Annotated in this window: 47 protein-coding genes and 1 pseudogene; 5 read left to right on the top strand and 43 right to left on the bottom strand. The window is 41.9% G+C overall.

Features of this window, described 5'->3' with window-relative positions; translation table 11 throughout:
- Positions 1–227, bottom strand: a 227-nt coding sequence (locus tag DL92_RS21350) for a hypothetical protein (protein ID WP_034469666.1), incomplete at its 3' end; no start/stop codon positions are given.
- 681 nt (positions 228–908) lie between these two features.
- Entirely contained in the window at positions 909–1118 is a 210-nt protein-coding gene (locus DL92_RS0117400; RefSeq protein ID WP_026656145.1) for a hypothetical protein, read from the bottom strand.
- A 168-nt stretch (positions 1119–1286) separates the two neighbouring features.
- On the opposite strand from DL92_RS0117400, the gene DL92_RS0117395 reads away from it, so the two are divergent.
- Both DL92_RS0117395 and xylA read left to right on the top strand, forming a co-directional pair.
- Positions 1287–1835: a histidine phosphatase family protein gene (locus tag DL92_RS0117395; protein WP_026668435.1), complete on the top strand. Its 549-nt coding sequence runs from the start codon at positions 1287–1289 to the stop codon at positions 1833–1835.
- Positions 1836–1952: 117 nt separating this feature from the next.
- A complete protein-coding gene (gene xylA, locus DL92_RS0117390; RefSeq protein WP_026668434.1) occupies positions 1953–3275 on the top strand; it encodes a xylose isomerase in 1323 nt (440 codons plus the stop codon).
- A gap of 121 nt (positions 3276–3396) precedes the next feature.
- On the opposite strand, the gene DL92_RS0117385 is transcribed toward xylA, so the two are convergent.
- The 6 genes from DL92_RS0117385 to DL92_RS0117360 all read right to left on the bottom strand — a co-directional run bounded on the left by DL92_RS0117385 (position 3397) and on the right by DL92_RS0117360 (position 13237).
- Entirely contained in the window at positions 3397–4875 is a 1479-nt protein-coding gene (locus DL92_RS0117385; protein ID WP_026668433.1) for an L-fucose/L-arabinose isomerase family protein, read from the bottom strand.
- Positions 4876–5041: 166 nt separating this feature from the next.
- Positions 5042–7162, bottom strand: coding sequence for a glycoside hydrolase family 3 C-terminal domain-containing protein (locus DL92_RS0117380; RefSeq protein ID WP_026668432.1), 2121 nt, complete (start codon positions 7160–7162; stop codon positions 5042–5044).
- Between the two features lie 219 nt (positions 7163–7381).
- A complete protein-coding gene (locus DL92_RS0117375) occupies positions 7382–9049 on the bottom strand; it encodes a type 2 periplasmic-binding domain-containing protein (protein WP_026668431.1) in 1668 nt (555 codons plus the stop codon).
- Between the two features lie 28 nt (positions 9050–9077).
- Complete coding sequence (locus DL92_RS0117370) at positions 9078–9953, bottom strand: carbohydrate ABC transporter permease (protein WP_034462098.1); 876 nt, start codon at positions 9951–9953, stop codon at positions 9078–9080.
- Between the two features lie 17 nt (positions 9954–9970).
- Positions 9971–10918: an ABC transporter permease gene (locus tag DL92_RS0117365; protein ID WP_026656154.1), complete on the bottom strand. Its 948-nt coding sequence runs from the start codon at positions 10916–10918 to the stop codon at positions 9971–9973.
- Positions 10919–11254: 336 nt separating this feature from the next.
- A complete protein-coding gene (locus DL92_RS0117360) occupies positions 11255–13237 on the bottom strand; it encodes an alpha-glucuronidase (RefSeq protein ID WP_026668430.1) in 1983 nt (660 codons plus the stop codon).
- 105 nt (positions 13238–13342) lie between these two features.
- Here DL92_RS0117360 and DL92_RS0117355 point away from each other — a divergent pair, with 105 nt between their 5' ends.
- Positions 13343–14257 (top strand): AraC family transcriptional regulator, encoded by a 915-nt coding sequence (locus DL92_RS0117355; RefSeq protein WP_026668429.1) that lies wholly within the window; start codon positions 13343–13345, stop codon positions 14255–14257.
- 18 nt (positions 14258–14275) lie between these two features.
- On the opposite strand, the gene DL92_RS19850 is transcribed toward DL92_RS0117355, so the two are convergent.
- The 14 genes from DL92_RS19850 to DL92_RS0117285 form a co-directional block, all read right to left on the bottom strand.
- The gene (locus DL92_RS19850) at positions 14276–16162 is read right to left on the bottom strand and encodes a sialate O-acetylesterase (protein ID WP_051625406.1); all 1887 of its coding nucleotides are present in this window, start codon (positions 16160–16162) and stop codon (positions 14276–14278) included.
- 109 nt (positions 16163–16271) lie between these two features.
- Complete coding sequence (gene atpC, locus DL92_RS0117345) at positions 16272–16685, bottom strand: ATP synthase F1 subunit epsilon (RefSeq protein WP_026656155.1); 414 nt, start codon at positions 16683–16685, stop codon at positions 16272–16274.
- An 11-nt stretch (positions 16686–16696) separates the two neighbouring features.
- A complete protein-coding gene (gene atpD, locus DL92_RS0117340; RefSeq protein WP_026668428.1) occupies positions 16697–18091 on the bottom strand; it encodes a F0F1 ATP synthase subunit beta in 1395 nt (464 codons plus the stop codon).
- A gap of 16 nt (positions 18092–18107) precedes the next feature.
- Entirely contained in the window at positions 18108–18968 is an 861-nt protein-coding gene (atpG, locus tag DL92_RS0117335; RefSeq protein ID WP_026656158.1) for an ATP synthase F1 subunit gamma, read from the bottom strand.
- A gap of 15 nt (positions 18969–18983) precedes the next feature.
- Complete coding sequence (gene atpA, locus DL92_RS0117330; protein ID WP_026656159.1) at positions 18984–20513, bottom strand: F0F1 ATP synthase subunit alpha; 1530 nt, start codon at positions 20511–20513, stop codon at positions 18984–18986.
- Positions 20514–20537: 24 nt separating this feature from the next.
- On the bottom strand, positions 20538–21077 hold the full coding sequence (atpH, locus tag DL92_RS0117325) for an ATP synthase F1 subunit delta (RefSeq protein ID WP_026668427.1): 540 nt from the start codon (positions 21075–21077) through the stop codon (positions 20538–20540).
- A gap of 19 nt (positions 21078–21096) precedes the next feature.
- Positions 21097–21624 carry a F0F1 ATP synthase subunit B gene (atpF, locus tag DL92_RS0117320; RefSeq protein ID WP_034462099.1) on the bottom strand — a complete coding sequence of 176 codons (528 nt, stop codon included), beginning with the start codon at positions 21622–21624 and terminating at the stop codon, positions 21097–21099.
- 33 nt (positions 21625–21657) lie between these two features.
- Positions 21658–21939, bottom strand: coding sequence for an ATP synthase F0 subunit C (gene atpE / locus DL92_RS0117315; protein WP_026656162.1), 282 nt, complete (start codon positions 21937–21939; stop codon positions 21658–21660).
- A 66-nt stretch (positions 21940–22005) separates the two neighbouring features.
- Positions 22006–22776, bottom strand: a complete 771-nt coding sequence (locus tag DL92_RS0117310) for a F0F1 ATP synthase subunit A (RefSeq protein ID WP_026656163.1) — start codon at positions 22774–22776, stop codon at positions 22006–22008.
- A gap of 10 nt (positions 22777–22786) precedes the next feature.
- Entirely contained in the window at positions 22787–23197 is a 411-nt protein-coding gene (locus DL92_RS0117305; RefSeq protein ID WP_026656165.1) for a hypothetical protein, read from the bottom strand.
- Between the two features lie 27 nt (positions 23198–23224).
- The gene (locus DL92_RS0117300; protein WP_026668426.1) at positions 23225–23491 is read right to left on the bottom strand and encodes an AtpZ/AtpI family protein; all 267 of its coding nucleotides are present in this window, start codon (positions 23489–23491) and stop codon (positions 23225–23227) included.
- Between the two features lie 258 nt (positions 23492–23749).
- On the bottom strand, positions 23750–25558 hold the full coding sequence (aspS, locus tag DL92_RS0117295; RefSeq protein ID WP_026668425.1) for an aspartate--tRNA ligase: 1809 nt from the start codon (positions 25556–25558) through the stop codon (positions 23750–23752).
- A gap of 127 nt (positions 25559–25685) precedes the next feature.
- On the bottom strand, positions 25686–26351 hold the full coding sequence (locus DL92_RS21630; RefSeq protein ID WP_034469663.1) for a hypothetical protein: 666 nt from the start codon (positions 26349–26351) through the stop codon (positions 25686–25688).
- Positions 26352–26411: 60 nt separating this feature from the next.
- Positions 26412–27059, bottom strand: coding sequence for a hypothetical protein (locus tag DL92_RS0117285; RefSeq protein WP_026668423.1), 648 nt, complete (start codon positions 27057–27059; stop codon positions 26412–26414).
- A 356-nt stretch (positions 27060–27415) separates the two neighbouring features.
- Here DL92_RS0117285 and mgtE point away from each other — a divergent pair, with 356 nt between their 5' ends.
- Positions 27416–28771, top strand: coding sequence for a magnesium transporter (gene mgtE, locus DL92_RS0117280; RefSeq protein ID WP_026656169.1), 1356 nt, complete (start codon positions 27416–27418; stop codon positions 28769–28771).
- A gap of 38 nt (positions 28772–28809) precedes the next feature.
- Entirely contained in the window at positions 28810–29316 is a 507-nt protein-coding gene (locus DL92_RS0117275; protein ID WP_026656170.1) for a helix-turn-helix domain-containing protein, read from the top strand.
- 96 nt (positions 29317–29412) lie between these two features.
- Here DL92_RS0117275 and pflB read toward each other — a convergent pair whose 3' ends face one another.
- The 21 genes and pseudogenes from pflB to DL92_RS0117175 form a co-directional block, all read right to left on the bottom strand.
- A complete protein-coding gene (gene pflB / locus DL92_RS0117270; RefSeq protein WP_026668422.1) occupies positions 29413–31677 on the bottom strand; it encodes a formate C-acetyltransferase in 2265 nt (754 codons plus the stop codon).
- A gap of 167 nt (positions 31678–31844) precedes the next feature.
- Complete coding sequence (gene pflA, locus DL92_RS0117265; RefSeq protein ID WP_026656172.1) at positions 31845–32573, bottom strand: pyruvate formate-lyase-activating protein; 729 nt, start codon at positions 32571–32573, stop codon at positions 31845–31847.
- Positions 32574–32605: 32 nt separating this feature from the next.
- Complete coding sequence (locus DL92_RS0117260) at positions 32606–33367, bottom strand: Crp/Fnr family transcriptional regulator (RefSeq protein WP_026656174.1); 762 nt, start codon at positions 33365–33367, stop codon at positions 32606–32608.
- A 19-nt stretch (positions 33368–33386) separates the two neighbouring features.
- On the bottom strand, positions 33387–33947 hold the full coding sequence (locus tag DL92_RS0117255) for an NUDIX hydrolase (RefSeq protein ID WP_026656175.1): 561 nt from the start codon (positions 33945–33947) through the stop codon (positions 33387–33389).
- A 17-nt stretch (positions 33948–33964) separates the two neighbouring features.
- Positions 33965–35764 carry a Na/Pi cotransporter family protein gene (locus tag DL92_RS0117250; protein WP_026668421.1) on the bottom strand — a complete coding sequence of 600 codons (1800 nt, stop codon included), beginning with the start codon at positions 35762–35764 and terminating at the stop codon, positions 33965–33967.
- Between the two features lie 118 nt (positions 35765–35882).
- The gene (locus DL92_RS20550) at positions 35883–36800 is read right to left on the bottom strand and encodes a GNAT family N-acetyltransferase (protein WP_051625405.1); all 918 of its coding nucleotides are present in this window, start codon (positions 36798–36800) and stop codon (positions 35883–35885) included.
- Between the two features lie 257 nt (positions 36801–37057).
- A complete protein-coding gene (locus DL92_RS0117240) occupies positions 37058–37321 on the bottom strand; it encodes an HPr family phosphocarrier protein (RefSeq protein WP_026513510.1) in 264 nt (87 codons plus the stop codon).
- Positions 37322–37334: 13 nt separating this feature from the next.
- A complete protein-coding gene (gene whiA, locus DL92_RS0117235; protein ID WP_026668420.1) occupies positions 37335–38276 on the bottom strand; it encodes a DNA-binding protein WhiA in 942 nt (313 codons plus the stop codon).
- A gap of 3 nt (positions 38277–38279) precedes the next feature.
- A complete protein-coding gene (gene rapZ / locus DL92_RS0117230) occupies positions 38280–39155 on the bottom strand; it encodes an RNase adapter RapZ (protein ID WP_026656178.1) in 876 nt (291 codons plus the stop codon).
- 115 nt (positions 39156–39270) lie between these two features.
- Positions 39271–40194, bottom strand: coding sequence for a UDP-N-acetylmuramate dehydrogenase (gene murB / locus DL92_RS0117225; protein WP_026668419.1), 924 nt, complete (start codon positions 40192–40194; stop codon positions 39271–39273).
- 12 nt (positions 40195–40206) lie between these two features.
- A complete protein-coding gene (locus tag DL92_RS0117220) occupies positions 40207–41142 on the bottom strand; it encodes an ROK family glucokinase (RefSeq protein ID WP_026668418.1) in 936 nt (311 codons plus the stop codon).
- Between the two features lie 38 nt (positions 41143–41180).
- Entirely contained in the window at positions 41181–42134 is a 954-nt protein-coding gene (hprK, locus tag DL92_RS0117215) for an HPr(Ser) kinase/phosphatase (protein WP_026656181.1), read from the bottom strand.
- Between the two features lie 115 nt (positions 42135–42249).
- Complete coding sequence (locus DL92_RS0117210) at positions 42250–42459, bottom strand: hypothetical protein (protein ID WP_026668417.1); 210 nt, start codon at positions 42457–42459, stop codon at positions 42250–42252.
- Complete coding sequence (locus DL92_RS0117205) at positions 42449–43021, bottom strand: DUF3990 domain-containing protein (RefSeq protein WP_026668416.1); 573 nt, start codon at positions 43019–43021, stop codon at positions 42449–42451. The genes DL92_RS0117210 and DL92_RS0117205 overlap by 11 nt, the downstream gene beginning before the upstream one ends.
- Positions 43021–43230: a DUF3791 domain-containing protein gene (locus tag DL92_RS0117200; RefSeq protein ID WP_026668415.1), complete on the bottom strand. Its 210-nt coding sequence runs from the start codon at positions 43228–43230 to the stop codon at positions 43021–43023. The genes DL92_RS0117205 and DL92_RS0117200 overlap by 1 nt, the downstream gene beginning before the upstream one ends.
- 213 nt (positions 43231–43443) lie before the next feature.
- Entirely contained in the window at positions 43444–44862 is a 1419-nt protein-coding gene (locus tag DL92_RS19840; RefSeq protein WP_242845881.1) for an AAA family ATPase, read from the bottom strand.
- 139 nt (positions 44863–45001) lie between these two features.
- Positions 45002–45997, bottom strand: a complete 996-nt coding sequence (locus DL92_RS0117190; RefSeq protein WP_026668414.1) for a type I phosphomannose isomerase catalytic subunit — start codon at positions 45995–45997, stop codon at positions 45002–45004.
- Between the two features lie 68 nt (positions 45998–46065).
- Entirely contained in the window at positions 46066–47379 is a 1314-nt protein-coding gene (locus tag DL92_RS0117185) for a sugar phosphate nucleotidyltransferase (protein ID WP_026668413.1), read from the bottom strand.
- A gap of 210 nt (positions 47380–47589) precedes the next feature.
- Positions 47590–47728: pseudogene (locus DL92_RS21890) on the bottom strand (sugar phosphate nucleotidyltransferase); the annotation flags it as partial.
- A gap of 11 nt (positions 47729–47739) precedes the next feature.
- Entirely contained in the window at positions 47740–48723 is a 984-nt protein-coding gene (locus DL92_RS0117180) for a glycosyltransferase family 2 protein (protein WP_026668412.1), read from the bottom strand.
- Positions 48724–48757: 34 nt separating this feature from the next.
- The gene (locus tag DL92_RS0117175) at positions 48758–50581 is read right to left on the bottom strand and encodes a hypothetical protein (RefSeq protein ID WP_026668411.1); all 1824 of its coding nucleotides are present in this window, start codon (positions 50579–50581) and stop codon (positions 48758–48760) included.
- Positions 50582–51019 lie beyond the last annotated feature (438 nt).

The raw sequence follows: 51019 nt of genomic DNA, 5'->3' as shown, positions 1-51019 counted from the left end.
TTTGCTCCGTCCATTCTAAAAACGCAGACGTTCTTAGCCTTAACTGCGTTCTGCTCGTTAACGCCAATCCACTCGCCTGCTCTGCTTAGATCTATCCCATCAAGTGTATCTTTCTGGCTCTCAATCTGTCTGATATAGCCGTCGATAACTGTCTGTTTCTCCCTCATTGCTCTGATGTCTTCTCTGATTTCTGCAATCTTTCTTCTGCAATCCCCGATTCTACTCACTATAACCTCCAATACGTTGTTGTAACATATTTTTTACATAGCAAATGCACCAAACACGGGCACATCTATCACTTTTGTGAATATTTATTTTTAATTATTCACAAATATTTACAAAAGTATTATCACACAATCCAAACATGTTGTAAATCAAAAATGGTAAAACCCTCAATTACATCGTTTTTTCAAAATAACTGACCTGATCCGCAGGATTCTTGTCTAAAAATAACACTTATATTAGAAACGCTTTCAAAATCAAACTCACTGTCATATTGTAGCACAATGTTTATCTTTCTGTAGATAGTCCCTGCCCCAAAGCCATCCGTTTAGAAATGTAGAAACTTCACCGTGAGGCAATAAGGCGGGTTTTCGCAGTATTTAAGTATGTTGCCATATTCAAGAGCGATAAAAAGACTTAAGCTTTCATTCTGTTCTCGCTCCAACTGTTTGAGCCCATTTATGGGCGAGTTTTGGAGCGAAGAATGAAAGCTTAAGTCTTTTTATGCCTTGAATATCAACATACGCAGCAACAAGAAAATCCGCCTTATTGCCTCACGGTGAAAAGCAACCACCTCCAAGCGGATGGCTTTGGGGGGCTGGCGTACCATTATTAAAGGCTGTAACACTTACTTGTGCTACAGCCTTTTCTATATTGTATACATATTATGCATTTATCATTTTATATTACTCTGCTGCGGGTTCTTCAGCTTCTGCATCAGCTGAAACATCAGTGTCTACAATGCTGTTGTCTTCTGTAAGGCCGCCCTGCTCCATGCTAACCTCTTCCTCTACAGCCTCATCTGCTTCGAAATCTCCGCCTGTAGCTCCGCCACATCCTGTAGCAAGCACAACTGCTGTCATAACCCCAATAAAACTTACCATTCTCTTTTTCATACTAACATCCTTTCCTATATGCTTTCATATATAACTGTTAACTTTTGTGTTACATCATAATTGAATTATACCGAAATACGCTGAAATGTCAAATTTTGAATGTTAACTTTTTATTGTCTTTTATTATGCTATAATATGTTTTACCAATTATTACACGAGGTAAGAAAAATGCTTTACATAATGCGGCACGGCAAGACAGAATGGAACAAAATCGAAAAATTACAAGGAAGTGTAAATATCCCACTTAACGATGAGGGAATCCTAGTTGCTCAAAAAGCACATGATAAATACAAGGAAATAAAGTTTGACATCTGTTATTGTTCCCCACTTATCAGAGCCAAAAAGACAGCAGAGATATTTTTGGAAGGAAAAGACACTCCGATCGTGATAGACGATAGGCTAAAAGAGATGTCTTTTGGAGAATTTGAAGGATCTGTAGGTTACTTTAACAATCCGGAAAATCCCATAAGTAAACTATTTACAGATCCCGAAAGTTATACTTCAGTCGGAGGATCGGAAAGCCTTGATCACCTTGCTGAGAGAACACTCTCTTTTCTAAACGAGATTGCCTATCCGCTGCATAAAGAAGGCAAGTCCGTACTCATAGTCTGCCATGGTGCGCTGGGATGCAGTATCATCTCACATATCAAAAATACTCCCGTTTCTGACTTCTGGGACAATCTCATGGGAAATTGCGAATTGGTGAAGCTATTGTAAATCCGTTACCTATATCTAACATTTTTTGATAATAAAATAGCATTAACTGAACTAGACCATTCTATTTAGTTAGTGTATGCTAACAGTATAAAAATGTTTTTTATAGGAGGTTACAAAATGAGCGAAATATTTAAGGACATTCCCGAAATCAAATTCGAGGGAAAAGACAGCAAAAACAAATTTGCATTTAAATACTACGATCCCAAAAGAGTAATTATGGGCAAGACAATGGAGGAACACCTTCCTTTTGCAATGGCATGGTGGCACAACCTCGGTGCTAACGGCGTTGATATGTTCGGAAGGGGAACTGCCGATAAATCCTTCGGCGCTTCTGAAGAAGGAACAATGGAACATGCAAAAGCCAAGGTTGATGCAGGTTTTGAATTCATGAAAAAGCTTGGTATCAAGTATTTCTGCTTCCATGATGTTGACCTTGTTCCCGAGGCAGATGACATCAATGAGACAAACAGACGTCTTGATGAGATCTCAGATTATATACTTGAAAAAATGAAAGGCACAGACATCAAGTGCTTGTGGGGAACAGCCAACATGTTCAGTAATCCCCGTTTCATGTGCGGCGCAGGAAGCACTAACTCATCCGACGTATTCTGCTTTGCTGCAGCTCAGGTTAAAAAAGCTCTCGACATCACAGTAAAACTCGGTGGAAGAGGCTATGTATTCTGGGGTGGTCGTGAAGGTTACGAAACACTTCTTAATACAGACGTTAAATTCGAGCAGGAAAACATTGCAAAACTCATGCATATGGCTGTTGATTACGGCAGAAGCATCGGATTTAAGGGTGATTTCTATATCGAGCCCAAGCCGAAGGAGCCCATGAAGCATCAGTATGATTTCGACGCTGCAACAGCAATCGGATTCCTTCGTCAGTACGGCCTTGATAAAGACTTCAAGATGAATATCGAGGCAAACCATGCAACACTTGCTCAGCACACATTCCAGCACGAGCTCAGAATCAGTGCAATAAACGGTATGCTTGGTTCAGTTGATGCCAACCAGGGCGATCCGCTCCTTGGATGGGATACAGACGAATTCCCTTGCAATGTATATGACACAACAATGGCTATGTACGAAGTGCTCAAAGCCGGCGGTCTTACAGGCGGATTTAACTTTGACTCAAAGAACAGACGTCCCAGCTATACATTTGAAGACATGTTCTATGCATTCATCCTTGGAATGGATACATTTGCACTTGGACTTATCAAGGCTGCAGAGCTTATTGAAGACGGACGTATTGACGACTTTATCAAGGAGCGTTATCAGAGCTTTGAATCCGGAATCGGTAAAAAGATCCGTGATAACAGCGTAAATCTTAAGGAACTCTCAGACTATGCTCTTAACATGAAAGCTCCTAAGCTTCCTATTTCCGGAAGACAGGAATATCTTGAGAGTGTTGTAAACAACGTTCTCTTCAAAGGATAATATTGTAAAAAAATTCCCAAATAACAAATGATCAAAAAACAAGAAGCCTTAGCTCCTGTAAAAGAGCTAAGGCTTCATATTTACACACGCTTACACGCGATTCTTATTCAATCTCTATAGATTAAGCGAAAGGATTCTCTGTAGGGTAAGGAAGAGATGCAGGCTGGTTGTAGCCGATTGTCTCTGCTCCGATGTACTTAAATACCTCATAGAGAGCCTTTCCGAAGTGACCGAATGCTACAGCGCCGTGGTGAGGGAAGTTACCCTCGATAAGTACGTGTCTGTAGAATCTGCCCATCTCAGGAATAGCGAATACACCGATACCACCAAATGACTTAGTAGCAACAGGAAGAACCTCTCCCTCTGCAACATATGTGCGAAGGTGGTTGTCTGATGTGCTCTGAAGTCTGAAGAATGTGATATTTCCGGGTGCGATATCTCCCTCAAGAGTTCCCTGTGTAACTTCTTCAGGAAGGTTTCTAGCCATAATTCTCTGGAACTTCATCTCGCAGCTTGAAAGCTTGCTTGTGCATGTATTTCCGCAGTGGAAGCCCATGAATGTATCTGTGTGCTTGTAATCGAACTTACCCTTGATGCTATCGTTGTACATATCCTCAGGAACTGAGTTGTTGATATCAAGAAGAGTAACTGAATCGTTACTTACGCAAGTTCCGATGAACTCACTGATTGCTCCGTAGATATCTACCTCACATGATACAGGAATTCCGCGTCCTGTAAGTCTTGAGTTTACATAGCAAGGAACGAAACCAAACTGTGTCTGGAATGCAGGCCAGCATTTTCCTGCGATAGCTACATACTTCTTGTAGCCTCTGTGCTCCTCAACCCAGTCAAGAAGTGTAAGCTCATACTGAGCAAGCTTCTCAAGGATCTCAGGCTTCTTGTTGCCTGCGCCAAGATCTTTCTCCATGTCCTTAACAACATCAGGAATTCTCTTGTCGCCTGCGTGCTTGTTGAAGCTCTCGAAGAGGTCAAGCTCTGAGTTCTCTTCAATCTCGGCACCAAGGTTGTAGATCTGCTGAATAGGTGCGTTACAAGCAAGGAAGTTCATAGGTCTGGGACCAAAGCTGATGATCTTGAGATCACGAAGTCCTGCGATTGCTCTTGCGATAGGTACGAACTCGTTGATCATCTTAGCGCATCCTTCTGCTGTTCCAACAGGATACTCAGGAATATATGCCTTTACATTACGAAGGTGGAGGTTGTAGCTTGCGTTAAGCATTCCGCAGTAAGCATCTCCTCTTCCATCGATAAGATCATTCTGTGATTCCTCTGCTGCTGCACAGAACATGATAGGTCCATCAAAGTGCTTAGCAAGAAGTGTCTCTGAAATTTCAGGTCCGAAGTTTCCAAGATATACGCAAAGTGCGTTACATCCTGCCTTCTTGATATCCTCAAGAGCATTTACCATGTCAATCTCGCTCTCGATGATACAGATAGGACACTCATAAACGTCCTTATCGTTGAAATTCTTTTTGTAAGCCTCCATTACGGCTTTTCTTCTGTTTACTGCAAGTGATGCAGGGAAGCAGTCACGGCTAACTGCAACCAGTCCGATTTTTACCTCTGGTATATTAATCATAGAAATCCCCTTTCTTTGCGCTTTCGCGCGATACCTTCATTTTTCTTTATTTAAAAGGTGAACCGCTCATAAAAAATTGCCGGTTTTTTATTATCGAGTCGGTCCCCATAAAGAACTGCCCTTTTATTATACACTTTTACAAACGTTTAGTATAATAAATCATTTATTAAATCGTTACTTCTTTAGAAACGCACTTGTGTCCCGTAAGCTCTTCTGAACGGCTGTCAGGCTGCATTGTTCCTGCAAAGATATCGAACTTCTTTGAGAAGATCTTTCTGTTTCCGTCGTTATCAACGGATGTGAATGCCTTTGCGTCAACAGCTATTGTAACTTTCTGCTCGCTGCCTGCTTCAACATGTACTCTCTTGAATCCGCAGAGACAAGCATTGGGAATTGCAAGCTCGAATTCCTTATCCTTGATGTAGAGCTGTACAACATCGTCTGTTGCCATTTTGCCGTTGTTAGAAACGGTAACTGTAACTTCAGCGCCTTCAAGCTCTCCGTTTGATGCCTTCTTAAGCTCAACGTTCATATCTGTAACAACGCAGTCGCCGTATGTAAGGCCGTATCCGAAAGGATAAAGAGGTGTTCCCTCAAAGTATCTGTATGTTCTGTTCTTCATCGAGTAATCCCTGAAATCAGGAAGCTCTTCTGAAGAATAATAGAATGTAACAGGAAGTTTTCCTGAAGGAGAAACATCACCGAAGAGAATATCGGCAACATCTTTTCCTCCGAGTGCTCCGGGATACCATGCCTGAATAACTGCGCTGGCATCATCTTCCGCTCTCTTAAGGTTAATTGCACTACCTGACATATTTATTACGATTGTAGGCTTGCCACACTCAAGTACTGAGCTGATAAGCTGTCTCTGAGGCATAGGAAGATTAAGATTGAGCTTATCTCCCGAAGCGAACTGGTTACCTGTATCACCCTCTTCGCCCTCAAGTGTCTCATCAAGACCTACTACAACAACTACTACATCTGAATAATCAGCAACTGCCTGAGCCTCAGCAATTCTGTCCGAACCGTTTGGATCTGAAAGTGCGCTGGCATTTGCCTGCCACAAATGGCTTCCCTCTGAGTAAAGAACTCTCACATCATCGCCGACTTTATCCTGAATTCCTTCAAGAACAGTGATGTATCTTGATGATACACCGTGGTAGTTACCGATAAGTGAAGATCTTGAATCAGCATTCGGTCCAACTACACCGATAGTCTTGATCTTGCTCTTATCAAGAGGAAGAATACCATCGTTCTTAAGAAGTACAATACTCTCCTTTGCTGCCTTGTGTGCTGCTTCAAGATGTTCTTTGCACTCAACAACAGTGTAAGGAATCTCATCATATTCAGTCTTATCAAACATTCCGAGAAGGAATCTTGTTGTGAACAGTCTCTCACAAGATGTTGTGATAGTCTCCTCATCAATAAGTCCGGCTCTGTATGCGTTCATAAGTTTCTGATATGTACATCCGCAGTTAAGGTCACATCCAAGATCAAGAGCAAGTTTAACCGACTCTTCGGGTGTTCCCGTAACCTTGTGATTCTCATGGAAGTCTCTGACTGCCCAGCAATCAGAAACGAAATGTCCTTGAAATCCCCATTTATCTCTTAAGATATCAACCATAAGAGGTTTATTTGCACAGCAAGGCTCATCGTTTGTTCTGTTGTATGCGCCCATTACAGCTTCTACATCTGCTTCTTTTACGCAAGCTTCAAATGCGGGAAGATATGTCTCTTCGAGATCTTTTGCGGAAGCTTTTGCATTGAAATAGTGTCTCTCTGCCTCGGGACCTGAGTGAACCGCAAAGTGCTTTGCACATGCAGCAGCCTTCATATACTCACCGTCACCCTGCATTCCCTTGATAAAAGGAACTGCAAGAGTACTTGTAAGGAAAGGATCCTCACCGTATGTCTCATGTCCGCGTCCCCATCTGGGATCTCTGAAGATATTTACGTTGGGAGCCCAAAATGTAAGTCCCTTATAAATATCTCTGTCACCGCGCTTAGACTGTTCATTGTACTTAGCACGACCTTCAATGGCGATTATCTCGCCGATGCAGCCCATAAGCTCTTCATCAAATGCTGCCGCAAGTCCGATTGCCTGCGGGAACATTGTTGCAGTGCCTGCACGTGCAACGCCGTGAAGCGCCTCATTCCACCAGTTATAAGCAGGAACTCCAAGTCTTTCGATTGCGGGGGCATCATAACGAAGCTGGCCGGCCTTCTCTTCAACGGTCATTTTCGCTACGAGTTCTTTGGCTCTTTTTCTTGCTTCTGTTCTATCCATTCACTCACCTCATATATTATTAGTCACATTTATATTTTTCCGATAATATGTATAAACATTGTACTTTTCTTCCATACACTATTCCTATCATATAGTGCTTTTTTTATCTTGAAATTTGCTTATAACAATTCTTACAAAACAAAACAGAGACGGGGCTGCGCAGTAACACGCATCCTGTCTCTGTTTCATTAGTTATTGCTATTTAAAAATGTTTGATTATCAGTCAAGATTTTCTTTATCGCCGTGGATTGACTCCCATTTAGCTTTTCTTTCATCAATGATAGCCTGTCCGCCAGCTGCAAGATATTCCTGCATACCCTGATCGAAGATCTTGTCAAATTCTGCTACGGGAGCAACGATTGCCTGATCGAGGATCTGGTCTCTCTTCTGGTTAAGAGGATCGCCCATTCCTGTCTCTGCATCGATGGCACCGATGTGATATGACTTTGCTGCACGGTTGTCTGTCTTTGCGATCTTATCAGCATCTCCTACAAGCTGAGGATCGATTCCTGCATAGCTGTATGCAAGTGACTTCTCTGTAAGTGCAGGATCTACAAGCTTAAGTCCGTTTGTTGTAATTGTGTAGTCAATGTTCATTCCTGAATTCTGAATGTCATTTCCTGTAGCTGCAATGATTGAAATCTCGCCGCCTTCTCCAACTTCATGTGTAACACCTTCATCACCGATCTGGAGATACTCGATATTCTCAGGTGTGCTGATCCAATCAAGGTAAAGAAGTGATGCAAGGATATCATCGTTTGTTGAAGGGAAGAAAATCTTACGGTCAACCGGACCTGAGATCCACTTTGTATGTGTTCCGTTCTTATCCTCGAAAGGATCGATAGCTATGAACTTAGCATCTTCGCCGCCAAACTTCTTGATGTTTGCATCGATAGAGTTCTCACCGTCTCTGAAAGGATAATCCCAGTTATGTGTGAATGCTCCTACATAACCTGCTTTGATAAGGTCATCCTCTGTCTTGTCTCCTGCTCCGTAAAGAGCGAAATCCTTCCAGATAAGGCCTTCGTTGTACCACTTATTAAGAAGCTTAACACCTTCTTTGATTCCGGGAATTGTAAATCCTCTGTCATCAAAGCTGTTAATGTAGAAATCCTTATCTGTCATGTTAGGATCTGCAAATGAATAGTTAAGAGTCTTTGCTCTGTAACCTGCGTCAAAACTGATTGAGTAAGGAATCAACTTAGAAGCGTCTGCTCCGAGGAGCTTGTCGGCATTATCTCTGAATGCGCAGAGAACATTGTAAAATTCCTCTTTTGTTGTAGGAACTTCAAGGCCAAGTTTTTTGAGCCAGTCTTCTCTGATGAATGTATTAACATCGTTCTGGTTCTCTCTTACAGCCTCAATATCCCAGATTGTCTTTGTATCAGGATGCTGATCCCAGTAAATATTTGTTTCACCAAGATGCTTCCAAAGGTTAGGAAGGATTTCCTTGTTAGACTCAAGTGCATCCTTCATGTCAACGATACCACCCATGTTTCCGTATGTCTCGATTGTTGCAATATCATATGTAACACATACATCAGGTGCATTATTAGCAGCAAGAAGGTTACTGATCTGCTCAACCTCTGTCCAACGGGGAACTGCTACGAACTCAACTTCTACGTTGTATTTGTCGAGCATTCCTTTCTTGATATAATCTGTGTACTTGTTATTTACAGGATCGGATCCGCCGTCATTTCCACGGTCATAAACCTCAACTGTAATGTGGTGAGTTTCTGCGAACTTACCATCTGCGCCAAGCGCTGAAGCGTCTGCAGCTGCACCGCCTCCGTTTGCTGCGCTGCCGGCTTTATCGCCCTTGCCGCAGCCTACTGCCACTACCATCATCATAGCAGCAAGCATAAGTGATACCACTCTCTTTTTCATACTAACCCTCCTTATATTGTGTATGAGTTTATTCTTTTACTGCGCCGACCATGACTCCGGACATAAAGTACTTCTGAAGTCTAGGGTATACGCACAGTATTGGAACCGTTGAGAACATAACAATAGCCGCTTTCAGAGCTTCTGAAAGACCGGGTGAAGAGAATCCTTCCTGAGTAGCAACTTCAACGCTGTTTACATTATTAAGAATGTTGTACAAAAGAAGCTGCAAAGGATACCATTTGCTTCCGCCGGGGCCACTCAAATACATAAGAGCATCCGAATATCCGTTCCAACGACCTACCGCATAGAAAAGAGCAAGTGTTGCTATAACGGGCTTTGAAAGCGGAATATAAATACTTGAAAGTATCTTGAAGAATGATGCACCGTCAATCTGTGCAGACTCACGTAAGCTTTCAGGTATTCCATAGAAGAAACTTCTCATAATGATCATATTGTAAACTGACAAACATCCCGGAAGAATAAGTACCAGGGGTTTGTTCAAAAGTCCCAAACTCTGCATAAGGAGGTAGTTCGGGATAGTTCCTGCGTTAAAGAACATTGTGATCGTGATAAAGATATTGATCACGTTACGTCCCTTAAGCTCGGAGTAGATCAAAGGATATGCGCATGCCGCTGTCATAACCAGTGAAACTACGGTACAAATAATTGTAAGAATTACAGTCCAAACGAATGCTTTAATATACTTTGGATCTGTAAGGACCATCTGATATGCACCGACATTGATATCAACAGGGAAAAGATATACTTCATGCTTGATAAGAGCATCTGTTGAACTCAGTGACCTTGCAAGAAGATTGATCATCGGTATGATACATATCAAACTTATTACTACACAAATTGCAGCGATGACATAATCGCTTATATAATGCTTAGGCTTATGCATTTACGTTCTCCTCTCTTTTACCAAATACCACGTTCTCCAAGCTTTCTGGAAATTGTATTAGCCAGAAGCAGGAAAATTACTCCCACAACAGACTGGAAGAATCCAACTGCAGTGGTAAGAGAGAACTGCAATCCCTTAATACCATGTGAATAAATATATGTAGGAAGAACCTCTGCCCATGAGATAACAAGGTTATTTCTAAGTGCGAAAGGTCTGTCAAATGTTCCGCCAAGAATGTTACCGATCTGCATGATAAGAAGCAAAACGATAGTTGATCTGATTCCGGGCAAAGTAATATGCCAGATCTTGCTGAGCCTGCCGGCACCGTCTACAGATGCAGCCTCGTAAAGCTCGTTGTTGATACCTGCAATGGCTGCGAGATAAACGATTGAATTCCAACCAAAGCTCTGCCATGCGCCCAGGAATATATATGTCCAGATCCAATGTCCCGGATCATTAAGGAAAGGAACCGACTCTCCTCCGAGATTATTGATGACCATATTTACAAGACCTGTTGAAGGCGTGAACAACTGAAGCGCCAATCCATAGATAATAACCCATGAAAGAAAGTGAGGCATATACGCAATAGTCTGAACTACTTTCTTGAATCTCTTAAAGCACAATTCATTAAGAAGAAGTGCAAAGATGATCGGAATCGGGAATCCGATTGCAAGATCGAGAAGATTCAATACCAAAGTATTTCTGAGTGCCCTTCGGAAATCACTGTCGGAAAATGCCTGAATGAAATACTGGAATCCATGATTCGCAGCAATCTTCTGTTTCCAAATGCTCTCAACAATACTGTACTTCTTAAAAGCAATCTGGATATAAACCATAGGAATATACTTAAAAATAAGCAAGTACAGCATAGGAAGCGCCAATAACAGATACAACTGCCAATAACGCTTAAAATAGATACTGACCGGATTACGACTCTCCGGCGCGTCACTTTTAATTTTGTTCATAAAACTCTCCCTAAATAATAAAAAAATTGCACAACTTGTATAATAATTCTACTTATCATTTTGTGCTAAATCCTATCAAATAATGCTTTTTTCATCTCGATATTTGCGACAAAAAAGCAGCCGCATCCCGCTATTTTTCTAGCGTTATTTACAATTGACATACTTGTTGTTTTTATTGCAAAACTTGCTATATTTGTTATATCGTGTGCGAATATTTATGCACAAAAAATGCATAGCACGACTCCATTTTGCATATTTAAAGAAATCGTGCTACGCATCTCAAAATTTTATTTCAGAAAAGCTCCGTATTCATCAACTTTTTCGCAATTTTATTACTCAATAAATTTTTCTGCCCTGTTCATCGGCGATATCACTCTTTCTATAGAAGTAAGAGTTAACCTGGTCTCTCCACTCTTTTGCATTGGCAACCTGAAGCTCAAATCTCTCGGCAACCCTTGCGAATACATCGGGATCTACAACATCCTTGAGTGAATTCCAGTCCTCGGCGAGCTTTTCAGCCCCCTCTTCTCCTTCGAAGTGAGAATCATAGATGTACTGGATAAGAGTCTTTCCGCTCTTAAGCTTCCATGTATACGGAATATGATGGAAGAAAAGAAGCAACTCTTCGGGACATTTCTCGGGATCGTTATATGCTGATGCGTTTGGCTCATAATACTGCTGCGCATATCCCGTTCCCTTATCGGATCTGTCAACACCGATTCCCTTGTGGTCGGCTCTGTGATATGTCCCCCATCTTGAATACTCATATCCGTCAACACTTGGGCCGTAGTGCTCGTGAGGAGTTACCATCCAGCCGATTCCAAGAGGTGATGTGTATTTCTCATAGATATCCCTTGATCTCATGAGCATATCAACAAGCCTATCCTCTGATGCCTTATCCATATCAAACGTAAGCGCAACCCACTCTCTTGCGATTTCTTCCGAACTTAGCTCAGTGTTATATGCAAGTCTTCCGAAACCGTAGAGATTTGCCGCAGCAAGATCGTTTCCCGTCCAGTTGAAATCATTTCCTGTATTTATTACCGCTGCCATTCCGGCAAGCTTATTGCCCATTGTTCTTCCGCTTACGATATCGGCAACCGTATCGTTCTTCTCACTGCAATATGTGCGGAAGTCAAGAACTTCCTTGAACATAGGCATGAGATAGCAAAGATCTATCTGATGTCCCGTATACTCCTGTGCGATCTGAACTTCAAGAAGCTGATTTGTTTTGGTAAGTCCGCCAAGAAGAGGAGAAATAGGCTCTCTTATCTGGAAATCCATAGGACCGTTCTTAATCTGAAGGATTACATTATCGTGGTACTCGCCGTCAAAGTCCTTGAAGTAGTCATATCCTGCTCTTGCTCTGTCAGTCTTGTAATCTCTCCAGTCCTGAGTGCAGTTGTAAACAAAGCATCTCCAGATAATTATTCCGCCGTAAGGTGCAACAGCATCAGCAAGCATGTTTGCTCCGTCCGCCTGTGTTCTTCCGTATGTGAACGGACCGGGTCTTCCCTCTGAATCTGCCTTTACGAGATATCCGCCAAATCTGGGAAGCTTTTCAAATACTTCTTTTGACTTAGCCTGCCACCATGCGATAACATCTTCATCAAGGGGATCGCATACTTCAAGTCCGCCGAGCTCTATAGGAGCCGCGAAATTGATCGAGAGGTAAAGCTTTATTCCGTAGTCTGCAAATACATCCCCGAGCTCTTTTACCTTATCAAAAAATCTGTCTGTAATAAGGTAAGTAGCCGCCCCTTTAACGTTAACGTTGTTGATGACAATTCCGTTTATTCCGACACTTGCCATAAAGCGTGCATAGTCAACGGTTCTCTCATTTATATACATTTCGTCATTCTCAAAAAAGAATGATTCTCCCGAATATCCTCTTTCAATGCTTCCATCCATGTTGTCCCAGTGGTTCATCATTCTGAGAGGATTGGAAGGAGCTGCTTCTTCGCAAATATCTTCAACAGCCACTCTTGCACCGAGCTTTCTGAGGATTGCGAAAACGCCATAGATAACACCATTCTCATCAGATGCCTTAAGTGTGATTCCACTCTTTTCACCTTTTACAAAATAGCCTTCCTCTGCTATATTTGCATCTTTTGCAATCTCAAGAACGTAGACATCACCGTCATTCTCTGTTATGTCCGCATCAAAATATCCTTTGATCCCTGTTGCAAATTCACCTATCGCGCTCTTAACAACGCGATCTTCCTTGGAAAAATCGTCGCAAATGACCTTCCAATTCTTGTTGTCTTTGGATATTGGGTGATATCCAAGCCACATATGTGACCAGTTCTGTGTTTTCATAAAAAATGTTACCTTTCCTTTTAAAAATCTTTCTTCTATTTTTTATAGTAAAATGCTAAAATTAATCTCGTAGTATCTGTTAAACCGTTTTTAGGAGTTATCCATATGATACAAGACATAAATGAAAAGGCGAGAGAAGATATCATCTACGACACCCTTAAAGGCGTCCTTCTGTATCACAATACCCTTGCCAAATATCCTATACACTGGCACAACGACGTGGAGATTATTTTGCTCTTATCAGGAACACTTAGGATAAAGTTCCATAATGACAAATCCACTATTGTTAACTGTGCGCCCGGCGACCTTATAATGATCGCACCCGGAACGCTTCATGAATATATTTCCGAATCTAACGGAGGAGAAAAACTTATCCTTCTCTTCGATATCGGTGGTTACTCTCAGATTTCCGCGCTCGTACCGCTTCTAAAAACGCTTCCGCCTTATGTTCACATAAAGCAGACGGAACATCCCATCGAGACCGCCAAGCTTCAGAACTATTTCTGGGAAATTGACAGGCTCTACGGTGAAAGCGATGAATTCCTGAAAATATCCGTATACTCTCTTGTCACACTTATCTTAGCGCAGATTGGAAGCATGCACCCCAACGAAAAAAAGCAGGTGCCCGATTCCGCAGATCCTCAGCGCAAAAATATCGACAAGATTGTTTCTGTTACAAACTATATCGACTCGCACAGATCTGACGACCTCACGGTTGAGCAGCTCGCTGAACTTGCAGGCTTTTCCAAATTCCATTTTGAAAGGCTTTTCAAAAACTATATGGGTATTTCCTGCTATCAGTACATCACTAAACGCAGAATCCTCATGGCTCAGGAGCTTCTCGGCGATACAAACATGTCTATCATGGATATCGCGCTCCAGTCCGGCTTCTTTAGCCTTTCAACATTCAACCGAGTGTTCAAAGACATAAACAAGTGCTCTCCAACCGAGTTTAGAAAACTTTACCGAACCGGTGCGGATCTCACAGGAAAAGAAGCCGCTCCAACAAAAAAGAAATAGGCTCGGCTTCTTGATCATTTAATGTATCAGGAGTTTGAACGGACTCATCGGTATTCCCGAAACATTTGATACAAGTCCGCCTCTGTATGTGTTTTCACAGCACCAGAGAACTCTTCTGAACTTTGTTTTGCTTCCGTCTTTGCATTTACATATCACGGCGTTTTCTGCAAGCACCGCTTCTGTTTCGTGCAGTTTGCCTTCTTCATCTTCAAGGAAGAAGTCTTTTATCTCTGTGCCTTTATCGGCATCAACTACGCACAATCCATCGGCATGTCCAAGCACAACCTTAACTCCGTCACCTTCTGCTGCCGCAGCAAGCGCAACAGGTCCGGTATACTCACCGTTATAACCATATTTGATATGTGCTGCCCAGAGAGCAAGTCTCTCACCGACAGGCTTCTTTGTAACGGGATGAAGATCGTTGTCCTCACCAAGTCCCATTGTTACGGCAAGTCCGGTTGAAGGGATAGAAAGAATCTTGTTCTGTATAAGTCTGAACTCTCCCCAATTCTCTTTTTCATCGAGATCGATAACAAAATTGGGAAGCTGAACAGCGATAAAAGGAAGATTCTCTTCTTTCCACAAATCTCTGTATCCCTTGACCATTCTCTCTGTAAGGTCTGCGTAATCCCATTTCTCATGAACATTACTCTCGCCCTGATACCAGATAACACCGTCAATAGGGAAATTGTGACAAGGAGCAGTCATGCCGTTAAAGAGTCCCGAAGAATTCCAGTTGATGAAATCAGTCGGAGGCTTGGGACCGCACTTTGCGCCGATCCTGTACTTCCACTCGCCGTCAAGATTAACGGACGCATCCTCATTAAATATCTTATATTCTTTGCCGGGACCGGGAGTAACTCGTCCAAGTCCAAGTTCGATACTGAGTCTTATTGCAACAACGTTGTCTTTTTCCCTTGTAAGGCCTTCGGGAACATCGTACTTACGAGGCGGATACTGATAGCCTGTCTCGCCGATAAGCTGTCCGTTAACATATACTCTGTCGGAATCAACCATTGTTCCGAAAAAGAATCTGGCTTTTTTACCCGCAAGTTCCCCCGGAAGGTCAAATTTTCTTCTAAACCACACAGAACCGATATGGCCTTCAAGCGGTGTTCCGGTAAACATTGTGGGAAGCGTTATTGTATCCCAGTATGAATCGTAGACATCTTCAAGGTCCCAATGTCCCTCAATTCCCGCATCGGCAGCCGCAAGTTCACCGAGCCACTTCTCATCCTTTGCGACATTATATTCCATGCGCTCCTTTCTGAAAGCTTCATCGTTGTACTTATCAGTCTCTGCGATGAGCTCATCGTAGCCTTCAAGCATCTCTCTGCTCATCCATGAAGAAGCTCTGGATCCGCCAAGGCTTGCATTGATAAGACCGACAGGCTGTCCCGTCATGTTCTGGAGCTTACTTGCAAAAAAGTATGCCGTAGCTGAAAAATCCAGAATAGTATCTTTGCTTACATGCTTCCAGCTTCCTGTATTGTGCTCCTCATAGGGGCCGTCAAAACAGGTCTCTTCAACTATCTTAAAAGTAGAAATTCTCTTATTTTCTTCAACGTTAACAAGTTCAGGATATTTGTCTTTTACCCTGTTGATAGGAAGTTCCATATTGGACTGCCCCGTACAGAGCCAGACAATTCCAAGCATCACGTCTTTAACGGTAATGCTCTCGCCCTTATCGTCAGAAACAACAAGTTCATAAGGTCCGCCGCTCTCCTTCGCAGAAAGATATACGTCGAATCTACCCTTGTCGTCGCACTTCCCTGTAACACTCTCACCTGCGAGACTTGCAGTCACTTCAGAACCTGCATCGTCCCATCCCCAGATATGAATGCTTTTTCTCCTCTGAATAACACACCCGTCAGATAACAAACGCGGTAAAGTAAGTCTAGCCATAGTATATTACCCCATCCTTTCATGTTAGATAGATTATACTAATCGCAGGCTTATTTTACCGCGTACTTAATGCTAATATTTTCCCAGTTTTTGCTAGTTCGGTGTTTCCTTAGATATCCTGTCCCGAGGATCCGATTCTTACCAGCGCTCTGTACAGTTTCGCCTCGGCGCGAACCCTTGCTTCTTTATCAAGCTGTTGGTTCTTAAGAAGTTCCTCAGCCTTAGCTTTGGCAGCTTTGGCACGCTCAATATCGATGTCTTCGCTCCACTCCCAAGTTGTGGGAAGGACTCTTACCTCTCCGTTCATTACAGAGATCATTCCACCGATACAGGCCGCTTTTCTCTCACTACCGTCGGCCATGGTAACTTTGGCGGTTCCCATTCCGATAGCGGTACAATAATTGGTGTGACGAGCAAGGATCTCAACATCACCATCTATTGTACGGAGCATTATCTTCTGTACTTCACCCTCAAAATCAAGACCATCCAGGGATACAACCTGTAAATGATATGAAGTGGACATAATCAGCTCCTTTACTGCTTTTTAGCCTTCTCAAACACTTCGTCGATAGTTCCGACAAGGAGGAAAGCACTCTCAGGAAGATCATCGCACTCACCGTCAAGGATCATCTTGAATCCTCTGATAGTCTCCTTAAGAGGAACATACTTACCGGGAAGACCCGTGAACTGCTCAGCAACAGAGAAGCTCTGTGACAAGAAGTTCTGAACCTTACGCGCTCTGTAAACAGTAAGCTTATCTTCCTCTGAAAGCTCGTCCATACCCATGATGGCAATGATATCCTGAAGTTCACGATATCTCTGAAGAACCTGCTGAACGCCCTTTGCAACTTCGTAATGCTCTTTTCCGACGATATCGGGTGAAAGAATACGGCTTGTTGAATCAAGAGGATCAACCGCCGGGTAAATACCCTTTGAAGCGATATCTCTTGAAAGAACCGTAGTAGCATCAAGGTGTGTGAAGGTTGTAGCAGGAGCGGGGTCGGTCAAGTCATCGGCAGGCACGTATACAGCCTGAACTGATGTGATTGATCCCTTCTTTGTTGATGTGATACGCTCCTGAAGAGCACCCATTTCTGTAGCCAGTGTAGGCTGATAACCTACGGCTGAAGGCATACGTCCGAGAAGCGCTGAAACCTCTGAACCGGCCTGTGTGAAACGGAAGATATTATCGATGAAAAGAAGCACATCCTGATTCTTAACATCACGGAAATACTCCGCCATTGTAAGTCCCGAAAGGCCTACTCTCATTCTTGCTCCGGGGGGCTCATTCATCTGACCGTAAACAAGTGCGGTCTTATCAAGAACTCCACTTTCTTTCATTTCGCCGTAAAGGTCGTTTCCTTCACGGGTACGCTCACCAACACCTGTAAATACGGAAATACCGCCGTGTGCGGTAGCAACGTTATTGATAAGCTCCATGATAAGTACGGTCTTACCTACTCCGGCACCGCCGAAAAGACCGATCTTACCACCTTTTGCGTAAGGACAGATAAGGTCAACGACCTTGATTCCTGTCTCAAAGATCTCTGTAGCAGGTACCTGATCCTCGTATGCGGGAGCGGGACGATGAATTGCCCATCTCTCTTTTGCATTCGGATCGGGACCGTTATCTACGGGATCACCCAAAAGGTTGAAAATTCTTCCCAAACATTCCTCACCAACAGGAACTGTGATAGGGCTTCCTGTGTCTGTAGCATCTACGCCTCTTACAAGACCGTCGGTTGAACTCATGGCAACGCAACGAACAACGTCGTCGCCTACCTGCTGAGCAACCTCTGCTACAAGCTTACGATCCTCTATCATAATCTCTATGGCATTGTGAAGATCAGGAAGTTCGCCTTCTTTAAAGCGAATGTCAAGTACAGGTCCTGTAACCTGTATTACCTTTCCAACATGATTTTCACTCATTGTTAAACTCCTTTAATTATAGTGTAGCACCTGCAACGATCTCTGTGATCTCCTGCGTGATGCTTGCCTGACGTGCTCTGTTGTAGTACAAGCTCAATGTATCGATCATCTCTTCTGCGTTATCCGTTGCAGCCTCCATCGCTGTTCTTCTGGCTGCAAGTTCACTTGCATAAGATATGTTAATACTTGAGTATAAAATGCCCGCCAGATATTCCGGAACGATGGCATTGAACACCGTCTCACTGTCAGGTTCATACAAAATAAGGTCTCTTGCCTTTCCGTCCGATTTCTTTTCTTCCGAACGAAGATCTTCAAGCGGAAGAAGTGACGAAGCGGTAGGCACCTGAGAGAGCATGGATACAAAATTCGTATAGCAAAGATGAATATGTCCGTACTCTCCGTTTTTGTATGCATCACAGATCAGTTTTGCAATCTGATAGCAGTCCGAAATCGTAACTTTGGCAACCTCGGAATATTCCTCTGTAAAGATAGGCACATTTCTGTGTTTGAAGTACTCTACAGATTTTTTCCCTATAGGAAGAACGGTTATCTCGTCGCGTTCCTTGGTCTCAGCTTCCATGAACTTGAAAAGATTGGAGTTATAGCCGCCTGCAAGACCTCTGTCTCCGGCAATGACTACATAGAGCCATTTGTCATTTTTACCACTCTGGGTAAAAGGAGATCTGAAATCCGTGTTGCCGTTTGCTATATCCGTCAATGTCTCAAGTGTGGTCTCGAGATAAGGCTTGGACTGATCCGCTTTTTCTTTTGCCTTACGAAGTTTGGATGCCGCAACAAGCTGCATAGCCTTCGTGATCTGCATAGTGCTCTGAACGCTCTTTATTCGGAGTTTAACAGCTTTCATATTTCCAGCCATCTTTAATTCCTCCTATTATTTTGCATTCTTCTGCTGCAAAAACTTATCTGTATATGCGTTCAGCGACTCTTTAAGTTTATTCTCAGTCTCAGCTTCAAGCTTACCTGTCTCGCGAATGTCTCTCATTGCAGCAATTCCTGAAGGATCACTGTCAAGGAAGTCATAAAGACCTGCCTCATACTCCGCGATATCGGAAGCCTCAACCTTGATAAGAATGTTGTTTACAACGGCATAAAGAATAGCTACCTGCTTCTCAACAGGAACAGGCTGATTCTTATCCTGCTTCAGGACTTCAACGATACGTTCACCCTGTGCAAGACGTGCCTTGGTATCTTCGTCAAGGTCCGATCCAAACTGAGCAAAGCTCTGAAGTTCACGGTACTGTGAATATACGAGCTTAAGTGTTCCGGCAACCTTCTTCATAGCCTTGATCTGAGCGTTACCACCAACTCGGGATACCGAGATACCGGGGTTAACAGCCGGCATGATTCCTGAGTGGAAAAGCTCTGTCTCAAGGAATATCTGTCCATCTGTGATGGAGATAACATTCGTAGGAATGTAAGCAGATACGTCACCTGCCTGTGTCTCAATGATAGGAAGGGCTGTAAGCGATCCGCCTCCGTTCTCATCAGAGAGTTTAGCCGCTCTCTCAAGAAGTCTTGAGTGAAGGTAGAAAACGTCTCCGGGATAAGCTTCACGTCCCGGTGGTCTTCTGATCAAAAGTGAAAGTGCACGATATGCAACCGCATGCTTTGAAAGGTCATCATAGATGCAGAGTACGTGCTTTCCTTTGTTCATAAAGTACTCACCCATTGCACAACCTGTGTAAGGTGAAATGTACTGAAGAGGACTGGGTTCTGAAGCTGTAGCTGCAACTACGATTGTGTAGTCCATAGCTCCGCCCTTCTTAAGGTCCTCAACAAGTGCCGTTACTGTAGAACGCTTCTGTCCGATAGCAACGTAAATACAGATAACGTCCTTGCCCTTCTGGTTAAGGATCGTATCAATTGCGATTGTTGTCTTACCGGTCTGTCTGTCACCGATGATAAGCTCACGCTGACCTCTACCGATAGGAATCATTGAATCGATAGCTTTGATACCGGTCTGGAGAGGTTCCTTAACCGGCTGTCTTGCAATGATTCCGGGAGCAGGTGATTCAACAGGTCTGTACTCTGTTGTCTCGATAGGTCCCTGTCCGTCAATAGGCTGACCGATGGCGTTAACAACACGTCCGATCATTTTATCTCCTACGGGAACGGATACGACTCTTCCCGTACGTTTAACAGTCTGTCCTTCGCTGATTCCTACATCCTCGCCGAACAAAACCGCTGATACTACTGTTTCCTCGAGGTTCTGAGCCATTCCGAATGTACCATTCTCAAACTCCAAAAGCTCTCCCGACATACAGTTCAAAAGACCGCTTACTCTGGCGATACCGTCACCGACGGTAAGAACTGTACCTGTCTCGTTTTGGATTATTGCATTCTGATAATTCTTTATCTGGCTTCGAATGACCTCGGATATTTTTTCTGGTTTTAGTTCCATATTATCCTCCGACGTAATTTTGGTTTATATAATTGTCTCGTCGACTCGTCTCTTAAGTTCGGATAACCTGCCTTTGACCGTTCCGTCAAAAAGCTGTCCCTCAAGATCAACACGGACACCACCTAGGATTCCGGGATCTACCTTCTGTCTGAGCAAAACTTTTTTGCCGCTTATTCCCTCAAGCTTCTCCTTGAGTTTGGCTACTTGTGAATCATCAAGCGCAACAGCCGATGTAACAAGAGCATCTGCGATGCCGTTGTCCGAGTTGTAGCACTTTCTGAATCTCTTTCGGCAAGCCGAAAACTCTCTAAGCAAGCCTTTCTCAATAAGAATCTTGATGAAATTCAGAAGATACTCCTGACAGCCGTCTTTGAGCGCATCATCGACAAGCTGCAGTCTCTCTTTCTTGGGAACCGAGGGTTCCGAAAGGAGTGTGATATAATCGGGATTCTCTTTAAAGAGTCCTTCAACCACCTCCATCTGTCCCAGTATTTCATCCGTAAGGTTCACTTCTGCTGCCAGATCATATAGGCTCTGCCCATAAAGATCTCCAGCTTTACTCATGATTACCTCTTTTCTTGGATCAAGCTCCGACTTTACTAATAAAGTCTTCGATGAGCTTCTTGTGATCGTTCTCGTTTATTTCTTTTTCAACGACCTTACCTGCAATATCCATTGCAAGTCCGCCGATTTCATCTTTAGCCTCGTTGATAGCTTTCTTCTTCTCCTGCTCAATATCAGCAGCAGCTCTTGCCTTGATATCAGCCGCTTCCTTCTGTGCATCCTGCACCAAAGCATCTGCCTTGGTCTGAGCCTCTTTCTGCGCATCAGATACGATCTGTGCAGCTTCGGAATGAGCTTTTGTAAGGCTGCTCTCATATTGGTCTTTAAGAGAATCTGCTTCTTCCTTGGCTTCTCTGGCTTCTTTTATTGCCTTATCCGCAAGATTCTGTCTCTTCTCAAGGATATTGTTGATTGGTTTAAAAAGAAATTTCTTTATCAAAAATACCTGTATAAAGAGGTTACAGATCTGAAGAATAAGGGTCCAGAAGTTCACTGTGACAAGTGCCTGGTTTTCTGCAGTCACTGCCAAAAGAGCCTTTATTCCCATATTGTTTCTCCTTCGTTACGAAAGCTCGTTTCATCAATTAAGGTAGTTCATGAACATTCCAGGTGCTACGAAAATAAGAAGAAGACCTGTAACGAAACCATAAATACCTGTTGTCTCTGCAACGGCACAACCAAGAAGCATTGTGCTTGTTACATCACTCTTACACTCGGGCTGACGTCCGATTGCTTCAAGAGCCTTAGAAACTGCAGTTCCTTCACCAATACCGGGTCCGATACCTGCGATAAGTGCACATCCTGCACCGATTCCACAACCTGCAAGTGCTATACCTTTAGCTAATACCTGAAAATCACCCATAATTTTTTTGCCTCCTAAAAACGCAATTTAATTGTTTTTTGTTCTTTAGTATTTTTTACTTTTTTGTCAGCCTTCTTCTGCTGCATTTGCGATGTACATAACTGTCAGCATACAGAAAATAAATGCCTGCATACATCCTGAGAACCAGTCAAAGTATACGCCTGTGATAGCCGGTAATCCGACTCCCAAGATCGGTATCTTTGAGAGGAAGTCTCCTACCGCTCCCGGAATAAGTCCGAGTAATGCGGCCGATGCCAATCCCAATGCCCAATAGATAAGACCATCAATAACTACACCCGAGAGAATATTTCCAAAGTGACGGCACGCCATACTAACCGGCGTAGCAAGCTCTGAAAGAATATTGAACGGGGTCATAACCGCAATAGGTGTCGTAAATCCCTTTAAATATCCGCCAAATCCATTAGTCTTGATCTTAGTTGCGGTAATCATTGTAAATACCACAAGTGCCCAGGCGGCTTCTGTAGATAAGTCTGCTGTCGGACTTCGCAGTCCTGTAAGGCTGATAAGGTTTGAAACCACACTAGTAACAAACAGAGCCGAAACGAATGGAATCAACTTATCAAATTTTGTGCTTCCGGTGTTATTACGAACAAAGTTATTACCCATTTCAACTAGCATTTCCGCAAATGCCTGTCTCTTTGAAATGTTCTCCATCTTTAGATCCCTGGTAAGGAATATACACAAACCTGTAATTATCAGCATTACGATCCATGTGACTACAAGTGTCTCTGTAATCTTCAGATCTCCGAGAACGGGAATACCCGTACGGATAGTCGCGTATACCTTGGGGCCTACGACCGAGAATTCTTTACTCATATCTTCGCCTTCAACCTCCTTTCCCCGCAGATATAATCCCGCGTAATTTAATCACAATGCTGGGAACGAATAAGGGCGCTATACCCGCCACCGGATTGATGAACGGTAAAACTATAGAAAGAATAACCCAGAGAAACTGGATCATCGTTCTATACCTATAGCTCACTCCCATAGTCTTCCTAGCTCTGTCTTCATCCTCAATAGATGCTACCTTTTGCACAGATACCGCCATCCAAAAGAAATTACCTACAGCGATCAGATAACCGCCTATTCCGCCTATGATAACTTTTATGTCAAATGGCGCCCAATCGGGAACTACCATGTGCAAACAGAAAAATACAAGATACATTACAATAATGCCTACCGCTACCGATGCGGCAATTATTCCTGTTTCTTTTTTTACAGCCTTCTGTAATTTCATGCGCTGTCCTCTTTCCATCCGTAAATATCAATGATGCCTGTTGAAAGACACTTCGTTGTTGTTTTTCTTCTTTTTTTCTTCTTTGTTGATTACTTGCAGATACACCTTGTACGCAGTTGTAATAGAACCTCCAAGCCCCATGATAAAACCTGGTATATAGACCCACTCCCCTATCGAAAGCTTAGAGCATAACAGATAGCAGCCCCCCAGACACATCAAAAGAGGCATTATCAAAGAAAGCCCCAGCTGACCGACCATAGCAAATTGACCAAGTATTTCAGACATTCGCTTCATTTGCATCTGAATTCTGACTACACTCCTTTTCTTATAAAAGTCGAAACAAACCTAATTTATATGATACTCTATTTACGTTCATTTCTCAACCAATCCCTGTCAATAAGCTACTTTTGCAAGGTTTATGCCAAAATTAGAAAAGCTACTGTTTTACGCATATAAGTGTCGCAATATTTAAAAAATGCCGCCTAAAATACAGATAATATAATCTGTTTTTAAGCGACATTGCCTTTAATATTTCATAAAATATTGAATTCTTTACTGTTCTTCTTCGACAGCAGTTGTCTTGATGTGAAGCTCTTCAAGCTGCTTGTCTGTTACGTATCCGGGTGCTCCCATCATAACGTCCGCTGCATTCTTGTTCATAGGGAAAGGAATGATCTCTCTGATAGAATCCTCTCCTGCAAGAAGCATTACCATACGGTCTACACCGGGTGCAATTCCTGCGTGCGGAGGTGCTCCGTAGCAGAATGCGTTGTACATGGCAGGGAACTTAGCCTTAACGTCTTCTTCGCCAAGTCTTACCATCTCAAATGCTTTTATCATAATCTCGGGATCGTGGTTACGAACAGCTCCCGATGAAAGCTCTACGCCGTTACATACAAGATCGTACTGATCCGCCGTGATAGTAAGAGGATCGATCTCGCCTTTCTCAGCCTTAAGAAGTGTCTCAAGACCGCCGCTTGGCATAGAGAAAGGATTGTGGCAGAACTCAAGCTCTCCTGACTCTTCACCGATCTCGTACATAGGGAAATCTACAATCCAGCAGAATGTATACTGCTCTTTGTCCATGTGTCCGGGAACAGCGGCGCCAAATGTCTTAACAACAACACCTGCTGTCTTCTGAGCTGCTCCAATCTTGCCGCTTGAAAGAACAACAAGATCACCGGGCTTAATTCCGAGCGCCGAAACCACTTTATCCTTGATAGGTGCAACGAACTTAGCGATTCCGCCGACAAGTTCATTGTTTTCATCCATTCTGAACCAGTATGCCTTATTTCCTGACTGAACCTCAACATCTCCGATTGTCTTATCGATGAACTTTCTGCTCTCTTTGAAATCAGAAATAACTACAGCCTTGATCCTTACATCTGTTGCAGAGCCATCTTCTGCCTTAGTTGCAAAAGGTCCGAATCCGCAATCTGCAAGAACTTCCGTAGCATCCTGAACAGTAAGGTCGATCCTGAGATCCGGCTTATCTGTTCCGTATTTCTCCATTGCCTCAAGATAAGGAATTCTCATGAACGGAGCTCCTGAAGCACGGTCATAATTACCGTATTTAGCAAATATAGGAGGAAGTACATCCTCGATAACCGCAAATACATCTTCCTGTGAAGCAAATGCCATCTCCATGTCAAGCTGATAGAATTCTCCGGGACTTCTGTCTCCTCTTGCATCCTCATCACGGAAGCAAGGTGCGATCTGGAAATAGCGGTCAAATCCTGCTGTCATAAGTAGCTGTTTGAACTGCTGAGGCGCCTGGGGAAGAGCATAGAACTTGCCCGGATGTTTTCTTGCGGGAACAAGGTAGTCTCTTGCACCCTCAGGTGAAGATGCAGTAAGTATAGGTGTTGTGATCTCAAGGAAGCCATGCTCTGTCATAGCGCTTCTGAGCGCTGCAACTACATTGCATCTTAAGATAATATTCTTTTTAACCTCGGGATTTCTAAGGTCGAGGTAACGATATTTAAGACGTGCAGTCTCGTCAGCCTCTCTTGAATGATTGATCTCAAAAGGAAGCTCGTTATAACGGCAGCGTCCCAAAATCTCGATTGATTCGGGAACAACCTCGATATCTCCGGTTTCCTGCTTGGGATTCTTGGAACTTCTCTCCCTTACAACTCCCTTTACGGAAATTGTTGATTCCTTGTTGATTGCCTTGGCTGTCTTAACCATTTCCTCAGTCTCAAGGACAATCTGTGTTGTGCCGTAGAAGTCGCGAAGAACTACGAATCCAAGTCCGCTTCCGACTTCTCTCATATTCTCAAGCCATCCGACAAGAGTTACGCTCTCGCCGACATTATCGATACGAAGTTCACCGCAGTTATGTGTACGTGATTGCATCATTAGTGTTACTCCATTTCTGTATTATAAATCTGCATTAATAAAGTTGTGCGTGGCACGGATTTTATCCAATACCACGCACAACATTTTAGACCAACATTGTAATAGTTGCAAGCAAAAACGAGAAACCTTATTTTACTCTGTTTCCGCCCCACTCAACAACAGTAAAGCCTTCTCTGTTGAATTCATCCAGATACTGAGGATTAAGGCCCACATATCTATCCGAAGGATACCAAGCCATAAATACACGGATTAAAGTATCAGGTTTAGGCTCAATATCAAGCTTCGCCCCCTTAGTATAGGAACTTCCCTGGAAACTGATAACGTTGTACTTATTATCAACCATCTGAGGCAACCAGTATTCGATAAATTCCGATTTCTCAGCCTCATTAAGTCCGATCTCGGTAAGCTTATCTTCAAGAAAGGCTTCCGTATCTTCTCCCTTTACGCAAAAACCTGAGAAAAAGTTATAATTGCGATTGGGATCTCCTTCCCAATAGAGATAGTCGTACTTTTCTCCTTCATAGGTGATCATTCCGTCTCTGTCGGCTGTTACTTTCCAGCCGTTTTCTATGTTGAAGATAGGATCAAGCTCGGTGAGATTGCCGTCATAATCCAGCGTTACAGAAACCTCTGTAGCGTCCTCCTCCGGATAAAGATAAATCACCGGTTTTCGGTCTATTCCAATTTCATCCGACGCATCGGATCCGGGGCAGGCATCTTCTGTTTTCCCATATCCGAAAACAATAAGCAACATGCCCATAACAATAGTTACAATAAGACACTTTTTGCCCATAAGACCACCTCCGATCTTCTATACATTAATTATATAATGTATATCGGCAAAAAGATATATTTACTTTACAACTTTTTCAATTGTCGTATTCTGTACTATACTATTGGGATTAAGCGCGAATGAATTAATGTCTCTGACTTTGTTATAACAAACAAGTTTGATGGTTATCATCTTGTTCTGTTTGAGAGTGCAAAGCTGATACACCTCGGCATAAGGCGGCTCAGCAACTGTTTTTACACGAAGGTACTTACTTTTATTGCTCTTGACGATGTCGGTACTTATCTCACTTACCTTTACTCCCTGATTCTTCATTGAATTACGGATCTGGTCTTCGAGATTTCCAAAAAATTTTTTGATTGCTTCATCAGGCATGTTGTAAAGATCCTTGCCCTTAGTATCAAAATTCTCGACGGTTACCGACATTTCGCCTTCATTTGCAGAAATCCAAAGGTCATATCCACTTCCGGCCATAAGTCTTGAAACTTCAGAAGCATTCGTAAGGCGTCCGGTTCCATCGGAATAGATAGTCTTGCCACCCATAAAACATGTTCCGTATTCGGGAAGCACCATATTTACCGCAGTATTTCCATCTTCTACGCGAACCTTATTTTCTGCCGCATAAACATCTGTCTTACATATTCCCATAAAAAAGACAAACATTAAAATTGCAGTAACCACACGTTTCTTACCTATTAAATCCTTTTTCATTTTACCCCCACAAAATCTACATATACGCCCCCACAACAGTAACTCTTCCTCTTCTTTTTTGACACTATTAAGATAACTCATTCTTGCAATCATGACAACCCGATTTTTCCCAAAAATCTTTCTATACACAAGTCAACCAATTTGTGTTAAAGTTAATTTGCGTTATAGTTCACAGTCATTCAGACTGCAATTTTTTAACAATTATGCTCATTATCTTGAGCGTTTCGATTCACGTAAGTGGATAATCCCCGAAGGAAAGGTGGTGGTTTTTATGAAGTCAGATTCACATCGATGCGGCAGTGATCCTGCTCCTGGTCGAAGTACCATAAAAACCACATACGCAAAAGGAGATTATCATGGAATTACAAGAAGAGAAAACAATCGTTGAGATTCTAAAAGAGCTTCTTGAAGCAAGGCAGTACACCATGCTCCGCCAGACCATCTCAGAAATGAACACAGTTGATATAGCTGCCGCAATGGGTGAGATGGAGGATGAGGATTCACTTAAAATGTTCAGGATCCTCCCAAAGGATATGGCTGCGGATGTATTTGCCGACTTGGAACTGGATGATCAGCAGTATATCATTCGTTCACTGTCAGACCGAGAAGCTTCCAACATTATTGACAACTTAATGGCGGATGATGCCACCGACCTTTTGGAAGAGATGCCCGCCAGTGTAGTAAAGCGTATTCTGGCCAACGCGAGCCCCGAGACAAGAGCTGATATCAATCACCTGCTCAGATATCCCGAAGACTCAGCCGGAAGTATAATGACCGTGGAGTATGTAGACCTCCGTGAAGATATGACGGTCAACGACGCTATCGAAAGAATCAGGAAAAAAGGCGTAGATTCCGAAACTATCAACATCTGTTACGTTGTATCGAGACAGAAAATACTTGTCGGAACCGTTGCGCTCAGATACCTTCTTATAACAAAGCCCGATGAGATCATCGGCGACATAATGAATACCAATGTCATCAGTATCAACACGATGACCGACCAGGAAGAAGCAGCAAGAATCTTCCAGAAGTACGGCTTCACGGCAATGCCCGTTGTAGACAACGAGTCACGTATGGTCGGTATCATCACCATCGATGACGTTGTGGACATCATGGAAGAAGAGGCTACCGAGGATATCGAGAAGATGGCTGCTATCGTGCCGTCCGATAAGCCTTATCCCAAGGTAGGCATATTGGAAACCTACAGAAACAGAATTCCATGGCTGTTGTTCCTTATGGTCAGCGCCACATTTACGGGCGGAATCATAGCACACTATGAAGCAGCTTTGACAGCATTTGCACTGACCGCATACATCCCGATGCTTATGGATACAGGCGGAAATGCAGGTTCACAGGCAAGCGTATCAATTATCCGTGGATTGTCACTGAAAGAAATTGAGTTCAAAGACTTATTCAAGATAGTATGGAAAGAAATAAGAGTTGCGGTTCTTTGCGGTTTTACCCTTGCCGTTGCTAACTTTATAAGACTTCTTGTCTTTGCTCACGGCGTTCCGATCGCAACATCACTTGTTGTCTGCCTGACACTTTTTGTTGTTGTGCTCATTGCAAAACTCGTAGGTTGTTTCCTTCCCATGCTTGCATCACGCTTCGGCTTTGACCCGGCAGTTATGGCAAGTCCGTTCATTACCACAATAGTTGATGCATTGTCACTGCTTGTTTTCTTGAACATTGCAACCGCATTATTGGCATAGTAATATGACATCACAGTAAACATCGCCCCGGAGGAGATATGGGTAAGAAATCAGTAAAAGAGAATAAGAACATCTATTTCACATCACGTGAAGAGGCCGGCCTGACCAGAGCTCAGGCAAGCGAACTTATCGGAACAATAAGTGACAGCCGCCTTGAAAAAATAGAAACAGATAAGACATCCGTTCAGCCGGAAGACGTTGCAGATATGGCTGTCGCTTATAAGAAGCCTGAGTTATGCAACTACTACTGCACTCACGAGTGCCGGATCGGAAAAGGCAATGTTCCCGAGGTTAAGATTTCATCATTATCGGAGATTGTACTTGGAATGTTATCCGCACTTAATTCTCTGGACAACCAGAAAGCTCGTTTAATAGACATAACGGCAGACGGGCGCATAACAGATGACGAACTCAAAGATTTCGCCGAAATACAGCGTCAGCTGGACAATATAGACATGACTGTTGAAGCCCTTAGGTTATGGGTAAAAAATACAATTGCAGAAGGCAAGATAGATGAAAAGAAATTAAAAGATCTGAAAGCTTAATTGCTTTCAGATCTTTTTTATTAATACAAAAAGGACGACTCGATTATCTCGAGCCGTCCCTATTTATTTACATGTTATATTACGTACGATCTAAGATCAAAGTGCCTCGTGGCATGTACGTGCGATAACGTCGAGCTGCTGCTCCTTAGTAAGGTTGATGAACTTAACAGCATATCCTGATACACGGATAGTGAAGTTAGCATACTCAGGCTTCTCAGGATGCTCCATAGCATCGATGAGCTTCTCCTTACCAAATACGTTAACGTTAAGGTGGTGTGCACCCTGGTCAAAGTATCCGTCAAGAACGCTAACAAGCTTGTTTGATCTCTCCTCATCGTCGTGACCAAGAGCGTTAGGATTCATTGTCTGTGTGTTAGAAATTCCGTCAAGAGCGTACTCGTAAGGAATCTTAGCAACAGAGTTAAGTGAAGCAAGAAGTCCTGTCTTCTCAGCACCGTATGAAGGTGATGCTCCGGGTGCGAATGAAGCGAATGCAGGTCTTCCGTCAGGTGTAGCACCTGTAGCCTTACCATAAACAACGTTAGATGTGATTGTAAGGATAGATGTTGTAGGCTCAGAATCACGATATGTGTGGTGCTTCTCGATCTTCTTCATGAATGTCTTAAGGAGCCATACAGCGATCTCGTCTGCTCTCTCATCATCGTTACCGTATCTGGGGAAGTCTCCCTCTACCTTGTAATCAACAACAAGACCTGACTCATCACGAACAGTTGTAACCTTAGCATACTTGATAGCTGAAAGTGAATCTACAACGTGTGAGAATCCGGCGATACCTGTAGCGAATGTACGTCTTACATCTGTATCGATAAGAGCCATCTCAGCTGCTTCGTAGTAGTACTTATCATGCATGTACTGGATAAGGTTGAGGATGTTTACATAGAGTCCTGCAAGCCAATCCATCATGATGTCATATTTGTGCATAACTTCATCATAATCAAGTACGTCAGCTGTGATAGGAGCCATCTCAGGACCTACCTGCATGTGCTTGCCGTCCTTTGTAAGGAACTTCTCATCCTTACCACCGTTGATAGCGTAAAGAAGGCACTTAGCAAGGTTAGCTCTTGCTCCGAAGAACTGCATCTCTTTACCTGTCTGTGTAGCAGATACGCAGCAGCAGATGCTGTAGTCATCTCCCCAGATAGGACGCATAACATCATCGTTCTCGTACTGGATTGAAGATGTTGTAACTGAAATCTTTGCAGCATACTTCTTGAATGTCTCAGGGAGCTTAGATGTGTAGAGCACTGTAAGGTTAGGCTCAGGTGAAGGTCCCATGTTCTCAAGAGTATGAAGGAAACGGAAGTCGTTCTTTGTAACCATGTGACGACCGTCCATTCCAAGTCCACCAACCTCAAGTGTAGCCCATACAGGATCACCTGAGAAGAGGTTGTTGTATGAAGGAATACGAGCGAACTTAACCATTCTGAACTTCATTGTCATGTGGTCGATAAGTTCCTGTGCCTCTTTCTCTGTAAGAGTTCCTTCTTTAATATCTCTTTCAATATAAATATCAAGGAATGTTGAAACACGTCCAACTGACATTGCAGCACCGTTCTGAGTCTTGATAGCTGCAAGGTATCCGAAGTAAAGCCACTGAACAGCTTCCTTAGCGTTCTTAGCGGGAGCAGAAATATCAAATCCGTAAACGGCTGCCATTTCCTTCATTCCCTTAAGAGCTCTAACCTGCTCAGAGATTTCTTCTCTCTGACGGATGATGTGGTCGAGCATTGTTCCGTCACCACAGTTGTTGTAATCATCCATCTTCTTCTTGATGAGGTAGTCAATACCGTAAAGAGCTACTCTTCTGTAGTCGCCTACGATACGTCCACGGCCGTATGTATCAGGAAGACCTGTTACGATGTGGCTGTGTCTTGCTGCTCTCATCTCAGGTGTGTAAGCATCAAATACTGCCTGGTTGTGAGTCTTGTGATACTCTGTGAAGATCTTGTGGAACTTCTCATTTACCTTGTATCCGTATGTCTCAGCAGCTTCTTCAGCCATCTTGATTCCGCCGAAAGGCATGAATGCTCTCTTAAGAGGCTTATCTGTCTGAAGACCAACAACCTGCTCAAGGTCCTTCATAGACTCATCAATATATCCGGGGCCATATGCTGTAAGACTAGAAACAACCTCTGTCTCACACTCAAGAACGCCGCCCTTTTCACGTTCCTGTTTCTGGAGCTCCTGAAGCTTGCCCCAAAGCTTATCTGTAGCTTCTGTAGGCTCAGCCAAAAAGCTCTCATCTCCATCATAAGGTGTGTAGTTGTTCTGGATGAAATCTCTTACGTTAACGTCATCCAACCAGTGGGTTCCCTTAAACCCGCGCCATGCTTCGTTCATTTTACGTACTCCTCGTTAAAATATTATCATATGTATTGTTCGAGATTGATGATATCACCTGTTACACAACCAAACATTGATTGTAATCAAGTTTTGAGTTTTTCTTAAAATATTATTTAACTCCATCAAAAAAGACAGCTCCATTGCGCAGCTGCCTTCTCATGATATTATTTCCCATTTAATATTTTCATTGCATTTTCAACTCTCTCTTTTGAAGGAGATTTAACGCCGTCGAGCTTGTAAGGAATACCGAGTGTCTCGAACTTATGCTGTCCCATCGAATGATAGGGAAGAACCTCAATCTTTTGTACATTGGAAAGAGTCTCTATAAACTCTCTTGTTCTCTTAAGGTACTCATCATCATCGGTTATTCCGGGCACGAGCACATGACGGATCCATATGGGTTTTGAGATATCCGACAGATACTTGAATCCGTCGAATATATTGTCATTCGGAAGCCCTGTGAGCTCTATGTGCTCATCCTTGTCGATGTGCTTGATATCAACAAGTAACAGGTCCGTATACTTCATAAGTTCCTCAAACTTGGAAAAGAAAGGCTCCTCACGCGTAAAAGGCTGAAGTGCCGTATCTATGCATGTATTGATACCGCGCTCTTTTGCCTTCTTAAAGAGCTCAATCAAGAAGTCTATCTGAAGAAGCGGCTCTCCGCCGCTTACAGTAATTCCGCCTTCTGTTCCCCAATAGCTTCTGTATCTTTCCGCAAAGTCCAGAAGTTCATCGGGAGTACGCATATCTTCCGAATTGGGATCCCAAGTATCAGCATTGTGGCAGTACTTGCATCTTAATTTGCATCCCTTTAAGAATACGATAAATCTGATTCCGGGTCCATCAACCGAACCGAATGTCTCTATTGAATGAATTGCACCTTTAACCATTGTTACTCCGTTTCATAAATAATCTGTATAGATCACTGATAAATATATATTTCCCTTAATGCATCTCTGTCGAGCACCCTGATCTTGGCATGTCCGACTCGCTCAATAAGCCCGCTCTTTTCCATCTCCCTGAGTTTCCTGCTGACAGTCTCTGTTCGAAGATTTACACTTGCGGCAATGTCATCGAGTTTTAATACTATGTCATCGCCCACACTCCTGTCAACTCTGTACATCAAAAAGCCCGCCAGTCTGGCCATCGGGTCTTTTGTGGAAAGAAGCATGTTCCTCTCATTGGCATCGTGGAGTTTTTTGCTCAAAAGAATGATGATATTCATCGCAGCCGAAGGATCGTCCACAACTTTAATGAAATCATCCCTGTGTATCTGGCAAATAGAAGCATTTGTAAGGCAAACCGCAGAATAAGGATAAATACTGCCATCCAAAAACATGCCTTCCCAAATGATGTCATGATCTGCAAGAATCGTTATGATCTGCTCTCTTCCGAGAGAATCGTATCTGCAAAGCTTAACTCTTCCTTTTCGTATTATGCATATGGAATCAACGGGTTCGCCTTCTCTGAAAAGATAACTGTTCTTCTTGAGAGTCTCATGAACAGAATGCTCCATAAGGCTTACCTGCGCATTTACAGGAAGTCCCTCGATAATAGGGACACTCGCAGTGCATAGTCCACCGCACTCCTCACAGATATTGAGCCCTATGATTCCTCTTTTTAACTCTTCTGCCTGGCTCCGGCCCTGATATATTCCTTTTTGTATCTCTTTCTTATCATTCATAAACAAATACCGACTCTCATTACTCCTTCGACCATAAGTAGCAATACGCCTGCGTCCTTGCAGCAAAAGGCTGAGTCTTAAGCAGTTCTCTTACTTCTTTTTTGGTATACCAGCCGGGTACTATCTCTTCCAATGTCGAGCTGCTTTTTGAAAAAGTTCCCGCCGCCTTTCCGACGCAGCAAAGGTTCTTTTCATTTGAGAAACCGACTGCACTGTAACTTTCGCCAATCCACTCGTCAATACTGATTATATCAAGTCCTGTTTCTTCCTTGAGTTCTCTTCTTGCGCTCTCCTCCGGTACTTCACCGGGATCGATAAGACCTGCAGGGAAGTTGTATACCCATGCGCCCGGTGCAAGTCTGAACTCTTTGTTTATAAGTATCTTTTCCCCAGTCTCATCGTGCATGATAAGCACAACTGCATCGATCTTGTTGTTGTGAATATCGTCATATCCCTTGAGATCGGGATTTCTGCTGATTATCTCGTATGTCTTATCCTTGTTATCAACAGTTTTGTAATGAAGGTCGTAGCGGGTAATGAACTCGCCCTGCTCCTTTTTCTCTAAGTACTGAAATTCCATAAATAATCACTCCTGCATTAAAACTTAACAGAAGGAAGCTGATATTTTCTCTCGTAGAAATCAACTGCCTGCTCAAAGCCTTCTCTTTTATCCGCTTTGAGCGTTTCCAAATACTCGTGTGCATCGTACGCATCATCATGCACCTCAATAACGCCTACGGCGATGTTGCTGCAGTGATCTGCGATACGCTCATAATCTGTTCCGATATCACTAAGGTCAAAGCCCTGCTCAATGGTACACTTGCCCTTGCGAAGCCTTCTCACATGACGCCTTTTTATCTCTTTCTGAATGCCGTCAATCGCTTCCTCGAGAGGCTCTATAGACTTTGCTATCTCGACATCACGTGTTTCAAACGCTTTTATAGACATATCCACGATCTCTTTTACCGCTGATGCGAATATATCCATCTCTATCTGACCCTTCTGGGTAAACTCTCTCTTATTCTCCGCCATACCCTGAGCTTTCTGCATGATGTTGAGAGCATGATCGCTTATTCTCTCATAGTCGGTGATGCAATGAAGAAGCATTGTGAGTGTATGGCTGTCTTCGGGAGCAAGATGATGGTTGTTTATCTTCATAAGATAAGTTCCAAGCTGGTCCTCGTACTGATCGACTTTGCGTTCAAGATAATCAACATCCTGCGCCACTTCATCTTTGTAATCCGTAATAAGTGAAACTGCCTTATCAAGGGCATCTTTTGACATATTAGCCATCTCGACCGCAGCAAGTCTGGCCTGTTCAAGCGCAAAAGGAGGGTTCGCAAGGAAAAGAGGATCCAAAGTTCTGATTCCCTGCTGCTCTTCCTGCTCCTTTTTCTCCTTATCATCTATAGGAATAGAGCTGAGTGCGAGATTTACAAGCACCCCTGAGAAAGGAAGCATAAGGGGCGTTGCAATAAGATTAATAAGTGTATGTATCCCCGGAATTCCCGCAAGTCCGACTTCCCGGTGCATAAAGGAGAAATTCATCACAGCATTCAAAGAATAAAAAATTATCATAAACAGTAATGCTTTTATGAAGTTGAAATACAAGTGCATAAGAGCTGTTCTCTTACCGTTCTTGTTTGCGCCAAACGATGAAAGAATCGCTGTGATACATGTACCAACCTCAGCGCCTACAACAACAGGTATTGCTATGTTGAAATAGACAGGTATACTTCCCGATATCGCCTGAAGCACACCGATTGTTCCGGCTGAACTCTGAATGAGCATGGTAAAAAAGATTCCGACCATGAATCCGATAAGAGGATTGCTGAACTTCATAAGAAGGCCCTTAAATCCTTCATTATCCTTTAGCGGAGCGACAGCATCAGACATACTGCTCATTCCGAACATCAAAACAGAAAATCCGAGAAGGATTGTTCCGATATTTTTCTTTTTCTCACTTTTGGAAAACATATATAGCCCGATACCTATAAGAGCCAAGAAAGGTGTGAATGACCTGGGCTTTAAGAGTTCCAGCCACAAATACTTTGTGCTGTTCAGATTATTAAGTGTAAGAATCCATGCCGTAAATGTCGTACCAAGGTTAGCACCGAGAATAACGTTTACTGCCTGTTTAAGAGTTACGATTCCTGAATTAACAAGACCAACTACCATTACGGTAGATGCAGATGATGATTGAACCAGTGCGGTTACACCGACACCGAATAAATACGCGATAATAGGATGTTTGGTGACTTTGGCAAGTACGCTCTCAAGTCTTCCGCCTGCGGCCTTGGTAAGACCTCCGCTCATAACGTTCATCCCATACAAAAACATTGCAAGGCCTCCGATTAGCCCTGCCACCATTTTAAAACTGTCTAAAAATTCTTTCATTTCACCTCCATAGGCACTCTTCGTTAAGGGCTCTCTACCCTTCGTACCTATCCATTTTTTATCTCTATTGTTACAAATCTATTGTATAGGATGCCGTCAAAAAAAGCCACAAATAAATTTAAGCACCAAATCTCAGCATCAGCCGCACGTATTCTCCATAGGTGGGTCCGCCGACCGGCTCGATCTTCTCGCCGACATACTCTCTTCCGTATATATCTTCCTCGACAGACACCGTATCCAAAACCTTAAATCCCAGTTTCTTGCACAGATTAATGGAAATCTCATTCTCGGCTTTTACAAGGGTCTGAACCTTATCAAAAAGAAGGATATCCCTGCCATAGTCAAGAACCGCCTTGCACGCCTCATAAGCATAGCCCTGCCTCTGGAACTCTTTTCCGACAAGAAATCCAAGTTCAATATCATCAAACCCGTTCCTTACGGAGTAGCCGACTCTTCCGATAACCCTGTTATCCTTACGCCTTACAAGTGTCCATACGCCAAAGCCCATAAGGCCATATACTTTCTCGATATAATCTTTCTGGTATCTCTTTTCATCTTCGGGATTCTCAAAAAGGCCTTCCATATATCTGGTCATCTCGGGATCTTTATACAGCTTATAGAACTCGTCCACGTCATCAAGCGTCGTTTCCCTCACAAGGAGCCTTGAAGTCGTGAGCACTTCCCAGGGCTCACCCGCGTATCTCTGATAAGCCTTCACGAATGAATCCAAGTCGACTTCGTCAATGTCGGAAAAAATATATTTCACTCCCGGAAATTCTTCGTTCTTATTTAATGGATGCTCCACTCCGACCACGTAGAATCCAAGCTCCGTCGCTCTTACGGTATTTTCTTTCCTGTCGGCAACGACAAGCATTTCTTTATCAGTCTTATTATCTTTGAAAAAATCCTGTGCCCCGAACACCTCCGCTTCGATGCCACATTGATTTATATATTCTCTTGCGGATTCTAAGCTTTCAGTTACCTCACTGCTTTTCAGATTTTTTTCATCTATTACAAACGCAACCTTCTTCAGCACAAACTTTTCCTCCGAGAATAATTATAATACATAAAACGCCCACATTACGATAAATGCGAGCGTTCATAATTTGTTTACAATTCATTAAAAGAATGGTTACTTCAAATCATCTTTTGGACATACCTGCTTGTTATTATAATATTGTCAGATGAGTTGAGACAGACAATACCAATTAAACTTTTTCATAATGTGCCGGGTAAGAGAAGCTTACCCGGCATCCTCCCTTTTAAAAAAGGGCTTTTTTTAATTAATGAGTTTTATTTCTTCTTGTTTCCGTGAAGAAACATCTCCATGTCAGCAACTGCCGACTCTTCATCGCTTCCTTCTGCGATAACTGTTACTTCTTCTCCTGTGTTCAGACTAAGTGTCATCATTCCCATAATGCTCTTTGCATTAACTTTCTTGGACTGAGCCTCGATATGAACAGTACTCTCGTACTTACTTGCGAGCTGAACAAGCTCAGCAACAGGTCTTGCCTCCAGTCCTCTGGGCAACTTAATCTCGATAGATTTTGTCAACATAATAATTCCCTCCTCATCTCAGCTTATCCGCAAGCTCGCTCAGTTTCCTAAGCCGATGATTAACTCCTGACTTACCTACAGGCGGATCAAGATACTTGCCCAATTCAAGAAGCGTCGCATCAGGGTGTTCAAGCCTGACCTCTGCCATCTCCCGCAAGCTCTCCTGCAAGCGATTAAAACCATAAAAGTCTCTGATATATGTAATGTCCTCTATTTGCTTAGTCGCGGCATTAACAGTCTTTGTTATATTGGCGACTTCACAATTGACTCTCCTGTTGATGGAATTTCTCATCTCTTTTACAATCCTGAGATTCTCCAGATTCATAAGACTGATCGGAGCTTCCATTATATTCAGAAGATCAACAATACCGGAGCCTTCCTTCACATATAAAACAAAATATTTCTTTCGTCTGACTATCCTTGCCTCAATATCAAAGCTCTCTATTATCTCCTGCAACCTAAGTGCCTGATTCTCATAGTCACAGACAAATTCCAAATGATATCCCTTGTTGGGATCGCTTATGGAACCGATGCACAAGAAAGAATCGCGAATGAAGGCTCTCTTACAACATGATTTTCCTGTGATAAGCGGGCTCACTCCTTCCTCGAAAGGTCTGAGGTTCCCATCACCGTCAATCACCCTGATTGCCTTAAGACACGATTCAAGAAGTTCCCCTTCTCCCAGTACAGGCCTGTAAACACGCCCATTTACCTTGATATCGGGGGATTCTTCCAAAAAGCTAGTTCCTATATTAAATGCTTTTTTTATTAATGTAAAGAACTTTCTAATTACAGCCTCATTATCCGGCTGCAAATAAAGCATTATCGGCTTACCGTTTTTCAGCTCAATATAGCCCGTGCTGTTAACAATGGCTGCTATCTCCGCAAGCCTGCAATGCCTCGACGCACCTATGCGTTTTGCAAGTTCTTCTTTTACGTCGGATGAAAAAGACATATCTCACCTTGCCTGCTTCACATCTCTGTGTAAGAGCTTGATTCCAAACTTACCGTCTCCGGCTTTCAACCTGTTATACAGTTCGTTGGCGATTGTTACACTTCTGTGCTGGCCACCGGTACATCCGATAGCAACAACAAGCTGATACTTACCTTCTTTGATATATCCGGGAATCAGGAATTCAAGCATATCCGTCAGCTTATCCAGGAACTGCCCGCATTCCGGAAAACTTTTTACATAGTCCTGAACCGGCTTGTCATTTCCCGTCTGATGTTTTAGATCATCTATATAAAAAGGGTTCGGCAGGAACCTAACATCAAACACAAGGTCTGCGTCCGACGGAATTCCATATTTAAAACCAAATGAAAGCACCGTCACCATAAGAGAATTGTACTCTTCGTTTCTTACAAAGATACGGTCAAGTTCTTCGCGGAGTTCTCTTGTGAGGAGCTTGGAAGAATCGATAACATAGTCCGCTCTCTTTTTTACCTCCGTAAGAACCGCTCTCTCTTTGGCAATTCCGTCCTCTATACGATTTCCGATATCATTGACATTCATCGGATGAACACGTCTTGTCTCTTTATATCTCTTTATAAGAACTTCATCGCTTGCGTCCATATAAAGAACTTCAATGGGAAGTCCTCTTTCTTTCAGAGTGTCGATGATTCCCGCAACCTCTTCAAACTTCTGGCCCGCTCTTGCGTCAATTCCAAGTACGACTTTGCTGATCCCGTTATCCGGTACTGCGACAAGCTCAGCAAACTTCTCTATCAGAAATACAGGAAGATTATCAACACAATAAAAACCTGCATCTTCAAGCATATGTATAGCGGTCGATTTACCACCGCCGCTCATTCCCGTAACAACTACGAATCTCATGGTTTAAACCTCTCACGTATATAAATAAGTGCTCTGCTTTTGGGATTCTCACTAAACTCGCTTGAAGCTCGTTAAGTGTTCCCCCATGGCTCGCACTAGACTCGAAATAACCTCGTCAAGTGCTCTGCTCAAATCTACCAAGCATAATAACTTCGGGCTCCAGCATCACTCCATAGGACTCGTATACCTTCTTCCTTACGTCATCAATTACTTTGTATATATCGGCCGAAGTTGCAGAATCTTTATTTATCACAAATCCGCAATGCTTCTCCGATACACACGCACCGCCCACGGTATAGCCCCTAAGTCCGGCATCCTGGATAAGTTTACCCGCAAAATTTCCTTCAGGTCTCTTAAATGTCGATCCGGCACTGGGATACTCAAGCGGCTGTTTGTCACGTCTTCTCTGTGCAAGATCGGACATCTTTTCTATAATTGCTTCCTTCTGTCCCTTAGTAAGTTCAATAAGCACGGACAGAACGATATATTTTTTTCCTTTAATAAAACTGGTCCTGTAACCAAATTCCATGTCGTCGCATGAAAGCGTCACAAGCTCACCTTCAGGTGATATGACCTTGACTTCCTTTACGACCTGCTTCATCTCGCCGTCATAGGCGCCTGCGTTCATGACCATCGCGCCGCCGATAGTTCCGGGAATTCCCGCAGCGAACTCAAAGCCTGCAAGCTCTCTGTCTCTTGCAAAAGAAGCTATGGCTGAATTAAGCGCACCGGCCTCTGCCCTGATACTCGTGTCACTTTCTGCGGATACATCCGTAAAGTTCTTAAGTGAAACGACAACTCCGTCATATCCGTCATCTGATACAAGAAGATTGCTTCCGTTTCCGAGAATAAAATACTCTTCATTAGATTCTCTGAGCTGCTCCACAACTTTCAATAACTGCTCAGTGTCTTTCGGGCTTATAAATAAGCTCGCAGGCCCACCTGTTCTAAACGTAGTGTGCCTGCTCATGTTTTCATTTAATATGATATTTTCTTCTGAGACAATTTCTCTCAGAGCATTTACTAAATCGTTATTCAAAAAAATCTCCTTTTAATACAGAAGCATTCTTGCTGCGCCGAAGACTCCCGCATCATTTCCAAGTTTTGCAAGTGCAAACTGTGCTGTGCTGCAACCGGAAAATACATACTTTTTAAATGAAGGCATCAAGAGGTCAAAGAGCATTTCTCCCGCTTTTGAAACTCCGCCGCCGATAACTATTATCTCAGGATTTACAACCGTAGCGACACTTGCGATTCCTTTTCCGAGGTAATAACCGTACTTCTCAGCGCATTTAACGGCAACCTTGTCACCTTTCTTGGCTGCGTCGAATACGTCCTTGCACTCGAAATCTTTGCCGCGAAGAACGCTGTCTTCTGCCGCCTCTGCAAGAATTCTCTTAGACACTCTCACTGCTCCGGTAGCACTTGCGTACTGCTCAAAGCAACCGTGATTGCCGCATCCGCATGCTTCAGGCTCATCATCAACAAGATGGATGTGTCCGATCTCTCCGCCTGAACCTGTTGCTCCTGTTAAGATCTTGCCTTCGTTTATGATTCCGCCGCCTACACCTGTTCCGAGTGTAACAAGGAGCATGTTCTGATGTCCCTGTCCGCCGCCTCTCCACTGCTCACCGAGAGCTGCAACGTTGGCGTCGTTTCCTGCTTTTACCTTAAATCCCGTGAGTGATTCGAGCTCTTTTACCACATTAAGCTTGGACCATCCAAGATTTACGGCCTGAAGACACATGCCATCTGCATCTACAGCACCGGGAACACCAAGTCCGATTCCGATTACATCATCGGATGCAAGATTTTTCTCAGCGATCTTAGCCTTAACAGACTCTGCAACATCACTTAAAATGCTGCTTCCGTTGTTCTCTTTTCTGGTAGGTATCTCCCATAGCTCAACTTTCTCGCCTTCCTCTGTAAGAAGTCCGATCTTAGCAGTTGTTCCTCCGATATCTACGCCAAATACATATTTTCCCATTACCTCTAATAGTCTCCTTTTGTATTATTCCTCTTCAATTATTCCTCGTCGTCATCATCGTCGTCCGAACGTCTTCTTGCAAGTGAGTTCTGAACTCTGTTGTAGAGCTCCTGCGCAGCATTGTAGCCCATCTGTTTCTGTCTATGGTTAACTGCTGCCGACTCGCAGATTACCGCAAGATTTCGGCCCGGTCTTATTGGAATCCTGTGACAAACTATCTTGTTTCCAAGGTACTCTGTGTACTCTTCCTCAAGTCCGAATCTGTCGTACTCTCTGTCCTTGTCCCACTCTTCAAGCTTGATAACAAGGTCGATAGTCTGTGTCTCTCTTACGCTGGATACACCGTAAAGCGTTTTAACGTCTATGATTCCGACACCTCTCATCTCAATAAAATGCCTTGTAATATCAGGCGATGTTCCTATGAGAGTCTCCTCACTTACACGCCTAAGCTCAACCGCGTCATCCGATACAAGACGATGTCCTCTTTTAATAAGCTCGATCGCAGTCTCTGATTTACCGATTCCGCTCTCACCCGTTATAAGAACACCTACGCCGTAAACATCAACAAGTACGCCGTGAATTGAGATGCATGGAGCAAGTTTTACATTGAGCCACCTGATGATCTCCGCCATGAAAACAGAGGTGGACTTCTTGGTCATGAGAACCGGTACTTTCTCCTCAACCGCAATTTTCAAAAAGATAGGATCGGGAGCCAGGTCCCTGCAGAAAACAACTCCCGGTATATCAAAGGAAAGCAGTTCTCTGTACATCTTCTCTTTTTCCTTATCAGAAAAAGATTCCATGTATGTATATTCTACGAAACCTATAACCTGTAGTCTGGTTGCCTCGAAGTGTTCATAATACCCTGCAAGCTGCAACGCCGGCCTGTTAATATCAGGCTGAATAATGCGGATCTTCTTGATATCAAGCTCCGGTGTAAGATTTGTGAGCTTCATTTTATCAATAATTGTTTTAAGACTTACGCTTGCCATCAATGCCTCCCCAACATAAGTATTTTCAGTTAATTACTAGGAAAAATGATACCATAGATGGGGGAAATTTTAAAGCTACCAGACACTAATGCCTGATAGCCATCCTATGTTTTCTTTATTTCTCATATCTTCTGTAATAATCAAGGAAATAATCCGGTCCCTCCATCCATAAACCGGATTCAAAATTGTAAAGACATTTACATGCGTTTGAATTTAAAAGTCTGTTTCTGGACTCCTCAATTGAGATATTATCTTCAGCAGCCATATCTTCAATAGCATCTGTAAGTATCATATCAGCGCAGATATTCATCTTATCAAATGACATATTTCCTTACCTCCTGATATTCCAAACATCCAATCGCCTTTTTCGTAATGAAACAAAATTGGTCAACCAGATGATCCGGTAACAGCTGCTCAATAGCGATATTAACTGCCTTTTCTGATTTCACATCACCATAAAGCCCATTAAGATAAGCCGTTATCACCGGATTGGTAGTATCATTTGCTATTTTACCAATAACTATCTCTGCATTAAAAATATTATTATCAATCAAGGGAACAAGCTCACCTGCAAGTTTTTTTCTACGATTCTGAGAAATAAACCAAAGCCACTCTTTATCAGCATCTATAAATTCATGAACAGCAACATCTTCTGAATAATGAAATCTAAACGAAGACACATATCCATAATTCTGTTCAAGCGAAATCTGTTCGGCATTCTGTGCCTTAATTATTGATGACCGAATAAAATTTCTGGCCTGATTAAGATCACTTGTCAGGTAAAAACCTCTTCCAAAATCTTTTCCTTTTGCACATCGTTCCAAGTCAATCTTTTCTACCGGAGTATAACTTCCGTGAAATAGAAGCATTCCATCTTTTAATTTCACTAAATGGCTCCTTTCCTTTTTAAAATTCTGCTTATATCATTTAAATTATACTCGTCACCATTAATATGAAACATATCATAACACTCTTCTATATATTGCCATATTTCATACTTTGAAAAGATATCATTTGCAGTTGCGCGATTCATTTTATATTTCCGGCAAAATTCACCCAATAATCTAATTTCCATGAAAATAATTTCATTAATCATAAAATTATCCCCCCTTCACTGCACTATGTTCATGGTTATCTAACATAACCATTGTATCAAATCGCAAGTGTTATGGCTATTCTAAACCGATTTCAAGCTTTGGCGTTTGCCTTTCCTAATATACATCATTTTTCCAAAAACAACTTATAACTAGCTGCTAAGTATACTATTATGTCAATTCCAGCTGGTTATCTCGCAATATCATGCATATAATCATTTATCTACATGCGTCATAATTTCGCTCTTATATATTGTAAATATCTCTCTGTTAGGTATCTTAGCATTGCACAACCATGTTCCATCACCTTGAAGTTTTTTATCAAATATTTTCAAATAGCCGGCATCCAATAGCAATCTATAGATATTTGCCACATTTTCCGTAAGCGACCTGTATACAACATTCTGATCAATCTTCGCTATAACTCTTTCTCCAATTAAAAGCACATTAAGTTTCTCGATTATATCATCCGTAGCAGACTCCATCACATCTTCCAAAATCTCATTTTTACCGGTGTTGACCCAATAAGCCTGTGGTAAACATCCGCTTGAAATATAATTTATCACTGACCACGGATTATATATTTCCTTGCTCCCAAAAAGATATCCATCATACCAGTCTCTTAACTCATTTTCCTTATCCGACACTCTATAATATTCGAGCATATCCTTAACTTCCGATTCCGTAAACCCAAAAAAGCTATTATATGCCTCATCCATTACAGAATTAACCATAAGATTGTTTAAACCACTGAATATACTTTCCTGCGATATTCTTAAAATTCCTGTCAGGAAACCATATGACAAATTCCTGTTATCTTTAAACGCTCCGGAAAAGAAATTCCTCATAAATCCAATAATTTCATCATAAAACTCTTTGGAATATCCTTCCTGTATAGGAGTATCATATTCATCAATAATAATAATGGGCGCCTTATCGTAATGCTCAGAAAGCATTTTTGAAAGTTTCAAAAGAGCAGATGACAGCTCCACTTCGCTTGCCTGTCCGTTCAATACCTTCTCATAATAATCTTTCTCATATTTTTCAAGCTTATTGCTGTTTTTTAGCTCGGAATGTCTACCAAATTCATCTTGAAGAAGCTCTGTAATTTTAGAAAAAGTCGCATCCCATGAATCAAACTTCACATCCTTAAACGTCAAAAAAATCACCGGATATTTCCCCTGATGCGCTCTATATTCAGGTCCACACCTCCATATCGCTTTATCTGCAAAATATCTACTTGTATCCTCAGAAGATATCTCAAAGAAAACGCGGAGCATATCCATATTTAACGTCTTGCCAAAACGCCTTGGGCGTGTAAATAAAGAAACTAATGCCTTACAATCCAAAAACTCCTTGATAAGCAACGTCTTATCAACATAATAGTAGTCAGATTGCGCCCTAATATAATCAGATATACCTATCGGAAGCGGCTTTTTCTCCTTTGCAGATTCACTTTTAACATATCTGCCGCTAACAATACGATTATCTGTAGGCCTTTGAGCATTATCGGGTATTTGCCACTGTTTGCCGACTTTTTCAGCCCCGGGAATCTTTCCATCTTTGCAAAATTCGGTCACCCTTCGCTCTGATATGCCCCATATTAATGCCATTTCTTTGCATGATTTCATCATATTACCCTTCGTTCACTAATCATCGATTATATTTATATTATAAACAAAGTTCGGAAGGAAATCAAAATATAATTGATTTCCTTCCGAACTTTATAATTTAAAACCATTTAATCTAAATCATTTTTGGTAAAACTAAATCTCAGCACCTGACATCCAATAGTTCCATAACTCCGTTAAGCACAAGCTCCACGGAATCAGCAGGCACGAAGACGCAGTCTCCCTTATATATATTTATGTATTCTTTCCTTCCGTCTTCCGTGCAATAACTGATATTTCCGCAGCCGTCGTAGCACAAAAGGACTCTGAAGGAAAGCTCATCGGAGCAGAATGTAACATGCTGTCTTCTCTCGGTATTTATGAGCATCCTGTACACTTCAAAATACTTACATCTACTAAGGAGCTCATTTGCAACACCCGGGCTATACTTAAGCACCCTCATTGCCTGCCTAGGTTCACCTATGTTCTTTAAATTCGAAACTTCAAGTGCCTTATCCACATGAAGCTCTCGCTTTTTACCGTTCTTATCCACACGGTCGTAATCGTACAGCCTGTAAGTAAGATTACTGTTTTCCTGAATCTCTGCTATAAGCGCACCCGCACCTATAGCATGTATCGTTCCCGCTTCTATAAAGAAAACGTCATTCTTCTTAATGGGATAATATCTAAGATGCCTCTCAAGCTCTCCTTTTTCTATGGCATCTCTGATGGCTTCTTTACTGCAATCATATTTTAGGCCGTAAATCAACCTGGAATCCTTGATGGCATCAAGAACATACCACATCTCCGTCTTACCTAGCTGACCGTTTTCATACTCTCTTGCATATTCATCGCTTGGATGAACCTGCACAGACAGATTCGCCTTTGCATCAATGAACTTTATGAGAATCGGAAGTTCGCCAAGCTCCTCGCAATGCTTTCCCAGATATTCGGAATGCTCTTTTAAAACGTCGATAAGGAGTCTTCCGTCAAACTCACCGCCCGAAACAACACTCGGTCCGTCAGGATGTGTACTACATTCCCATGTCTCCGCCAAGGGATCCATATCTATATTCTTACCAAAATCATCATTAAGCCTCTGGCCGCCCCAGAGATAATCCTTTGCGGCAGGCTTTAGCATAAAAGGAAAATTCTTCAATGTGTCATCTCTCATCTTTTTTTGACAACATATGATATACAGTTGGACTTTTGACATCTATATCATATTTATTCAAGGTTATATTTTTGTTTATCCTCTACGGTAATATCTTTTCCAAGCTGTACCTCAATAAGCTTAAGCTCAGTCTCTGCAAAAACCGTATGTCTGCATCCTGCACTCATGGTAATAACGTCTCCGGCCTTGATATTCTGCTCCATTCCGTCAACCACAGTTCTGCCCTTACCGGAGAGAACAACCCATACTTCATCTCTGTTCTTATGACTGTGATAGTTCATGGAATGCCCCGGATTAAGAACAACTTTTATTGTCATCGACTCAGATTCAACATCCATTACCTGATATTTGCCCCATGACTTCTCGGCAAACATAATCTGCTGATTAAATTCCTCAACATAGGGCTTGATGTAACTTGACTGCTCCTTGTCAGAAACAAGTATTCCGTCGGGAGATGCCGATACCACAACATCCTTAAGTCCCATGCAAAGTATAGGAACATCGAGGTCGTTAAGTACATGCACATTCTCACACTTATCGTTAAGAACAGCATTTCCGACAATATTCTCATGCATAGCCTCTGTCAGAGTATTCCAGCTTCCAAGATCCTTCCAGCTTCCCGCATACTTCATCATTCCTATGCTGTTCTCTTTTTCAACAACCGCATAGTCAAAGCTAATCTTATTACTGTTATCATATCTGTCAAAAAAGTCCTGATAATCCTTAAAATCAATAAGCTCATGCGCCTTATTAAGCACATAGCCAAGCTTAAATGCAAAAACTCCGCCGTTCCAAAGAGCACCTTTTTCAATATACTCCTTAGCCATAGCAGCATCAGGCTTTTCCTTAAATTCAAGAACCTCGCTGACATCAGCGGCTTCCTTCGGAATAATATATCCGTACTTCTCACTTGGATATGTCGGCTCTATTCCCATGAGATTAAGGTTGTAATCTCCCTTTACCGCCATATCTGAAAGATCTGAAAGAGCCTTAAAATATGTGTCGTCGACATACGGATCTACAGGGCACACAACGACAGGCTCATCTTCTTTTACACCCTTCACATCATGAAGGAAACTGCACGCAAGTGCTATTGCAGGAAAAGTATCTCTTCTGCACGGCTCAATGGAAAGATCTACCGCCTCACCAAGCTGATTGTTGATCGCTGACGCCTGGCTCTTTGACGTTGCAATTGTAACATTTGCATCCGAGTCAACTTTCCTTATTCCTCTATACATACGCTGAAGCATGGACTCATATTCGCCATCTTCAGTCTTAAATATTCTGATAAACTGCTTACTTCTGATGTCGTTGGACAAAGGCCAAAGACGCTTTCCAGATCCACCTGATAATAATACTATGTTCACAATTTAAACCTCTTTTTTCAAAATAATTACGTGTATTTCTGTATCATACCACTTTTCCTCTATCTGAAGAAGCGCTTCTTCAGATAGAGGATTGTTTTTGGACCAACATAGAATAAACAGTAGCCTGGATTAGAATTCAATCCAGGCTACAATATTTTAATCATTGGAAGTTAAGAATATTACTCCCAAACAAATTCCCCCCTTGTGGAATCTATACATACGCTGGAACATAGACTCATACTCGCCGTTCTCAGTATTAAATATTCTAATAAACTGCTTACTTATAACATCGTTGGACAATGGCCAAAGGCGCTTCCCAGCCCCCAACGGATAAAAGAACTATGTTCATATCAAAAACTCTTATATTTCTTTTTTTACAAACTTCATTTCACCATCTTTTAAATATGTTCTCTCGCTGATTATATATCTTGGCCTATGCTTAACTTCAAGATAAATCTTACCTATGTACTCTCCAAGAACTCCCAAAGAGATCAACTGTATTCCACCTATAAAACAAACCACACAAATAGTACTTGACCACCCTGAAACCGTTTGTCCTAACATCTGATTAATAAATGCCCAAATTATACCTATAAAACTAAATAACGCTACCAGCAAGCCCAATCCCGTTATAAATCTTATAGGTTTTATAGACAAACTTGTTATACCATCTATTGCTAATGCAAGCATCTTACTAAGAGGATAATGCGATTCACCGGCCATTCTCTCATTTCTGGAATAATATACCGCGGTGCTCTTAAATCCAACCAGCGGAACCATTCCACGTAAGAACAAATTAACCTCTTCAAACTTTGCCAGCTCCTTAAGAGCTCTTGAAGAAATCAATCTATAATCAGCATGGTTATAAATTGTTTCAACTCCCATAGAACTCAATAACTTATAAAAGGACTGAGCTGTGAACCTTTTAAAAAAAGTATCCGTATCTCTGTTATTTCTTACTCCATATACAATCTCTGAGCCTTTAGCATATTCATCTACCATCTCATCTATTGCATTAATATCATCCTGTCCATCACAGTCTATAGATATCGTTATATCACATAAATCCTTTGCTTCCATCAATCCAGCAAGTACCGCATTCTGATGGCCTCTGTTTCGGCTCTGTTCAATTCCGCAAAAATGGTCATCTTCCTTTGCAAGCCCACTTATAATCTCCCAAGTACAATCCTTGGAGCCATCATTAACAAACATTATCTTACTTTCTTCATCGATCTTACCTATATTTATCAAATCAACCAGTTTATTAAGAAAAACCGGAGCTGTAATTGGTAAAACCTTTTCTTCATTGTAACATGGAATAACTATAATTAATTTTGGTGCCAATTTCTAACCTCTCATTTTATAAAAACATTTACATCTACTGCACATAAAAATCACTCGTTATATATCTATCAAAAACACTCTTAAATAATTCCGGATAGCTGGTATAATAGTCTTGATAACACGATACTATAAAATCAATATCATTCTTATCTAATGGCTTGATTTTTTTCTTAATAGTTACATGTATATCTTTATCCAAAGTATAATCTTTAACTTCACAATAATTATCTTTCAATTCTTCAGAGTTATTCACAAGTTCATTCAAAAACCAACATGTCTTGGAATAATCTTTTTGCTCTTCATTCCAGTATTGAGGTTTATCAGTAGTTAAAACATAATCTGCCACCAAAAACTCATAAGGAAACCCTTGCCCTAGATCATTTGCTGAAGTCGTGCTTAAATATGGACATGCTTTAGTTTCTACCGGCAAAAGACAATTCTGAATCGTTTCTTGATTTAGAACAAGACTATTTGATATAAGATATGCTGTACTCTCTTCACTTGTGACATCATTAATATCATAAGCTATTTGTTTGATTTCATTTACATCATCACGCTCGCGATTTTTTTTAATAAAATCCAAGTTAGAAAAAAGTATACCTCTTGGTAATCCATACTGTACATAAGCATATATTCCCAGCCCATATAAAAATACTAAAGCAATAAAACTACCAACTATAATCTTTCTTTTATGATTTACAATTTGTGCAACAATCATTCCTGTAGCAAACGCAGAAAGAATAATTATAGAAGAAATGAAATTATAATAGTGCTGCCCGCTTGGGCTTTGTACTTGAAAAAATAGTAGCATTGTAAATAGACATCCAACTATTAATCCAATCACCTCTCTAAATCTCTTTTTTATAACCAAAAAAGCTGCGCCAATAACTGCAAAAATATCTACGATAAATCCTATCCACCTAAAGCAATAAATAAATTTATCTATTATATTTCCCTCTGAAAACATTTGGTATGCAAAAGAATAATTATTATTAAGCGTTCTGTCTAAATATCCATTAAAAAATACTCTCAGAATCCCCACTCCGACAATTGCCATTTCTATGCAATTGATAAGCAATTTATACACATCGCTCCACTTTTTAGACATTGCAAGATCTATTAGCTCAATAACAAATGCTACGAACACGTAAGAAAAAACAAAATAGCAAAAATGTCTTCTTAAAAAAAGTAGCATCATTAGAAGTAGACACAGCACAAGCTTTTCATCCCATTTTAACAAATAGAACTTTTTATTTATAAGCCATAACAAAACACAATTAACCAAAAGAAAAGCCGAAACATCATACAATCCTTCTGCAACCGGCATGTATACTGCCGGAATAGTTATGATAGCAATAGATGTTATTATAACAATACTTCTGCTAATCGTTACGTTACACTGTCTAAGAACATCAATTACAATCTTTTCAAGAATAATAAATGATGGCAATAAAAACATTACAAATAGCGTTGTTCTATACCAATTGTATGATCTGTTTCCAAACATTTTTGCGATCAAAGAAAAAATAGCAGGAAACAGATTATTATGATCTTCATTATTTATACTTATATATATTGATCTTAGTGCTTCTAATGGGTGTTCAAATAGTAAACGCGAATAATCAATAGTTTTTATCCAATAGTACCCTCTGTCAGAAGAAGGAATAGATTTACCCGGATTTAAGTAAAATGCAGTTGCAAACCATACAACCAAGCCTGCACAAAATATAATTACCGCTATTAGATCTTTTGATTTTAAACGAAAAAAATCTTTAAAAAAATCACATTTATAAAGTGCAATATACACAGTTCCAAAATACAATGTAAAAAATATTAAACCAATTATAACTGAAAACATTTCCTACTTATATGACACCTACTAAAATGTCAAATTCCTTTCATTTTATATATTTTGCCATAACACATTCAGATTATCCATAGTTTTATGATACTATTCTCCTACTATTAGTATTGTCATAGTCTTTCTTTACCTTTTCTATAGGTTCGACTATGCTATTTAAGATACTGTGGATTGGTTTCATTCTCCTACCGCATAGACGGTTTTTGGAAGGCTCCAACCACAGTCTCTTTGTTTATTTGTTAATCAGTTAGTTACCGCATGACGGTTTATCAAGAAGTAGGTTACGATTGCAAGGAGCCCTGTGGATCAAAAACAGTATCAATACTATTTTTCGGGAGGTCCTATATGATTTATGTAGGAATTGATGTCGCTAAAGACAAACACGATTGCATTATCAAAAACTCTGTTGGGGAAGTTGTTTGCAAAACATTCACC

Source organism: Butyrivibrio sp. AE2005, assembly GCF_000686965.1.
GTDB lineage: Bacteria > Bacillota > Clostridia > Lachnospirales > Lachnospiraceae > Butyrivibrio > Butyrivibrio hungatei_A.
Note: the sequence above shows the minus strand (reverse complement) of the source record. Positions and strands in the feature narration are given on the sequence as shown.

What these genes read in the sequence shown, in the direction of transcription:
- DL92_RS0117400 (WP_026656145.1), bottom strand. Translation starts at nt 1,118, where the DNA reads ATGAAAAAGAGAATGGTAAGTTTTATTGGGGTTATGACAGCAGTTGTG.
- DL92_RS0117395 (WP_026668435.1), top strand. Translation starts at nt 1,287, where the DNA reads ATGCTTTACATAATGCGGCACGGCAAGACAGAATGGAACAAAATCGAA.
- xylA (WP_026668434.1), top strand. Translation starts at nt 1,953, where the DNA reads ATGAGCGAAATATTTAAGGACATTCCCGAAATCAAATTCGAGGGAAAA.
- DL92_RS0117385 (WP_026668433.1), bottom strand. Translation starts at nt 4,875, where the DNA reads ATGATTAATATACCAGAGGTAAAAATCGGACTGGTTGCAGTTAGCCGT.
- DL92_RS0117380 (WP_026668432.1), bottom strand. Translation starts at nt 7,162, where the DNA reads ATGGATAGAACAGAAGCAAGAAAAAGAGCCAAAGAACTCGTAGCGAAA.
- DL92_RS0117375 (WP_026668431.1), bottom strand. Translation starts at nt 9,049, where the DNA reads ATGAAAAAGAGAGTGGTATCACTTATGCTTGCTGCTATGATGATGGTA.
- DL92_RS0117370 (WP_034462098.1), bottom strand. Translation starts at nt 9,953, where the DNA reads ATGCATAAGCCTAAGCATTATATAAGCGATTATGTCATCGCTGCAATT.
- DL92_RS0117365 (WP_026656154.1), bottom strand. Translation starts at nt 10,918, where the DNA reads ATGAACAAAATTAAAAGTGACGCGCCGGAGAGTCGTAATCCGGTCAGT.
- DL92_RS0117360 (WP_026668430.1), bottom strand. Translation starts at nt 13,237, where the DNA reads ATGAAAACACAGAACTGGTCACATATGTGGCTTGGATATCACCCAATA.
- DL92_RS0117355 (WP_026668429.1), top strand. Translation starts at nt 13,343, where the DNA reads ATGATACAAGACATAAATGAAAAGGCGAGAGAAGATATCATCTACGAC.
- DL92_RS19850 (WP_051625406.1), bottom strand. Translation starts at nt 16,162, where the DNA reads ATGGCTAGACTTACTTTACCGCGTTTGTTATCTGACGGGTGTGTTATT.
- atpC (WP_026656155.1), bottom strand. Translation starts at nt 16,685, where the DNA reads ATGTCCACTTCATATCATTTACAGGTTGTATCCCTGGATGGTCTTGAT.
- atpD (WP_026668428.1), bottom strand. Translation starts at nt 18,091, where the DNA reads ATGAGTGAAAATCATGTTGGAAAGGTAATACAGGTTACAGGACCTGTA.
- atpG (WP_026656158.1), bottom strand. Translation starts at nt 18,968, where the DNA reads ATGGCTGGAAATATGAAAGCTGTTAAACTCCGAATAAAGAGCGTTCAG.
- atpA (WP_026656159.1), bottom strand. Translation starts at nt 20,513, where the DNA reads ATGGAACTAAAACCAGAAAAAATATCCGAGGTCATTCGAAGCCAGATA.
- atpH (WP_026668427.1), bottom strand. Translation starts at nt 21,077, where the DNA reads ATGAGTAAAGCTGGAGATCTTTATGGGCAGAGCCTATATGATCTGGCA.
- atpF (WP_034462099.1), bottom strand. Translation starts at nt 21,624, where the DNA reads ATGGGAATAAAGGCTCTTTTGGCAGTGACTGCAGAAAACCAGGCACTT.
- atpE (WP_026656162.1), bottom strand. Translation starts at nt 21,939, where the DNA reads ATGGGTGATTTTCAGGTATTAGCTAAAGGTATAGCACTTGCAGGTTGT.
- DL92_RS0117310 (WP_026656163.1), bottom strand. Translation starts at nt 22,776, where the DNA reads ATGAGTAAAGAATTCTCGGTCGTAGGCCCCAAGGTATACGCGACTATC.
- DL92_RS0117305 (WP_026656165.1), bottom strand. Translation starts at nt 23,197, where the DNA reads ATGAAATTACAGAAGGCTGTAAAAAAAGAAACAGGAATAATTGCCGCA.
- DL92_RS0117300 (WP_026668426.1), bottom strand. Translation starts at nt 23,491, where the DNA reads ATGAAGCGAATGTCTGAAATACTTGGTCAATTTGCTATGGTCGGTCAG.
- aspS (WP_026668425.1), bottom strand. Translation starts at nt 25,558, where the DNA reads ATGATGCAATCACGTACACATAACTGCGGTGAACTTCGTATCGATAAT.
- DL92_RS21630 (WP_034469663.1), bottom strand. Translation starts at nt 26,351, where the DNA reads ATGGGCAAAAAGTGTCTTATTGTAACTATTGTTATGGGCATGTTGCTT.
- DL92_RS0117285 (WP_026668423.1), bottom strand. Translation starts at nt 27,059, where the DNA reads ATGAAAAAGGATTTAATAGGTAAGAAACGTGTGGTTACTGCAATTTTA.
- mgtE (WP_026656169.1), top strand. Translation starts at nt 27,416, where the DNA reads ATGGAATTACAAGAAGAGAAAACAATCGTTGAGATTCTAAAAGAGCTT.
- DL92_RS0117275 (WP_026656170.1), top strand. Translation starts at nt 28,810, where the DNA reads ATGGGTAAGAAATCAGTAAAAGAGAATAAGAACATCTATTTCACATCA.
- pflB (WP_026668422.1), bottom strand. Translation starts at nt 31,677, where the DNA reads ATGAACGAAGCATGGCGCGGGTTTAAGGGAACCCACTGGTTGGATGAC.
- pflA (WP_026656172.1), bottom strand. Translation starts at nt 32,573, where the DNA reads ATGGTTAAAGGTGCAATTCATTCAATAGAGACATTCGGTTCGGTTGAT.
- DL92_RS0117260 (WP_026656174.1), bottom strand. Translation starts at nt 33,367, where the DNA reads ATGAATGATAAGAAAGAGATACAAAAAGGAATATATCAGGGCCGGAGC.
- DL92_RS0117255 (WP_026656175.1), bottom strand. Translation starts at nt 33,947, where the DNA reads ATGGAATTTCAGTACTTAGAGAAAAAGGAGCAGGGCGAGTTCATTACC.
- DL92_RS0117250 (WP_026668421.1), bottom strand. Translation starts at nt 35,764, where the DNA reads ATGAAAGAATTTTTAGACAGTTTTAAAATGGTGGCAGGGCTAATCGGA.
- DL92_RS0117240 (WP_026513510.1), bottom strand. Translation starts at nt 37,321, where the DNA reads ATGTTGACAAAATCTATCGAGATTAAGTTGCCCAGAGGACTGGAGGCA.
- whiA (WP_026668420.1), bottom strand. Translation starts at nt 38,276, where the DNA reads ATGTCTTTTTCATCCGACGTAAAAGAAGAACTTGCAAAACGCATAGGT.
- rapZ (WP_026656178.1), bottom strand. Translation starts at nt 39,155, where the DNA reads ATGAGATTCGTAGTTGTTACGGGAATGAGCGGCGGTGGTAAATCGACC.
- DL92_RS0117220 (WP_026668418.1), bottom strand. Translation starts at nt 41,142, where the DNA reads ATGGGAAAATATGTATTTGGCGTAGATATCGGAGGAACAACTGCTAAG.
- hprK (WP_026656181.1), bottom strand. Translation starts at nt 42,134, where the DNA reads ATGGCAAGCGTAAGTCTTAAAACAATTATTGATAAAATGAAGCTCACA.
- DL92_RS0117210 (WP_026668417.1), bottom strand. Translation starts at nt 42,459, where the DNA reads ATGTCATTTGATAAGATGAATATCTGCGCTGATATGATACTTACAGAT.
- DL92_RS0117200 (WP_026668415.1), bottom strand. Translation starts at nt 43,230, where the DNA reads ATGATTAATGAAATTATTTTCATGGAAATTAGATTATTGGGTGAATTT.
- DL92_RS19840 (WP_242845881.1), bottom strand. Translation starts at nt 44,862, where the DNA reads ATGATGAAATCATGCAAAGAAATGGCATTAATATGGGGCATATCAGAG.
- DL92_RS0117175 (WP_026668411.1), bottom strand. Translation starts at nt 50,581, where the DNA reads ATGTTTTCAGTTATAATTGGTTTAATATTTTTTACATTGTATTTTGGA.